Source organism: Amycolatopsis sp. NPDC003865, assembly GCF_053605345.1.
The window spans coordinates 55,161-102,117 of the sequence record NZ_JBSGJA010000032.1; the positions used below are offsets into that span (position 1 = coordinate 55,161).

Annotated in this window: 41 protein-coding genes (1 of these 41 running past the window's edge); 14 read left to right on the forward strand and 27 right to left on the reverse strand. The window is 72.3% G+C overall.

The features are described from left to right. The 4 genes from ACWEVP_RS45460 to pdxR form a co-directional block, all read right to left on the reverse strand. Positions 1–5,984, reverse strand: partial view of a DNRLRE domain-containing protein gene (locus tag ACWEVP_RS45460; RefSeq protein WP_452068814.1) — the 5' portion only. 3,070 nt of this gene lie to the left of the window's left edge; 5,984 of the gene's 9,054 nt are visible here — the first part of the coding sequence; the start codon lies at positions 5,982–5,984; its stop codon lies beyond the left edge, outside the window. A 103-nt stretch (positions 5,985–6,087) separates the two neighbouring features. Continuing rightward, positions 6,088–8,025, reverse strand: coding sequence for a tachylectin-related carbohydrate-binding protein (locus ACWEVP_RS45465; protein ID WP_452068815.1), 1,938 nt, complete (start codon positions 8,023–8,025; stop codon positions 6,088–6,090). Positions 8,026–8,353: 328 nt separating this feature from the next. Next, the gene (locus tag ACWEVP_RS45470) at positions 8,354–10,123 is read right to left on the reverse strand and encodes an MFS transporter (RefSeq protein ID WP_452068816.1); all 1,770 of its coding nucleotides are present in this window, start codon (positions 10,121–10,123) and stop codon (positions 8,354–8,356) included. A 94-nt stretch (positions 10,124–10,217) separates the two neighbouring features. Next, positions 10,218–11,690: a MocR-like pyridoxine biosynthesis transcription factor PdxR gene (gene pdxR / locus ACWEVP_RS45475; RefSeq protein WP_452068817.1), complete on the reverse strand. Its 1,473-nt coding sequence runs from the start codon at positions 11,688–11,690 to the stop codon at positions 10,218–10,220. Positions 11,691–11,718: 28 nt separating this feature from the next. Between pdxR and ACWEVP_RS45480 the strand changes: the two genes are divergently transcribed. Beyond that, positions 11,719–12,516 (forward strand): class I SAM-dependent methyltransferase, encoded by a 798-nt coding sequence (locus ACWEVP_RS45480; protein WP_452068818.1) that lies wholly within the window; start codon positions 11,719–11,721, stop codon positions 12,514–12,516. Next, positions 12,513–12,737 carry a hypothetical protein gene (locus ACWEVP_RS45485; RefSeq protein ID WP_452068819.1) on the forward strand — a complete coding sequence of 75 codons (225 nt, stop codon included), beginning with the start codon at positions 12,513–12,515 and terminating at the stop codon, positions 12,735–12,737. The genes ACWEVP_RS45480 and ACWEVP_RS45485 overlap by 4 nt, the downstream gene beginning before the upstream one ends. Here the strand turns inward: ACWEVP_RS45485 and ACWEVP_RS45490 are convergent. Together ACWEVP_RS45490 and ACWEVP_RS45495 are read right to left on the reverse strand one after the other, a co-directional pair. Continuing rightward, positions 12,674–15,895: a tetratricopeptide repeat protein gene (locus ACWEVP_RS45490; RefSeq protein ID WP_452068820.1), complete on the reverse strand. Its 3,222-nt coding sequence runs from the start codon at positions 15,893–15,895 to the stop codon at positions 12,674–12,676. The genes ACWEVP_RS45485 and ACWEVP_RS45490 overlap by 64 nt on opposite strands. 241 nt (positions 15,896–16,136) lie before the next feature. Beyond that, on the reverse strand, positions 16,137–16,865 hold the full coding sequence (locus ACWEVP_RS45495; RefSeq protein WP_452068821.1) for an alpha/beta fold hydrolase: 729 nt from the start codon (positions 16,863–16,865) through the stop codon (positions 16,137–16,139). Positions 16,866–16,912: 47 nt separating this feature from the next. Between ACWEVP_RS45495 and ACWEVP_RS45500 the strand changes: the two genes are divergently transcribed. The 3 genes from ACWEVP_RS45500 (at position 16,913) to ACWEVP_RS45510 (ending at position 19,895) form a co-directional block, all read left to right on the forward strand. Further along, on the forward strand, positions 16,913–18,166 hold the full coding sequence (locus ACWEVP_RS45500; protein WP_452068822.1) for a cytochrome P450: 1,254 nt from the start codon (positions 16,913–16,915) through the stop codon (positions 18,164–18,166). Further along, positions 18,166–19,056, forward strand: coding sequence for a LysR family transcriptional regulator (locus ACWEVP_RS45505; RefSeq protein WP_452068823.1), 891 nt, complete (start codon positions 18,166–18,168; stop codon positions 19,054–19,056). The genes ACWEVP_RS45500 and ACWEVP_RS45505 overlap by 1 nt, the downstream gene beginning before the upstream one ends. Before the next feature lie 92 nt (positions 19,057–19,148). Continuing rightward, positions 19,149–19,895 carry an SDR family NAD(P)-dependent oxidoreductase gene (locus tag ACWEVP_RS45510; RefSeq protein WP_452068824.1) on the forward strand — a complete coding sequence of 249 codons (747 nt, stop codon included), beginning with the start codon at positions 19,149–19,151 and terminating at the stop codon, positions 19,893–19,895. An 18-nt stretch (positions 19,896–19,913) separates the two neighbouring features. On the opposite strand, the gene ACWEVP_RS45515 is transcribed toward ACWEVP_RS45510, so the two are convergent. After that, complete coding sequence (locus tag ACWEVP_RS45515; RefSeq protein ID WP_452068825.1) at positions 19,914–20,726, reverse strand: carbon-nitrogen hydrolase family protein; 813 nt, start codon at positions 20,724–20,726, stop codon at positions 19,914–19,916. After that, on the reverse strand, positions 20,723–21,517 hold the full coding sequence (locus ACWEVP_RS45520) for a DUF1295 domain-containing protein (protein WP_452068826.1): 795 nt from the start codon (positions 21,515–21,517) through the stop codon (positions 20,723–20,725). The genes ACWEVP_RS45515 and ACWEVP_RS45520 overlap by 4 nt, the downstream gene beginning before the upstream one ends. Positions 21,518–21,547: 30 nt before the next feature. Here ACWEVP_RS45520 and ACWEVP_RS45525 point away from each other — a divergent pair, with 30 nt between their 5' ends. Both ACWEVP_RS45525 and ACWEVP_RS45530 read left to right on the forward strand, forming a co-directional pair. Further along, positions 21,548–22,039 (forward strand): EXPERA domain-containing protein, encoded by a 492-nt coding sequence (locus ACWEVP_RS45525; protein WP_452068827.1) that lies wholly within the window; start codon positions 21,548–21,550, stop codon positions 22,037–22,039. 11 nt (positions 22,040–22,050) lie between these two features. Then, positions 22,051–23,262 (forward strand): threonine synthase, encoded by a 1,212-nt coding sequence (locus tag ACWEVP_RS45530; protein WP_452068828.1) that lies wholly within the window; start codon positions 22,051–22,053, stop codon positions 23,260–23,262. Here the strand turns inward: ACWEVP_RS45530 and ACWEVP_RS45535 are convergent. Next, on the reverse strand, positions 23,259–23,612 hold the full coding sequence (locus ACWEVP_RS45535; RefSeq protein ID WP_452068829.1) for an arsenate reductase family protein: 354 nt from the start codon (positions 23,610–23,612) through the stop codon (positions 23,259–23,261). The two genes, ACWEVP_RS45530 and ACWEVP_RS45535, sit on opposite strands and share 4 nt — an antisense overlap. 52 nt (positions 23,613–23,664) lie before the next feature. On the opposite strand from ACWEVP_RS45535, the gene ACWEVP_RS45540 reads away from it, so the two are divergent. The 4 genes from ACWEVP_RS45540 (at position 23,665) to ACWEVP_RS45555 (ending at position 26,476) form a co-directional block, all read left to right on the forward strand. Next, positions 23,665–24,258, forward strand: coding sequence for a TetR/AcrR family transcriptional regulator (locus ACWEVP_RS45540; RefSeq protein ID WP_452068830.1), 594 nt, complete (start codon positions 23,665–23,667; stop codon positions 24,256–24,258). After that, positions 24,255–24,872 carry an enoyl-CoA hydratase-related protein gene (locus tag ACWEVP_RS45545; RefSeq protein WP_452068831.1) on the forward strand — a complete coding sequence of 206 codons (618 nt, stop codon included), beginning with the start codon at positions 24,255–24,257 and terminating at the stop codon, positions 24,870–24,872. The genes ACWEVP_RS45540 and ACWEVP_RS45545 overlap by 4 nt, the downstream gene beginning before the upstream one ends. Positions 24,873–25,013: 141 nt before the next feature. After that, entirely contained in the window at positions 25,014–25,487 is a 474-nt protein-coding gene (locus ACWEVP_RS45550) for a cell division protein SepF (RefSeq protein WP_452068832.1), read from the forward strand. Positions 25,488–25,519: 32 nt separating this feature from the next. Beyond that, positions 25,520–26,476: a DUF4231 domain-containing protein gene (locus ACWEVP_RS45555; RefSeq protein WP_452068833.1), complete on the forward strand. Its 957-nt coding sequence runs from the start codon at positions 25,520–25,522 to the stop codon at positions 26,474–26,476. 4 nt (positions 26,477–26,480) lie between these two features. Here the strand turns inward: ACWEVP_RS45555 and ACWEVP_RS45560 are convergent, their stop codons facing one another. The 5 genes from ACWEVP_RS45560 to ACWEVP_RS45580 form a co-directional block, all read right to left on the reverse strand. Beyond that, positions 26,481–27,722: an RNA polymerase sigma factor gene (locus ACWEVP_RS45560; RefSeq protein ID WP_452068834.1), complete on the reverse strand. Its 1,242-nt coding sequence runs from the start codon at positions 27,720–27,722 to the stop codon at positions 26,481–26,483. Positions 27,723–27,727: 5 nt separating this feature from the next. Then, a complete protein-coding gene (locus ACWEVP_RS45565; RefSeq protein ID WP_452068835.1) occupies positions 27,728–28,078 on the reverse strand; it encodes a YciI family protein in 351 nt (116 codons plus the stop codon). Positions 28,079–28,160: 82 nt separating this feature from the next. Beyond that, positions 28,161–29,045, reverse strand: coding sequence for a M48 family metalloprotease (locus ACWEVP_RS45570; protein ID WP_452068836.1), 885 nt, complete (start codon positions 29,043–29,045; stop codon positions 28,161–28,163). A gap of 88 nt (positions 29,046–29,133) precedes the next feature. Continuing rightward, positions 29,134–29,958 (reverse strand): NAD(P)H-binding protein, encoded by an 825-nt coding sequence (locus tag ACWEVP_RS45575; RefSeq protein ID WP_452068837.1) that lies wholly within the window; start codon positions 29,956–29,958, stop codon positions 29,134–29,136. Positions 29,959–30,009: 51 nt separating this feature from the next. Then, the gene (locus ACWEVP_RS45580; RefSeq protein WP_452068838.1) at positions 30,010–30,381 is read right to left on the reverse strand and encodes a YciI family protein; all 372 of its coding nucleotides are present in this window, start codon (positions 30,379–30,381) and stop codon (positions 30,010–30,012) included. A gap of 164 nt (positions 30,382–30,545) precedes the next feature. Between ACWEVP_RS45580 and ACWEVP_RS45585 the strand changes: the two genes are divergently transcribed. Next, on the forward strand, positions 30,546–31,628 hold the full coding sequence (locus tag ACWEVP_RS45585; RefSeq protein ID WP_452068839.1) for a WD40/YVTN/BNR-like repeat-containing protein: 1,083 nt from the start codon (positions 30,546–30,548) through the stop codon (positions 31,626–31,628). Positions 31,629–31,630: 2 nt separating this feature from the next. After that, positions 31,631–31,915, forward strand: coding sequence for a MoaD/ThiS family protein (locus tag ACWEVP_RS45590; protein ID WP_452068840.1), 285 nt, complete (start codon positions 31,631–31,633; stop codon positions 31,913–31,915). Here ACWEVP_RS45590 and ACWEVP_RS45595 read toward each other — a convergent pair. Then, entirely contained in the window at positions 31,890–33,296 is a 1,407-nt protein-coding gene (locus ACWEVP_RS45595; RefSeq protein ID WP_452068841.1) for an MFS transporter, read from the reverse strand. The two genes, ACWEVP_RS45590 and ACWEVP_RS45595, sit on opposite strands and share 26 nt — an antisense overlap. A 24-nt stretch (positions 33,297–33,320) precedes the next feature. Between ACWEVP_RS45595 and ACWEVP_RS45600 the strand changes: the two genes are divergently transcribed. Next, complete coding sequence (locus tag ACWEVP_RS45600) at positions 33,321–33,752, forward strand: MerR family transcriptional regulator (protein ID WP_452068842.1); 432 nt, start codon at positions 33,321–33,323, stop codon at positions 33,750–33,752. On the opposite strand, the gene ACWEVP_RS45605 is transcribed toward ACWEVP_RS45600, so the two are convergent. The 12 genes from ACWEVP_RS45605 to ACWEVP_RS45660 form a co-directional block, all read right to left on the reverse strand. Beyond that, a complete protein-coding gene (locus ACWEVP_RS45605) occupies positions 33,753–34,802 on the reverse strand; it encodes a radical SAM protein (RefSeq protein WP_452068843.1) in 1,050 nt (349 codons plus the stop codon). A 59-nt stretch (positions 34,803–34,861) separates the two neighbouring features. Beyond that, complete coding sequence (locus tag ACWEVP_RS45610; RefSeq protein ID WP_452068844.1) at positions 34,862–35,383, reverse strand: flavin reductase family protein; 522 nt, start codon at positions 35,381–35,383, stop codon at positions 34,862–34,864. Beyond that, positions 35,383–36,729: an FAD-binding oxidoreductase gene (locus ACWEVP_RS45615; RefSeq protein WP_452068845.1), complete on the reverse strand. Its 1,347-nt coding sequence runs from the start codon at positions 36,727–36,729 to the stop codon at positions 35,383–35,385. The genes ACWEVP_RS45610 and ACWEVP_RS45615 overlap by 1 nt, the downstream gene beginning before the upstream one ends. After that, positions 36,726–37,067, reverse strand: coding sequence for a hypothetical protein (locus ACWEVP_RS45620; RefSeq protein ID WP_452068846.1), 342 nt, complete (start codon positions 37,065–37,067; stop codon positions 36,726–36,728). Before ACWEVP_RS45620 ends, ACWEVP_RS45615 begins: the two co-directional genes overlap by 4 nt. Continuing rightward, on the reverse strand, positions 37,064–38,362 hold the full coding sequence (locus tag ACWEVP_RS45625; protein WP_452068847.1) for an ATP-grasp domain-containing protein: 1,299 nt from the start codon (positions 38,360–38,362) through the stop codon (positions 37,064–37,066). The genes ACWEVP_RS45620 and ACWEVP_RS45625 overlap by 4 nt, the downstream gene beginning before the upstream one ends. Beyond that, positions 38,359–39,648, reverse strand: coding sequence for an NAD(P)/FAD-dependent oxidoreductase (locus tag ACWEVP_RS45630; RefSeq protein WP_452068848.1), 1,290 nt, complete (start codon positions 39,646–39,648; stop codon positions 38,359–38,361). Before ACWEVP_RS45630 ends, ACWEVP_RS45625 begins: the two co-directional genes overlap by 4 nt. Before the next feature lie 56 nt (positions 39,649–39,704). Continuing rightward, positions 39,705–41,237 carry a class I tRNA ligase family protein gene (locus tag ACWEVP_RS45635; RefSeq protein WP_452068849.1) on the reverse strand — a complete coding sequence of 511 codons (1,533 nt, stop codon included), beginning with the start codon at positions 41,235–41,237 and terminating at the stop codon, positions 39,705–39,707. Then, positions 41,234–41,605: a cupin domain-containing protein gene (locus tag ACWEVP_RS45640; RefSeq protein ID WP_452068850.1), complete on the reverse strand. Its 372-nt coding sequence runs from the start codon at positions 41,603–41,605 to the stop codon at positions 41,234–41,236. The genes ACWEVP_RS45635 and ACWEVP_RS45640 overlap by 4 nt, the downstream gene beginning before the upstream one ends. Then, positions 41,602–42,927, reverse strand: coding sequence for a SidA/IucD/PvdA family monooxygenase (locus ACWEVP_RS45645; protein ID WP_452068851.1), 1,326 nt, complete (start codon positions 42,925–42,927; stop codon positions 41,602–41,604). The genes ACWEVP_RS45640 and ACWEVP_RS45645 overlap by 4 nt, the downstream gene beginning before the upstream one ends. Positions 42,928–42,984: 57 nt before the next feature. Next, the gene (locus tag ACWEVP_RS45650) at positions 42,985–44,649 is read right to left on the reverse strand and encodes a peptide ABC transporter substrate-binding protein (protein WP_452068852.1); all 1,665 of its coding nucleotides are present in this window, start codon (positions 44,647–44,649) and stop codon (positions 42,985–42,987) included. Positions 44,650–44,682: 33 nt separating this feature from the next. Beyond that, on the reverse strand, positions 44,683–45,858 hold the full coding sequence (locus ACWEVP_RS45655) for an acyl-CoA dehydrogenase family protein (RefSeq protein WP_452068853.1): 1,176 nt from the start codon (positions 45,856–45,858) through the stop codon (positions 44,683–44,685). Between the two features lie 164 nt (positions 45,859–46,022). Continuing rightward, positions 46,023–46,847, reverse strand: a complete 825-nt coding sequence (locus ACWEVP_RS45660) for an isocitrate lyase/PEP mutase family protein (protein WP_452068854.1) — start codon at positions 46,845–46,847, stop codon at positions 46,023–46,025. Positions 46,848–46,957 lie beyond the last annotated feature (110 nt).

The window sequence follows — 46,957 nt, forward strand, 5'->3', positions numbered from 1 at the left end:
TCCGGGTCGGTGCGCTCCACCGGGCGGCCGAGCTGGTCGTACCGGTAGCGGGTGACCGCGCCTGCCGGGTCCGTGACGCTCAGCAGGTTGCCGAGCGCGTCGTACTGCCGGGTCGTGGCGACCTTCGCCGCGGTCGTCTCCCCCGGCTTGCGGTAGTCCGGCGACGCCACCTTCACGACCCGGCCCGCCCGGTCGTAGGTCACCGCTCCGACGTTGCCGTTCGGGTCCTTCGTCTCGGTTTGGTTCCCGAACGTGTCATAGCCGTCGACGACCTCCGGGCGCACCTGCGCGGCCGCCGCTCCCCCGGACTCGGCCGCGACGAGCGGCTGCGTGGTCCGGACGACCCGGCCGAGCTTGTCGTAGGTCAGGTTCGTGGTGAACGCGGCCAGATCCGCGCCGGGGGCGTTGCCGCGCGGCGAGGTGACCCCGGTGACCAGCCCGCGCTCGTCGTACCGGTAGGTGGTGGTCAGCTTCTCCGTCGCGCTCTTCGTGACGGACTTGCTCGTCTGGTGACCCGCGCTGTCGTAGCCGTACTCGACGGTCTCGCGGTTGCCGAGGTCGAGCCGCGTGCTGTTCGAGCTCTGTCCGGTGTGGACGGTCTTGACGACGTCGCCGCCCGGCCCGTACGTCCATTCGGTCCGGTTCGCCAGTCCCGACGGGTCGGCGGTTTCCGCCGTTCCGCGGCCCGCGGCGTCGTATTCGAACGTCGTGACACGACCGCCCGGCTCGGTCAGCTTCGTCTTCTGGCCGGCGGCGTCGTAGGCGTACTCCTGCAGGGTGACATCGCGCTTGGGGGCCGCCGGGTTGAACGGATCGCGCACGTCGTGGGCGACGACCTTCCAGACCTTCCCGTCTCCGAAGTACTGGTAGCGGGTGGTGCGCCCCATCGAGTCGGTTTCCCGCACCCGGCGACCCGCGAGGTCGTAGGCGTAGGACGCGAGGACCAGGGTCGGCGCGGACGTCGTGTCGCCGCTGCCGTCGGTGTCACCGCCCCCGGTCGCCGGATCGGTCGCCTGGCCGGTCCAGGCCCGCAGCCGGACTTCCGCGAGTGCGTTGCGGGCGGTGTAGCCGTACTCGTACTTGTTCCCGCCCGCGTCGACCATCCAGACCCGGTTGCCGAACGCGTCGTAGCCGGACGAGGTGACCCCGCCCTCCGGGTCGACGACCCGGCTTGGCCGGCCGAAGTCGTCGTAGTCGGTCGTCGTGACGCGGGTGGCGTCACCGCCGGTCAGGTCCTTCTCCTCGGTGCGCACGACGTTGCCGTCGGCGTCGTAGCCGGTGAGCGTCTGAGCGGTGTGCGTGACCCCGGTGACCGCGTTGACCACGCCCGAACCGGTCGCAGCGGTCTGGTGCGAGCGGGAGTCGTAGGCGTAGGTGGTCGTCACCCCGGCCGGATCGGACGCGCTGCTGCGCGTCTCCGTCTTCTTGCGGCCGAAGACGTCGTACGTGTACGTCGTCGTCAGGCCGGCCGGGTCCACGACCTTCGCCAGATCGCCGTTCCTGTAATAGGAGTAGGCCGTGACGCCGTTGCGGGGGTCGGTCGTCTGCAGGAGGAGACCCGCGGGAACGTTGCCGCCGCCCACCGCGGCTTCCGTGCCGTTCGACTGCGCGTGCCGGGTCACTCCGCCGTCCGGGGTCGTCTCCGTCGACAGCAGCCCTCGGACACCCAGGTCCGTGTACGTGTACGTCGTCGCGTATGCCGGGTCGTCCGCGTTCGCCGAACGCGCGTCGCGGGACGACAGCAGCTTGTCGTTGCGCGGGTCCGTCACGTCGGCCGCGTTCAGGTAGTACGTCGAGTACGACGTCTGGCAGTCGCCCGGCGCGACGCGGCACGTCTTGCGGGCGACGACGTTGCCGCGCTCGTCGTTGGTCAGGACGACCGTGTTGCCGAGCTCGTCGCCGATCGTGGTCTGGAAGCCCTTGTCGTCGTAGTCGTAGGTCCGCACGCCCTGGCCGTTGACCGGGCCGCCGACCCACGTGCCGTCGCCGCCCACCGGGCCGCCGCAGTACGAGGGGTCGCTCGGGTCCTGGGGCGCCGACGGGTCGCAGGCCGCGTTGTCCGGCGGCAGCGGATTGCCGTCGCCGTCGCGCCGGTCCTCCGGACGGATGCCCTGGCCCAGCGGCGCGATGTAGCGGAGGATGCGGCCCCGCACCGGGTCGTAGTCGTAGAAGTGCGGGCGGTTCCCGGGGTCGGAGACCTGCGTCGTGCGGACCAGGTTCGTCTCGGTCCCGGTGACGACGGGCCGCCCCAGGCGCCAGTGGCCGCCGTTGCGGTCCACGACCTCGGTGAGGCGGTCCGAAGCCGTGTCGTAGCTCAGCTGCGCGGCGACCCGGCCGCTGGGCAGGGTGATCTTGGTGAGCGAACTGGCCGCCGTCCGGGCCTGGAAGTGCGCCGCGGCGGTCGTCGGGCCGACGGCGTACTCGTAGAACGCGGCCTCGGCGATCTGCCCGGCGAAGAACCGGCGTGGCTCGGTTCCCCAGCCCGGCCAAGCCGACGGCGGGACGGTGTACGCGGCCCCGATCTGGTTGTAGACGACGTCGTCGTGCGCGATCTCGCCCTGGACGCTGCCGACCGCCTGGCCGTCGAGGTAGAGCGTCTGGGTCGCGAGCGCGCCGGAGAGGACGACGTGGTGCCAGGTGTTGTCGTTCACCGCCGCCGCCGAAGTGATCGGCGCGGCGGCACCGTTCCAGAACTGGCCGCGCAGCTTGCCGTCCGTGCCGACGTACAGCACGGGCACCGCGCCGCTGGGCGTGCCGCTGATCGGCGCCTTCTGGTAACCGAAGAGCGGGCCCCCGGTCGCGGTCCGGAACCACAGTTCGACGGCGAGGTCGCGGTTCTTGCGGACCAGGCCGTCCGGCAAGGTCACCACCGACGAGGTGCCGTTGAACGTCGCCGCGGTCCCGGTGCCGGTCAGCGGTCCCGGCTGGCCGAGGGTGACGTCCTTGTAGGTTCCGGCGTCCTTGCCGAGCTTGAGCCCGTTCTCGCTCGCCGCCGTCGTGCCTGCCGTCTCGCCGAAGCGCCAGAACGACGACGGGCGGGCGTCGACGACGGAGCTGCGGTAGTGCGAACCCGCGGTGTGGTCGTAGTTCGTGCACCCGCCCTCGGGGTCGCAGACCTTCGTCAGCCGGTCGCCGTCGTAGGTGTAGGTCCAGGTGAGCTGCTTGCCGTCGATCGGGTCGGTGCTCACCGAGGTGACGTGGTTACCGGTCCACTTGAAGTAGAGGATCCGGTCGCTGGTCCGGCTGATCGCCCGCCGGAGGTGCTCGGGGGTGCCGTAGTCGAGTTCGACGTGGTGGCCGGCCTGGTCGTAGATCTCGATGAGCCTGCCGTCGGGGCGGAAGCGGTAGAGCGTGGCCGCCTTGTCGGTCAGCACCCAGCCGCCGCCGGCGGCTTCCACCTCGATCCGGAAGTCGGCCTGCCGTCCCGGCGGAGGTGCGAAGGTCCCGTCGCTGTTGCGGCCGAACCGGACCTGCTGACCGTCGGGGTAGGTCACCACGACGTTGCCCGACCCGTCGTTGTCGGGCACGACCTTCATGTCGTAGCGCGTCGACCACCCCGCGCCGAAGGTCAGGTCACCGCGGGGGTCGAGGCTGTTGTAGGTGCGGGCGACGGTCAGTTCCGGGCCGGTCACCTGCACCGCGGCGTCGACCGCGCTGGAGAAGTAGTTGCCGGTCTGCGGGTCGAAGTCGCGCTGCGCGCCGCTGTAGGGCGCGTTCGCGAGGTGGGAGGTGATTTCCGGTTGCGGGACCGCTGTCAGCAAGTGGCTCGGCGTGAGCTTCTCGCTCTCGGCGTTGCCGTCGTAGGCGAAGACGCGCCACTGGTAGTCCTTGCTCCAGCGCAGCGCTCCGGCCGGGACGGTCCACGTCCGCTTGGTCACGTAGCCGGAGTCCACACAGGACACTCCGGTCAGCGTCCCGTCCGGTTTGGCGACGTAGTTCTCGCAGACCTCGAAGCGGTACTTGAGGTTCGAGGAGACCGGTGCGTCCACGTCCACCGCGTCCGCCCACAGCTGCGGGGTGAGCGTGGGCGCGGAGAACCCGTTCGGCGGGTACTGCGCCTTGACGATCGGCGGGACGTCGAACACGGTCATCGACAGGCGCGTCGGCGGGATCTGCTCGTCGGTGAACCAGGCTCCGCCGCGGCGCAGCATGCTGAAGTCGAACAGGTAGCTGCCCGGCTCGATGGCCTTGATGGTGGCGTCCACCGTCACCGAGCCGCCCCGCGGCACGTCGCTGGGCAGGGACGCGGCCTCGACCGCGCCGACCGGGGATCCGGCGGCGGTGAAGGCGCGGTAGCCGAGTGCGTAGTCCGCCGCGGTCCAGGTGTCCGCGCCGCGGTTGGTGACGGTGATCTTGACCTTGCCGGCCTGCGTGCGGGTCACCGGTGGCTGGGGAACACCGCGGTCGACGCGGTATTCGGCGTCGTAGGCGGTGTGCGTGACGAACAGGCGGGGCGGGTTCGCCGTCCGGTTGCCGGTGAACTTCTTCCAGCCGTAGGGATCGGTTTCCGAAGCGCGGACCGCGAGGCCGTAGTTGGCCTGCGCGCCGGTCACCCAGCGCTGCACGAGGTCGCGGCCGCCGGTGCCGAGCGGGATCAGCTCGGTCGCCGACGGGCAGCTCGAAGCGTGTTGCTGGAGGCCGATGTACCCGTGGGCGAAGGACTCCTGGGCGAGCGCGGGACCGAAGGCGGGCCCGGGGAAGCCGGTTGCGGTGTTCCACGGCGCCGTGACGCCGTGCACGGTCACCGGGCGCGGCTGGCAGGACCACGACCAGGTGCTCTTCAGCGTCAGCTGGGCGCCGAGGATCTTGTGGTTGCGGAGCCGGCTCTCGACGCCGCCGAACGACAGGTAGCTCGCGGCCTTGATCGACCCCGTCGTCCCGATCTTGAGTTCCGTGCCGCCGTCGAGGCGGGAGCCGTTCTGGAACACCGCCCCGCCGTCGGAGGCGGTGGTCTCGACGCTGGGGTCGACCTCGACCGGGTAGACGCGGGCCGGATCGTTCAGCCAGCTCGTGTCCAGCTCGACCCGGAGCACGTACCCGCCGGCGGTCTCCTGGAGCCGGTACGTCACGCCCTCGGACCGGGCGGGCTCACCGGTCGCCGGGTCGCGACGGGAGTCGGTCATGAAGCCCACCGGGATCCTGGCGCGCTCACGCCCGTCCGCGTCGGTGAGCGAGATCCGCCCGTCCACCACCGACGGCCGAAGTCCCTTCACGCGCAACGGGAACTCCCACACCGCGGGTGCCTGCGCCGAATTCAGGACCAGCGTCTCCTTGACCCCGCCCGGCACCACGTCCAGGCGCAGGTCGGCCCCGGCTCGCACACCCGGGTAGACGATCCGGCCGCCCGACACCGTGCCCGCCGACGGCGAGGCGCCACTGACCTCGAAGCCGAATTCGTGGTCGCCGTCCAGGCCGACCCGCACGACCTCACCGGTGGCCCGAGGGGCGAACACCAGCCGCTCGGCGTCGGCCGCGTTCGTCCACCCCGCGCCGGGGGCGCCGGGCACGATCCCGGTGTCGATCGGCTGGAAGGTGCCGTCGGGCGCGCGGTAGTTGATCGGGTCCTGGCCGAACTCGGTGGTGAGGGTGCCGTCGGCGTTGGCGTAGGTCTTGTCGGTCGCCGTGCGCCGGTCCGGCAGCTCCCGGCTGGTCTTCTCGTCGAAGCCGGTGACGTGCGCCGCCGGGTTCTCGACCCGCACGGCATTCGCGCGGACCGCGGCCTCGCCCGCGGCCACGGCCGGGTACTTCGACTGCAGGGATTTCGGCCCGGCCACGTTGGCGCGGCCGCCGGCGTCGTCCGCCTGCCGCCCCGCGGTCCCCGCCAGCTGCTTCGGCGCGAGGGCCATCGCCTGCTGGAGCAGCTCGGCACCGAGGTCCGGACCGGCCGGGACCGACGGACCGAGCACCCCGGCCGTCAGCGCGACGACGAGGCCGAGCAGCGTCGCCCGGCTCGCGTGCCCGGACTTGCGTCGTGAAGCGAACATGGCAGAACCCGCCCTCGTCGGTCGAACCACAGCACGGCATGGAGGCACCCCGATCGGCGGGCCCGAGGGTTGCTCGAGGCCCGCCGGAGTGCCGGGGGAACGGTCAGAAGGTCGGCTTGGGCAGCGGTCCGCCCGCGAACGCCGGCGCAGTCGCCGGCGCCAGGGAGCTGCGTGCGGCGGCGGCCGCGGCGCCGGAACCGAAGGCGTAGGTGACGCCGTCGCTGTCGCGGTAGGTCACCACCACCCCGCCCGCGGACAGCCCCGTGAACGAGGGGTCCGTCGCGGACGGGTAGGCCGCGCCGGTGCGGGAGTCCACCAGCTTCTGCCAGTCCTGGTAGCCGGTGCTGCCGGGCGCCTTCTGTTCGGTCACGTAGATGTAGCCGTCGGTCGCGCGGACCGCCACGTGCACGACGCCACCGGTGTCGACCGCGGCGGCCGGGGAGCCCTGCCCGGTGATCCCCGGGAGCGGCTTCCAGGTTCCGGTGAAGCCGGCGGCCTGCTCGCGCTGGTTGACCACCACGCCGTCCGGCTGGACGGCGAAGGCTTCGAGGGTCTGGTCCGGGTTCGCCGTCGCGGCGAGCTTGCCGGTCCAGCCCGTGCCCGGCACCGCGCTCCAGGCGCTCAGGGTTCCGTCGACGTACGTGGCCTTGGTGTACAGGCCCGCGGTGGTGCGCGCGACGAGGTCGATCCCGTCCGGCTGCACGACGGCCGTCAGGTCCGCGGTCAGGCCCGAAGACGGCAGCACGCGCCACGGCAGGTACTGCGTGCTGGCCGGGTCCTGCGGACGGGCCAGCAGGCGCCCCGCGCCGTCGACGGCGAACGCGGTCCCGACGCCGGAGCGCTGGACGAGGACCGCGGGTCCGGGCGTCCACCCGCCGAAGCCGGTCGCGGCCGTCCAGGTCGTCGTGGCCGGTGCCTGGGTGCTGCGCCGGGTCTCGCTGTCTTGGCCCAGCGCGGTGACCAGCAGGCTGTCGTCGGCGAGCCGGAGCGCGCCCGGCGTGCCCGTGTACTGCTGGTAGCCGGGGACGACCGCGAAGTCGACGACGGTGATGTCCGTGGACCGCTGCCGCCCGTGGATGAGCCGGCCGAAGCCGTCGACGTAGAAGTGCTGGAGCTTCCCGCCCGTCCCTTCGACGACGGCGCTCGGCGCGTCGGCGACGACCGGCACCGCCGGCCGGCCGGGCAGGCCCGGGTCGACCAGCTTGCAGTCGTCGGTGGTGACACTCAACTGGTAGTCCGTGCCGATCGTGCCGACCACCTTCGGACCGGTCCAGCTGCCCGCACCGAGGTAGCGGTACCACTTGAGCTGGCCGTTGTTCTTGTCCAGCGCGTAAAGGACGTCACCACCGGCCGAGGCGACCTGTGCGAAGTTCTGCCAGCCGGTGGTGCCGACCAGCGTCGCGTACTCGATCCACCGCTGGCTGGTCGGGTCGTACTGGAAGCGGTAGAGCGCCCCGGCGGGAGTGCGCGCGTAGAAGACCCCGGCTCCGGCGCCGACGATCATGTCGTACTTGGTCAGGGTCCAGCCCGTGTCGATCAGCCGGCTGGTCCAGACCTTGGTCGTCTCGTCGTACCGCACCCAGGCGAGGATGTTGTCGTGCGACCAGTAGAAGTCACCGGTGGCGTCGACGGTGATCCGGTTCCGGTACTGCGGCAGCGTGACGCCGTTCCAGCCCGTGGCGATCGTCGTGCTGATCCCGCCGTTCTCCCAGCCCGTGGCGAGCCGGCGGTGGCGGCGGACCTGACCGTCGTCCCCGATGATGTACATCCGGCCGTCGGGGCCGGCCAGGGTCTTGCCGTTCCACGCGTTGCCGATCGTCGCCCGACCTGTCCAGGAGGTGGCGCCGGTCTCGGGTTCGTTGTGGCGGTCGAGGTCGAGGTGGGTGTCCGGGAGGGTGTAGAACACGCCCGCGCTCGCGCGGCACGTGATCGTGTCGGCCGCGGCCGCGGGACTCGCGCCGGTCACGGTCACGGTGGCGAGCGCCGCGGTGACCGCGCAGAACAGGACCGCGGGTCTCCGTGAGAACGGTTTCTGGCGCATGGATTTCCCCTCGTCTGAAGATCGTGGATGCGGCGGCGGGCAGCATCGACCGGCCCGCCGTGCCGGACGGCACGCGGGCGGCGAGGTGCTGGATCGGGCCGGTGGTTACCTGGCGGGGTGCCTCGAGCGCCGCACCCTCCATGCCGCGCGAAGACGAGCCCGCCCTCCCGCGAGCTGTTCGATCTTCACATCGATCTCATGATCGGACCGTTACCCGGTCTTTGACAATTGCGCCGTTCGGCCTAAAACCAACGGCGGGGAGAGCCCGTGAAACGGCAACGGGCCGGCCGCCACCGGGTGGTGGCAGCCGGCCCGTCGCCGGTGTGGGTCAGCGCTCGGCCGAAGGCGACACCAATTCGCTCGGCCCGCCGCTCGACTCGCCCGCCACGGCGGCCAGCTCCTCGCCGACCGACTCCCCGCCGGAGGGGCGCGCGTCCTTCGTCAGCAACGACGCCACCGCGCCGATCAAGCACACCGCGATCGCGAAGCCGAACGCCACCGCCAGGCCCGACTGGAACGGGCCCGAAATCAGGTTCGGGAAGAAGCTGCGTCCGGTCAGGAACGACGCCTGGTCCGGCGGCAGCGACGACAGCTGACCACCCAGCAGCTGCTGGATCGGGTTGTAGCCCAGGAACGCCGCGAACAGCACCGCCACCGCCGGCAGGTTCGCCACCTGGGCCGCCGCCGCTTCGGGGACGCCGTGGGCCACCAGACCGTCGTGCATCGTCGAAGGGAGACTGCTCGACAGGCCCGAGATGATCAGGCTGAAGAAGAAGCCGATCGACAGGACCATCGCCGCGTTCTGGAACGTCGTCATCATGCCCGCGCCGGAGCCGCGCGCGTCCGCCGGCAGGCTGTTCATCACCTCGGCGCGGTTGGGCGAGGAGAACATGCCCATGCCGATGCCGTTGACGAGCAGGATCGCCGCGAACGCCCAGTAGTCGAAGTTCACCGGCAGGATGATCAGCAGCAGGAACGTGATCGCCGTGATGAGCAGGCCACCCGAGGCGAGCAGGCGGCTGCCGATGCGGTCGGCGAGGATGCCCGACGTCGGCGCGGCGACCAGGAACCCGACCGTCATCGGGAGCATGTAGATGCCCGCCCACAGCGGCGTCTGCTCGAACGTGTAGCCGTGCTGCGGCAGCCAGATGCCCTGCAGCCAGATGATCAGGATGAACTGCAGGCCACCGCGGCCCAGCGACGCCGTCAGGTTCGCGATGTTGCCCCAGGTGAACGAGCGGATCCGGAACAGCGACAGCCGGAACAGCGGGTTGTCGACCTTGGTCTCGATGACCACGAACGCGACCAGCACCGCGACGCCGCCGATCAGGCAGGACAGCACCATCGGGCTGGTCCAGCCGGTCTGGGACGTGCCGTAGGGCTGGATGCCGTAGGTGATGCCGACCAGCACCGAGATCAGGCCGACCGCGAAGGTGATGTTGCCCCACCAGTCCATCCGCGCGTGCTTGCGGACGCCGGTGTCGTGCAGCTTGAGGTAGGCCCAGATCGTGCCGATCACGCCGAACGGCACCGAGACGAGGAAGATCAGGTTCCAGTCGACCGGCGCGAGCACGCCGCCGACGACCAGGCCGAGGAACGAGCCCGCGATCGCCGCGACGCCGTTCATGCCGAGCGCGAGCCCGCGCTGGTTGGCCGGGAACGCGTCGGTGAGGATGGCCGAGGAGTTGGCCATCAGGAAGGCGCCGCCGACACCCTGCACGATCCGCCAGCCGATCAGCCACAACGCGGCCGCGTCACCGTCGAACCAGGTGACGGCCAGCATGATGGAGGAAACGGTGAAGACGGCGAAGCCGAGGTTGTACATCCTCGCGCGGCCGTACATGTCGCCGAGCCTGCCGAAGCTCACCACCAGCACCGCGGTGACCACGAGGAAGCCCATGATCATCCACAGCAGGTAGCTGGTGTTGGCCGGTTCCAGGGGGTTGATGCCGATGCCCTTGAAGATGTCGGGCAGCGCGATCAGCACGATCGAGGAGTTGATCGTGGCGATCAGCATGCCCAGCGTCGTGTTGGACAGCGCGATCCACTTGTACCGCGGCCCCAGTTCCGCGATCGAATACGTCCGGCGTTCCGCCACTGTGCAACCCTTCTGCTCGCAAAGTCCCTTAGCTAGGCTAAGCAACTTGCTTGCGTATGGCAACCAAGTCCGCGAATCGCCTGCGAGAGCATGATCACACTCGCTTGACTGTCCTTTGTGGAGTCTTTACCAGCCGCCCCAGCACGGCCACGCCTTCCGCGATCTCCGTCGCGTTCCGGGCCGCGTACCCCAGGACCAGGCCCGGCGGCCCCGGGAGCTGCCGGTGCCACGACAACGGCTGCACCTTCACCCCCTCCTCGAGCGCGGCCGCCGCCACCGCCACGTCGTCGACCTCGGGCCCGAACGTGATCGTCAGGTGCAGGCCCGCCGCCGCGCCGTGGACCACCGCGGACGGCAGCTCCGAAGACACCGCGCGGATCATCGCGTCGCGACGACGTCGGTGCCGCGCCCGGACCACCCGCAGCTGGCGCTCCAGCTCACCGGTCTCCATCAGCCGGGCCAGCACCAGCTGGGCCAGCACCGGGTTGCCGAGATCCGCGAACCGCTTCGCCGCCACCAGGTCGTCGAAGAACCGCGGCGGCGCCAGCAGCCACCCGACCCGCAACGCCGGTGCCAGCAGCTTCGAAACGCTTCCCGTGTACCACACCTCCGGCACCATCGACCGCACCGCGGGCACCGGCGCGCGGTCGTAGCGGTGCTCCGCGTCGTAGTCGTCCTCGACGACGATCCCGCCCTCGGCCGCCCAGCGCATCAGGTCACGACGGCGCTCACCACCCAGGACCACGCCCATCGGGAACTGGTGGGCCGGCGTCACCAGCACCGCCGGCGACCGCAGCCCGTCGACGCGCAGGCCGTCCTCGTCCACCGGGACCGGCGGCGTCGCCAGGCCGCAGTGGTGCAGGTGCTGGCGCGCGCCCAGCGAACCCGGGTCCTCGACCGCGATCGAAGACACGCCGTGCTGCCGCAGCACCTCCCCCGCCAGCGTCAGCGCCTGCGCGACCCCGGCCACCACGATGATTTCGCCGGGGTCGACGCGGATGCCGCGGTTGCGCGCCAGCCAGCGCGACACCGCCAGCCGCATCGCCGGCGCGCCGCGCGGGTCGCCGTAGCCGAAGTGCGCCGGCTCGAGCTCGTCGAGGACCGCTCGCTCGGCCCGCAGCCACGCCGCGCGCGGGAACGCCGTCAGGTCCGGCACGCCCGGGGTCAGGTCGATCCGGGCCGGGGTCGCGCGGATCGCGTCGAAGACCTCGACCCCCGGCAGCGGCGTGATCACCTTCGCCGGCGGTCGGACGCGCGCGGGCTCGGGCGCCAGCACCGGCGCGGCCACCACCACCGTGCCGGCCCGGCCGCGGCCCGCCGCGTGCCCGTCGTCGATCAGCCGCTGGTAGGCCTCGGTGACGACCCCGCGCGACACGCGCAGCTCGGCCGCCAGCACCCGGGACGCGGGCAGCCGGCCGCCGACCGGGAGCCTGCCGTCGGCGACGGCGGCGCGCAGCTGCCCGGCGAGCCAGTCCGCGAGGCCGCCCGGCGGCGCCTCGCGGACGTCGAGCTGGAGGAAGTCCGACCCTATGGACCCCTCCGGCCGCGGGGTTTTGGCTCTGTCCATCGAGCCATTGTCGCAGCACGCTGGGCGTATGGACACCACTTACGTGCACGGGTACACCGCTCCCGAGGCTCGCCGCCTCGGCGACCAGGCCGACACCCTCGCCGGGCTGCTGCACGCCGGGACGGCCTACCCCGCCGGGAGCCGCGTGCTGGAGGTCGGTTGCGGCGTCGGCGCCCAGACCGTCCACCTCGTGGCGCGCAGCCCGGACGCGCACCTGACCGCCGTCGACGTCTCCGCGGCCTCCCTCGACCAAGCGAGACAACGGGTTCCGGGCGTCGACTTCCGCCGAGCCGACCTCTTCGACCTCGACGGCGAATGGGACCACGTCTTCGTCTGCTTCGTGCTGGAACACCTGCCGGATCCCGGGAAAGCGCTGGCCCACCTGAAAACGCTGCTGCGGCCGGGAGGCACGATCACCGTGATCGAGGGCGACCACGGCTCCGCGTTCTTCCACCCGCGCAGCGACCACGCCCAGGCCGCGATCGACTGCCTCGTGCGCCTGCAGGCCGACGCGGGCGGCGACGGGCTCATCGGGCGACGGCTGTACCCCCTGCTCGCCGAAGCCGGGTTCGCCGGGGCGAAAGTCGAGCCGCGGACGGTCTACGCGGACGCGTCACGACCGGACCTCGTCACCGGTTTCACCCGCGACACCTTCACCGCGATGGTCGAAGGCGTCGGCGAGACCGCGGTGGCGAAGGGGCTCGCCGACGAGGCCGGCTGGGCACGCGGAATTCGCGACCTGCACCGCGCCACCAGGGAATACGGGACCTTCCACTACACGTTCTTCAAGGCAACAGCCCTTCGCACTCCGGGAGGAGCGTCATGATCATCGCCGTTCTCGCCGCCGTCGTCCTGCTCGCCTGGGCACTCGACCACGCGTACCGCCGCCGTCCGTACCCGCGCAACCGGCTGGCCGGCAGCACCGACGTCTTCGACCGGGACGTCCAGCGCCTCGAAGGCGACCTCGTCGCCGACGAGCGCCACTACTCCAGGTCCGTCAGCCGGTCCCGGACCCGCTTCGCGCCGGGCACGCACTCCCCGGCGTAACAAGCGAGCGCGCGTTCCCAGTGTTCGCGCGCCGCTCCCGGGTCTCCGAGTCCACTGTGGACTTCGCCGAGCCCGTGGTGGGCCCGGCCCTGTTCCGGACGGCAGCCCGTTTCCTTTGCCACGGCAAGGGCTTCCCGGTGGTACCCGAGCGCGTCCGCGGCCGCGCCGCGCGCCCGGGCCAGCGCGCCGAGACTGTTGAGCACCCGGGACTCCACGCCCCGGTCGCCGCATTCACGGGCCAGGCTCAGCGCCTCTTCGAGGTGCTGGGCCGCTTCGGCGGGCCTCCCCTGGGCCAGCCGCACGTCGCCGAGGTGCTTCAACGCGACGCTGCGGTTGGTCGGGCTGCCGGTCTCCTGCACGATCTCGAGCGCCCGGTCCAGGTGGGCCGCGGCTTCGGCGTACCGGCCGCGGGCGTGCTCGACGTCGCCGAGGATGCCGAGCGCGTAGCCCTCGCTCACCCGCACGCCCATGGCGCGTAAGTGCTCCAGCCCCTCCCCCAGCGCCTGCGCGGCTTCGTCGTGGCGTCCCAGCGCCGACAGGGCGTCGCCCATGTTGACCAGCGCGTAGCCCTCGCTGGTGCGGTCGGCGGTCTCGCGGGCCAGCGCCCGCGCTTCTTCGAGGTAGCCGACCGCCTCGCCGTAGCGGCCGATGCCGCGGCACGAGCAGCCGAGCACGACCAGCACGAGGCCTTCGCTCGTGCGGTCGCCGTTCTTCCGGGCCAGCGACAGGGCTTCCGTCGAGTACGTGATCGCCTCGGCGAACCGGCCCAGCGCGCGGCAGACCAGGCCGAGTGTGTTGAGGACGTGGATTTCGGTGCGCCGGTCACCGGTCTCGCGGACCAGCGCCAGCGCTTCTTCCAGGTACCGCCGCGCTTCCCGCGACCGGCCGACGCGCCAGTGGCCCAGCCCGATCAGCGTGAGCGGCTCCGCCTCGGCCACCGCGTCGCCGGCGTCGTGGGCCAGCGCGGACGCGTGCGTGTGCAGCACCAGCGATTCCTCGTGGTAGCCGCCGACGTCCAGGTAGTGCCACAGGATGCCGGACAGCAGCCGCAGGTGGTCGGCCCAGCCGTGCCGGGTCGCGTGCGCGGCGACGGCCAGGAGGTTGCGCCGCTCGGCCTCCAGCCACGCCGGCGCGTCGAGCACCTTGACGTCGGGGTCGGGCACTTGCGGGCGCAGGTGCCGTTCCTGCGGCAGGACGGCGTCCATGGCCTGCGCGGCCGAACGGACGTAGAAGTCGAACAGCCGCTCCTGCGCGTCGTGGCTCTCGGCCGCATCGCCCGCGGCGAGCTCGGCGGCGTAGACGCGCAGCAGGTCGTGCTGCTGGACGCGGTCGTCGCCGGTCTCCTGCGCGAGGTGGGCGCGGACGAGCACCGCGATCAGGCGCTCCGCCTCCGGCGGGGTGACACCGGCGAGCGCGGCGATCGCGGCCGGGGTCAGGTCGCGGCCCGGGTGCAGGCCGCAGAGCCGGAACACGCGGGCCGCGTCGGCCGCCAGGTGCCGGTAGGACCAGGAGAAGACGGCGCGGACCGCGGTCAGCGGGTCCCCGCCGCCGTCCAGGAGGTCGAGGCGCCGGCGTTCGTCGGCCAGCTCCTCCGCGAGGGCGGCGAGCCGCTCGCCCGGGCGGCTCAGCGCCAGCTCGGCCACCAGCCGCAGCGCCAGGGGCAGCCGGGCCGAGTACCCGATCAGCGCCTCGGCCGCGTCCGGCTCGGCGTCGACGCGCTCGCCGAGCAGCGTGCGCAGCAGGTCGAGGGCTTCGGCTTCGGTGAGCAGGTCGACGACGACGCGTCGCGCGCCGTGCCGCGCGACCAGGCCGGGCAGCGCGTCCCGGCTGGTCACCAGCACCAGGCACGACGGCGAGCCGGGCAGCAGCGGGCGGACCTGCCCGACGGAGCCGGCGTTGTCCAGCAGCAGCACCATCCGGCGGCCGGTGAGCGCGGTGCGGAACTTGGCCGCGCGTTCCTCCGGCTCGGTGGGGATGTCCGCGCCGTCGACGCCGAGGGCGCGCAGGAACCCCGACAGCGCGTCGCCCGGCTCGACCGGCCGGACCGTGCCGTAGCCGTGCAGGTCGAGGTACAGCTGGCCGTCCGGGAACTCGGCGAGCGACCGCTGGGCCCAGTGCACCGCGAGGGCGGTCTTGCCGACCCCGCCGGTGCCGGACAGGACGGCGATGCGCGCGCCCGTGCCGTCGCCGGCCGCGACGGCGTCCAGCTCGGCCAGCTGCGCGCCGCGGCCGCGGAAGCCGGCGACGTCCGCGGGCAGCTGGGCGGGGACGCGGGAGGGCGGCGGCGGGAAGTCCTGGCGCAGCACCTGCCGCTGGGCCGCGCGCAGCTCCGGCCCGGGTTCGATGCCCAGCTCGCCGTCCAGCCGCCGCCGGATCTCCTCGAACGCCGCCAGGGCGGCCGCTTGCCGTCCCGACGCGGCCAGCGCCAGCATCAGCCGGGCGTGCGCGGACTCGTTCAGCGGCTCCTCGGCGGTCAGCGCGCGCAGGTGCACCGCCGCGTCCTCGGGGTCGGCCGCCTCGGCGTACGCCATGACCGTCTTCGCGCGCTTCATCGCCAGCGCCAGCCGCAGGGGGTGCTGCCGGAGGCGATCGATGTCGGCCAGTGCCGGGCCACGCCAGAGTTCGAGCGCCTCGCGGTGGGCGCCGGCCTTCAGGAGCGCCTCGAAGCGCAGCAGATCGAGGTCGTCCTCGCCGGCGGTGAGCCGGTAGCCGCCCTTGTCGGTGGTGATGGGGTCGGCGGGCCGCAGCACCCGCCGCAGCCGCGCGACGTAGGTGTGGAGCAGCTCCAGGCACGACGGCGGCGGCTCGTCCCAGATGACGTCGACGAGGTCCTCGCGCCGGACCGTCCGGTTCGGCTGCAGGGCCAGCAGCGCGAGCAGCAGGCGCAGCTTCCCGGCGCCGATCTCGACCGGGGAACTGCCGCGCAGCACGGTGAGCGGGCCCAGGACACCGATCCGGACCGGCTCCGGCGGGGCCTCGGCAAGCGCTTCCCGCAGCCGGCGTTCGGTCTCCGGACGGGGGCGCCGGACGCTGCCGAGCTCGGCGTTGCGCACCGCGCGCAGGCTCAGCCCGGCGCGGTCGGCCAGCTGGGCCTGGGTGAGGCCGGCGAGCACGCGCCGCTCCCGCAGCCACCCGGCGAACGGCAGGCCTTCGTCCACAGGCGTCCTCTCCCCGCGTGCCCCCGCAGCGGAACGTACCGCTCCAGCATTCCGATCGTGCCGCTTCCGATGTACCACCGAACGGCGAAGATAACCGTTTCCGCAGGTACTGAGGGTGACGACGGCCGGGGGAGCCGGTACAGCCGTTCGTCCACCACCGTTTCCTAGGCTGTGCGGGTCCGGTGGTGGCGAGGGGTTCGGAGCAGCCGTCGCATGGGGTACGACGGCTGCCCCCGAGCCTTCAGGCGTCGAAGCGCTCCAGCAAGGCGCGTACGGCGGCTGGGTCCTCGACGTGGGCGTTGTGCCCGAGGCCGGCGAGGGTGACCGCGTCCGGATCCAGCGCGCGTAGCTGGTCCGGACGGCTCATGGGGTCGTTTTCGCCCGTCGCCAGCACGACCGGGCACCGCGCCGCGGCGAGCAGCGCCGGCATGTCCGGCGCGCCGACGCCGAACGCGGCCGGGTCCATCGCGAGGCGCCAACCTCCCTCGGTCTCGCGAAGCCCGGCCGGGTCCGCGGGCGCGATGCCGAGCAGCCCGGACACCTTCAGGTAGGCCTGCTCGGCGTCCACGCGCGACTCGAAGACGCGGGCCGGGCGGGCGGCGAACGTCGCCGCGCGGCCCAGGTCGTCCTGGGTCCACTCGACCTTCACCCCGACCGCGAGCACGCCCGCGACCTCGACGTCGTACTTCCCGGAGGCCAGTTCCAGGGCCAGCACCCCGCCGAGGGAATGGCCGACGACGACGTACGGGCCCTTCCCCGGCAGGGCCCGCGCGATGGCCGCGGTGAACGTCTCGAAGCTGTAGTGCGGCAGCGGCGCGGACCGGCCGTGACCGGGCAGGTCGGGCACCAGGACGCGCCGGGGCAGCGGCGGGGCGAAGTGGTTCCACACGGCGCCGGTCGAGCCCAGGCCGTGCAGGAGGAGAACGGCCGGTTCGCCTTCGCCGCCGGTACGCATGTTCAGGGTGTCCATTCCGGCAGCCTGCCAAATTGTCGGTGGCCGCGGCTAGGGTCGGGCTCGTGGCGATCACCGATCCGGACACCTACGTGCGAGGGGTCCCGTACGACGAGCTGGCGCGGCTGCGGCGCGCCGGCCCGGTGGTGCGCGTCGACCACTTCTGGGCCGTGCTCGGCCACGCCGAGGTGCGGCGGGTGCTGCGCGACCCCGGCACGTTCTCCTCCCAGCTCGGCGGGACGCAGATCCGCGACGCGGCCGATCTCGCCTACGTGCGCCGGATGATGCTCAACATGGACCCGCCGGAGCACGGCAGGCTGCGCGGGCTGCTCACGAAGGCGTTCACCCCGCGGGCGATCGCGAAGCTGACGTCGCAGATCGAGAGCCGCGCGCGGGACCTCGTCGCGGGCGTCGCTTCGCGGGGCTCGTGCGACTTCGCGGTCCTGGCGGCCGATCTTCCGCTGCAGACGCTGGCGTCGGTGTTCGGCGTGCCGGAACAGGACCGGCGGCTGATGTACGACTGGAGCAACCGCGTCATCGGTTACCAGGACGCCGAGTACGCGGTCAGCTCGACGGTTTCCCCCGCGGAGGTGAGCGAGCTGGCGCGGGCCGCGCTCGCCGTCCGCCCGTCGCCGGGTCCGGACGGGTCGATGCCGGACCCGCGGACGCGGGCGGGCATGCCCGATCTCTACGCGTACGCCAACGCGCTGGGCGAGTACAAGCGCTCGCACCCGGGCGACGACGTCATGAGCAACCTGATGCGCCACGTCGGCGACGACGGCGGCCGCGTCTCGCTCGCCGAGTTCGAGAACCTCTTCTGGCTGTTTTCGGTGGCGGGCAACGAAACCCTGCGCAACGGGCTGCCCGGCGGGCTGCTGGCGCTGCTTTCGCACCCCGCGCAGTACCGGCGGCTGCTGGCCGACCGCTCCCTGCTGCCGTCGGCGGTCGAGGAGATGCTGCGGTTCTGGACGCCCGTCATGCACTTCCGGCGCACCGCCGTCTCCGACGTCCGACTGTCCGATGTGGACATCCGGGCCGGGGACAAGGTCGTGGTGTGGTTCTCTTCGGCCAACCGGGATCCGGCGGTGTTCGACGACCCGGACGCGTTCGACATCGGCCGGACGCCGAACGACCACCTGACCTTCGGCCACGGCCCGCACTTCTGCCTCGGCGCGCACCTCGCGCGCGTGCAGCTGCGGGCGATGTTCGAGGCGGTGCTCGACCAGCTCGGCTTCGTGTCTTCGGCGGGTGAGCCGGTGCGGCTGCGGTCGAACTTCCAGAACGGCCTGAAGTCGCTGCCGATCCGGTGGGACCGCTGATGGAGATCCGGGAAATGCGGGCGTTCGTCGCGGTCGTCGAGGCCGGCGCGCTGTCGAAGGCGGCGCGGCAGCTGCACGTGAGCCAGCCGGCGCTGTCGCAGACGATCACCGCGCTCGAACGCCGGCTCGGCGTCCAGCTGCTGGTCCGCACCAGCACCGGCGTCCAGGCGACCGAGGCCGGGACGACGCTGCTGGGCGAGGCGCGCGCGGTGCTGGCGCGCCACGAACAGGCCCTCGCCGCGTTGGCGCGGCACACCACGACCGACGTGCTGCGTGTCGGCATCCCCCTGGAGCTGCCGCCGGAGCTGCTGCCCTCGGCGCTCGCGCGGCTGGCCGAGACGTACCCGGAAACGCGGGTGCAGGCCCGGCACCTCTCGTCGGTGGCGCAGGTGACCGCGCTGCGGGCGGGCGAGCTCGACGTCGGGCTGGTCCGCGAGCGTCCGCCGGGGCCCGACCTGGACGCGGTGCAGGTGGTGGCCGAGGACGTCGGCGTGCTGCTGGCCACCGAGCTGGCGGAAAAGCTGGGGTCGCCGGTCCGGCTGGAGGACCTGGCCGGGCTGGAGTGGTTCGCGTTCGCCCGCGCGGGCAGCCCGGCCTGGTACGACGAGCTGGCGGCGATCCTGCGCAGCCACGGCCTCGAGGTCGGCCCCGAGGTCCCCGAGGACCAGCGGCTGATCGTCGAGCTGAAGATCCCGGCGGTCAGCTCCGGCGGGGCCTACGCGTTCGCTCCGCCCGAGTGGCCGTACCCGATGCCGGACACCGTGCGGTGGGTGCCCTTGGCGGGGAACCCGATCGTGCGGCGGACGTGGGCGGTGTGGCCGGCGACGTCGCACCGGCGTGACCTCGCGGCGTTCGTCGCCGCGTTGGAGGCCTATCGGCACGGCGAATAGGGGCATAAGAAGCGCCGACGGCTTCGCCGGAAGCCCGTTTCGGTCGTCGCGCTTGTATCCGGTGAAAGGCAACGGATACGAGGAGTTGAGCGATGGGTTCGGAACTGTCCGGGTCGACGGCACTGGTGACCGGCGGAACGAGCGGAATCGGCCGGGCGACGGCGATCGCGCTGGCGGATCTCGGCGCGCACGTCGTGCTGTCCGGCCGTGACGCGGCACGCGGCGAGGAGGTCGTCACGCGGATCCGGGCGTCGGGCGGCAAAGCCGACTTCGTGGCGGCCGACCTGACGGACGCGGCGTCGGCGCGGGCGCTGGCGGACCGGGCGCGGGAGCTGGGCGGCCAGGTCGACGTGCTGGTGAACAACGCGGGGATCTTCCCGACCGGACCGACCTCCGCCCTGTCGGAGGCCGACTTCGACCGCGTGTACGACATCAACGTGAAGGTGCCGTACTTCCTGGTGGCGGAGCTGGCCCCGGAGATGGCTTCGCGCGGGCGCGGCGCGATCGTCAACGTGTCCACGATGGTCGCGGCGAGGGGCATGGCGGGCATGGCGCTGTACGGCTCGTCGAAGGCGGCGGTCGAGCTGATGACGAAGGCGTGGGCGGCGGAGTTCGGGCCGTCGGGAGTCCGCGTGAACGCGGTCAGCCCCGGCCCGACACGCACCGAGGGCACGGCGGTGTTCGGCGAAGGCCTGGACGAACTGGCCGCGGCGGGCCCGGCCGGCCGGGTGGCGGCACCGGCGGAGATCGCGTCGGCGATCGCGTTCCTGGTGACCTCGGGGTCGAGTTTCGTCCAGGGCGCGGTGGTCCCGGTGGACGGCGGCCGGCTGGCGGTCTGAGCCCGGCCGGGGAGGGCGTCACCGCAGGAAGGTGACGCCGTCCCGGGGCCGCTCGTCCACCGTCAGCGAGAACACGTCCGGCCGCGAGTAGTGCCCCGACACATCAAGGCTCTTCCGCGCCACCACGATCTGCTCCAGGTCGATCTCCGCCTTGAGCACGCCCTCAGACCCACGCAACGGCCCGGCCAGCACGTCGCCCAGCGGTCCCACGATCACGCTCCCGCCACGGAACGGATCCTCTCCCGAAGACTCGTACGGGCATGCCGACACCACGAAACACCGGCCCTCGTCGGCGATGTGGCGCATCGAGGCCTGCCAGACGTCGCGGTCGTCCGCCGTCGGGGCGCACCAGATCTCCACGCCCTTCGCGTACATCGCCGCCCGGAAGAGCGGCATGTGGTTCTCCCAGCAGATCGCCGCGCCCGCCAGGCCCGCCGCCGTTGGGACCGCCGGGAGCGTCGACCCGTCGCCGCGGCCCCAGACCAGCCGTTCGCGCTCGGTCGGGACCAGTTTGCGATGCTTCGCCACCAGCCCGAGGTGGGGGTCGAGGAACACCGCCGTGCTGTACAACGTCGAGCCGTCGCGCTCGATGACGCCGGCGACAACCGAAGCCCCGGTCCGTGCCGCGAGGCCAGCCAGCTCGGTGACCTCGGGGCCCGGCACCGGCACCGCCGCGCGGAAGTACTCCGGGAACGGGCCACCGCGCGGGTACCCGCCGAGCACGGCTTCGGGCAGCACCACCAGTGCGGCGCCGCGGATCTCGTCCTCGAACGCCAGGGTCCGCTCGACCGGAACGCCCGTCCCGACCTGCAGCGCCGCGACGACCGTCACGACCGGGCCGGTTCACGACGAGGCGGCCAAGGCACCACCGCCGACACCCGGCGCTGGTAGTCCGCGTACTCCGGATAACGCGACTTCGTGATGCTCTCCGTGAACTTCGTCGACCCGACGAACAGCAGCGTCAGCAGGACCGCGCCGAGCACCGTCCACTGCGGACCGGCGGCGACGATCCCGAACACCGCGATCACCCACCACTGCGCCTGCTCGAAGAAGAAGTTCGGGTGCCGCGAGTAGCGGAACAACCCGGTCTGGCAGAACCGCGTCGGCGCCCGGCCCGCGCGCTTCTCCCGGTGGAACACCCACTGCTGCTGGTCGGCGACCGTCTCGCCGACCAGGAACGCCGCGAAGACCACCGCGGCCACGACGTCCCAGACCCCGAACGAGCCCTGGTTCTCCAGAGCGGCGTACGCGGGCAGCGTGATCAGCAGCAGGATCGCGTTCTGGTAGAGCGAGATGAAGAAGAAGTTGAACACCTGGAACTGCCACGGCGCCATCCGCTCGCGCAGCACCGCCCACCGGTAGTCCTCGCCGCCGCGGGCGTAACCACCCTTCCGGGCGAAGTTGAACGTCAGCCGGATCCCCCACAGGGTCACCAGCGCGAACATCACGTCCAGCCGCGCGTCGGCGAACCCGGCGGCGCCGGCGAAGATCGCCAGGTAGGCGACCGGGACGATCGACCAGATCCGGTCGACCCAGGAGTACTCCCTGGTCAGCACCGACATCAGCCACGTGCCGAGCGTCACCCCGGCGAAGACGTAGAGGCACACTCGCAGCGCGTCCATCCCCTCACAATAGGACCTAGGATCACCTCCATGAACCTGCCGCTGCGGGACCGGAAGATCGACGTCTTCTTCGCGGTGCTGTTCTCGGCCTTCACGGTGACGTCGCTGATCAGCGACCTGCTGCCGACCGTCGGCGTCGACTTCTCGAAGCCTTCGGACAACTTCTTCGTCAACTCGAACTACTGGTACGCCCACGACGCCGACCCGCTGTTCATGCACCCGCCGGACTGGATGCGGATCGTCACCGGGCTCTCGGCGTTCGTCTACATGCCCTTCTACGTCGTGCTCGTCTTCGCGCTGCTGACCGGCCGGAACTGGATCCAGCTGCCGTCGGTGGTCTACGCGACGATGATCGTCACGCTGACCGGGATCGTCGTGTTCGGCGTCGAGTTCTTCGGCGACCCCGCGTTCCGCACCGGCAACCCGGCGAAGTTCCTCGCCTTCAACCTGCCCTACGTCCTGGTTCCGCTGCTGCTGCTCGTCCGGATGCGCAAGCCCCTGCCGTTCACCCGCCCGTTCTGACCGGAGGCGCCGTGCCGTACTCGTTCCTCAGCCACCTCGACTGCTCCCGGACGGGTGAGCGCCTCGACGCCGACGTCGTCCAGGGCCTCTCGCCGTCGGGTGCGCCGCTGCTCGCGCGGTACGACCTCGACGGCGTCCGCGAAGCCGTGACGCCGAAGGAGATCGCCGGCCGCGAGCCGACGCTGTGGCGCTACCACGAGGTGCTGCCGGTGCGCTCGCCCGAGCACGTCGTCAGCCTCGGCGAGGGCATGACGCCGTTGCTGCGCCTGCCGCGGTACGGCCGCGAGCTGGGGCTGTCGCGGCTGTGGGTGAAGGACGAGGGCCTGGTCCCGACCGGCACGTTCAAGGCGCGGGGCGCCGCGGTCGGCGTGTCGCGGGCGGCCGAGCTGGGCGTGGGCGGGATCGCGATGCCGACCAACGGCAACGCGGGCGCGGCGTGGGCGTTGTACGCGGCCCGCGCGGGCCTGACGAGCCTCGTCGCGATGCCGGACGACGCGCCCGCGATCACCATGCGGGAGTGCGTCGCCGCCGGGGCCGAGCTGTACCGGGTGGACGGTCTCATCGGCGACGCGGGGAAGCTCGTCGCCGCGGCGGTCGGCAGGCGGCCGGGGGTACAGGACGTTTCGACGTTGAAGGAGCCCTACCGCATCGAGGGCAAGAAGACGATGGGGTACGAGATCGCGGAGCAGTTCGGCTGGCGGCTGCCCGACGTCGTCCTCTACCCCACCGGCGGCGGAGTCGGGATCATCGGGATCTACAAGGCGCTGCTGGAAATGCGGGAGCTGGGCTGGGTTTCCGGCCCGTTGCCCCGGTTGGTCGCGGTGCAGGCGACCGGGTGCGCGCCGATCGTCGAGGCGTTCTCGCGCGGCGACCGGGAGAGCACGGTGTTCCCGGACGCCCGGACCGTCGCTTTCGGGATCACCGTGCCCAAGGCGCTGGGCGACTTCCTCGTGCTGGACGCGGTGTACGCGACCGGCGGCACCGCGGTCGCCGTCACGGACGAGGAACTCCTTGCGGCACAACGGGAACTGACCACGTTCGAGGGCACGTTCGTCTGCCCGGAAGGCGGGGCGTGCTTCGCCGCGTTGCGGCACCTGCGCGAGTCGGGCTGGCTGGGCGGCGACGAAGACGTCGTCGTGCTGAACACCGGCGCCGGGATCAAGTACCCGGAGACGGTGCCGCTCGACGTTCCGCTGCTCGCCGAGGACGGCGTGATTCCCTAAAGGACCGAGCGGACCGTTTCGGGGTCGCGGGCGACGACCGTGGTGCCGTCGTCGGCCGTGATGATCGGGCGCTGGATCAGCTTCGGGTGCGTGACCAGGGCTTCGACCCACCTGGGCCGGTCCGCGCCGGTGCGGCCCCACGACTTGAGGCCGAGTTCCTTGGCGATCGGTTCGGCGGTGCGCGTGATGTCCCACGGTTCGAGGCCGAGGCGCCCGAGCACGGCTTCGAGTTCCGCCGCGGTCGGCGGGTCCTCGAGGTAGCGGCGCACGGTGTACCGCGCGCCGGCTTCGTCCAACAGCGACACGGCGGACCGGCACTTCGAGCACGCCGGGTTGACCCAGATCTCCACGGCGGCAGCTTACCGCCTGGTTTTGGAGCACGCGTTCTGTTACGGTCGCGGCATGCCCCGCCCCCGCGTCCACGACCTCGACGCGCTGCTCGACGTCGCCGAGCGGCTCGTCGCCTCCTCGACGGATGTCACCGTGCGCGGCCTGGCCGCGGCGGCGGGAGTCCCGAACGGGACGATCTACCACGCGTTCGGGTCGCTGAACGCCCTGCTGGCGCGGGTCTGGCTGCGCGCGGCGACCGAGTTCCTCGACCTGCAGACCTCTTTGGTGGACTCCGCGGCTTCGGCGGTGGAGGCCGTCGTCGCGGCGGCCGACACGCCCGCGGTGTTCGCGTCCCGGCGTCCCGACGGCGCGCGAATGCTGCTGAAGGTGCGCGGCGACCGGCTGTTCGGCCCCGACCTGCCCGAAGAGCTGGCCGAAGCCCTGCACGCGGTGGACAAACGGCTGGTCGCGCTGCTCGTGCGGCTCGCCCGGCTGGTGTGGGACCGCGGCGACGGGCTGGCCGTCGAGGTGATCACGACGTGCGTCGTCGACCTGCCGACCGCGTTCTTCCGGCGCGACATCACCGACCCCCTGGTGCGGGAGAGGCTGGCCGCCGCGGTGCGGGCCGTGCTGACCGTGCCGCCCCGAGAAAAGGACCGAAAGTGACCGTTTTGCACCTGGGCGACGACGAAAACCGCTTCTCCCCGGACTGGCTGCAGCGCGTGCATTCCACTTTGGACGAAGTGGGCGACGTGCTGGTGACCACCGGCGGCGGCAAGTTCTACTCGAACGGCCTCGACCTGGAGTGGTTGACGGCGCACGGGGACGAGGCCGCGCAGTACGTCAGGGACGTGCAGGAGCTGTTCGCGCGGGTGCTGACGCTGCCGGTCCCGACGGTGGCGGCGATCACCGGCCACGCGTTCGGCGCGGGCGCGATGCTGGCGATGGCGCACGACTTCCGCGTGATGCGCGCGGACCGCGGGTACTTCTGCTTCCCGGAGGCGGACATCAACATCCCGTTCACGCCGGGGATGGCGGCGTTGATCCAGGGGAAGCTGACGCCGGCGGCGGCGATCGCGTCGATGACGACCGGACGGCGGTTCGGCGGTTCCGAAGCGGTGACCTTCGGCCTGGTGGACGAGATCGCCTCGGAAGGCGAAGTCGTGAAGGTGGCTTCGGCGCGGGCCGAGGTGCTGGCGGGCAAGGACCGCGAGACCCTCGGGGCGATCAAGGCGACGATGTTCGCACCGGCGGTGGCGGCGTTGCGCGCGGCGGCCTGAGCACGGCTGGGCCTCCGGCCCCCGGTTTCCAGCTTACCGGGGGCCACCGACAATTCCGGCCCGTCGCCGGATTCGGGTGGTGGGGTGGGAAGATTCTCCATATCCACCATCGCACTCCGCGCGGCCCCCTAGAATGCTCGCGTGCCGGAAGCGAACATCGTGCTGGACTACGTCCAGGTCCTGGTCTGGCCGCTGTCGGCGTTGCTCGCGTTGCTGATGGCCGCCCGTTTCCTCAGGGAAAACACGCGACGAACGGATGACCGTCCCGTCCTTCGCTCCGACGTTTCCTGGGTCGGGCCGGACGGGACGTCTTCGCTGGACGCAGCCCTCCAGGACTCGGAATGGCTGGCCGCCACCGGCGGCGGCCGGCCACCCGGTGCTGCCGTTCACCTCCAGCAGGCCGTGCGCGTCAATCCGGCGAGCTATCGCGAAGCCGCCCGGGAGATCGCCGAAAGCCTGCTCGCCGGGCGGGTCGTCGTTCTCGACCTGGCAGGCACCACCCCGGAGACAGCCGCGCGGCTCATCGACTACTGCAGCGGGTTCACCCGCGCCGCGCGAAGCCTCGTGCAGCAGTTGTCGAGCACCGTCCTCGTCCTGACTCCCCAAGCCGGCTGACCCGGGTCCCGAACCGGAAGGATTCGACAGCAATGGCCGATGTCCGAGGCCAGGGCCGGGGCGGCGCGCTGAACCGGCGAGTGGCGACGCGAGCCGAACCGGCCGTTCCGACCCCGGAGCAGCGGGAGGCAGCACTCGCCGCGAACGCGGAACTGCTGAGCCTCAACGCCGAAATCCGGAAGTACGAGCACTGGGCGGTCGTGGCCAGGCGACGGCGGCGGCTCGCCGTCGCCTCCTACGGTTTCGGTCCGGTGCTGCTGCTGGTGTTGTACACGCTGTTCTGGCTGCCCTGGCTCTCGCGGTCCGCACTCGTCGCCGTCGGCGTTCCCGGGCTGCTCATCGCCATCGCCTGCTGCGTGGCCGCGTTCAATCTCTCGCGCAACCCGGGCGGCGGACCGAAGTTCGTCCCCGAGGGCGAGAAGAACAGCAAAGGAAAAGCCGTCGAACGGCGCCGATCCGAGGGCGAGATCGAGCTCCTCATCGCGACCAAACGCGACGCCCGGAAGCTCCAGATCACCGAGGGCGTGTTCGACCAGCGGACGAGACGGCTCATCTACAAGGACGAGGCCTACACCGAGATCGAGCGGCTCCGCGGCGACAGCAAGAAGTACCGCAACGTCAACAACGTCCTCCAGGGCGTTCTCATCATCGGTTCGATCAGCGCCACCGCGGCGTCCGGCGTTTCCTCGGGCGGCGGACCACTCCGCTGGATCGTCCTCGGGGTGACGCTGGCGGTCGGCATCGCCAGCGGGTTCATGGGGTACTACAAGTACAAGGAGCGCAGCTTCTACCTCCAGCAGACCGCCGACGCGATCGAGCACGAGTGGGAAGCGTTCGAAGTCGGTGTCGGCCGGTACAAGTACTGCGAAACCGAGGAAATCGCGCTCAAGGAGTTCGTCGAGGAAGTCCACCGCCTCAAGTCGGAACAGCGGAAACGCCAGCAGAACCTCGAACAGCCGCCGGAAACCCGGAGCGCCGGCGACCTCTAGCGAGTCACCGCTGAGCCTCTTCGCTCAAGCGCCGGCGCAAGTGGGCGCGCTCGGGTTCGGTGCCCGCCAACGCGAGCGCCTCCCCGTAGGCCTCCGCCGCCTCGGTGTGGCGGCCCAAACGCGTCAGCAAGTCCGCTCGGGCCGCCGGGAACGGGCTGTACTCCCGCAACCGCGGCTCGTCCGCCAGCTCCTCCAGCAACGCCAGCCCCGCCTCCGGGCCGTCGCGCATCGCCACCGCCACCGCCCGGTTCAGCTCCACCACCGGGGACGGCGCCAGCCCCCGCAGCACTTCGTACAGCGCCACGATCTGGGGCCAGTCCGTGCTCGCCACGTCCGCCGCCTCGTCGTGCAGGGCCGCGATCGCCGCCTGGACTCCGTACAGCCCCGGGGGGCCGCCGGTCAAGGCGACCTCCACCAACGAAGTCCCTTCCGCGATCATCGCCCGGTCCCAGCGAGCGCGGTCCTGGTCGTCCAGCAGGACCAGGCCGCCGCCGGGGTCCGTGCGGGCCTCGCGGCGCGCGTGGATCAGCAGCATCAGCGCCAGCAAGCCCGCCACTTCGCGCTCGTCCGGCAGCAGCCTGCGCAGGATCCGGGCCAGCCGGATCGCCTCCTCCGCCACGTCGGGCCGCTGCAGGTCCGGGCCCGAACTCGCCGCGTACCCCTCCGTGAAGATCGAGTACACGACCTGGAGCACGCCCGGCAGCCGGCCGGGCAGCTCCTCGGCGGACGGCACCCGGAACGGGATCCCGGCCGCGCGGATCCGGTTCTTCGCCCGCACGATCCGCTTGCCCATCGTCGCGCTGGGCACCAGGAACGCGCGCGCCACCTCGTGGGTCGTCAGGCCGGCGAGGCAGCGCAGCGTCAGCGCCGTGCGGTCCTCCGCCGGCAACGCCGGGTGGGCGCAGGTGAAGAACAGCTGGAGCCGCTCGTCCGGCAGGCCGCCGTCGGCGGGCGGGGCGGGCGCCGCGCGGTCGGCCTCGACCTGCAGCACCGCGAGCCGGGCCGCGTAGGCCTGGTCGCGGCGCAGCCGGTCGACGGCCTTGCGCCGCGCCGTCGTCATCAGCCAGGCGCCCGGCTTCGGCGGGACGCCCTCGGCGGGCCAGCGCACCAGCGCCGCCTCGATCGCCTCCGACGTCACCTCCTCCGCCAGGTCCAGGTCGCCGAAGCGCCGGACGAGCGCGGCGAGCAACAGGCCGCGCTCCTCCCGGAACACTGCCTCGACCGAGGCATCCGCCCGCCCGGCCACCGCCGTCAGTCCCCGTAGGACGCGAGCGGCCGCACGACGATGTGCCCGCCGTCGCGGGCGCCCGGGCAGCGCGCCGCCCAGTCGAGCGCGACGTCGAAGTCCGGCACGTCGACGACGAAGTAGCCGCCGAGCACCTCGCGGGACTCGGCGAACGGCCCGTCGGTGACGATCCGCTCGCCCTGTTCGTCGACCCGGACCGCGGCGGCCGTGGTGAAGTCGGCGAGCGAGTTGCCGCCCACGTAGACGCCGGCCTCCTTGAGGGACTTGTCGAAGAGCATCCAGTCGTCGGGCGTGCTGCAGCCGGTGGGCTCGCCGTCCGCGTCGAGCGAGGCGTTGATCAGCATCAGGTACTTCACGGGATCCTCCAGTGGCTCGGTTGCCGTACGAGGGCACTACGAACGGCCGGCCGCCGCTTGGACACACCTTCGCAGAAAAATTTCAGCGCTTCAGCCGGGTGATCCGGTCGATGTGCGCCGGGTGCCCGGCCAGCAGCCGGGCCCACAGCCGTCGTTCGTCGCCGCGGTGGAGCACGATCCACTGCTTGAGCAGCGCGATCAGCTCGGGGCCGTAGCCGAGCCGCGCGGCCATCCGGTCGGCGCGGTACTCGCCGAGCCGCTTCGACCACGCGAGCACCGGGCCGAGCAGCGGGGTCAGCAGCAGCCACGGGTCCAGGAACGCGAGCGCGGTCAGCACCCCCAGCCCGAGCAGCAGGGTCACGAGCACGACGACCGCGCGGCCGAACGGCGCGAACGCCCGGCCGATGGACGGCACCGCCAGCGCGAGCAGCCGCACCAGCCGGGCCAGCAGGCGGGCGGGCAGCTCGAGCCACCAGACCAGCAGCGACGCCCGCGTGTGACCGGCGAGGTGGTGGCCCAGCTCGTGCGCCAGGATCGCCTCGAGGCTCGGCGGCGGGAGGTCGAGCGCGGCGCGCGTGACCGCGACCGTCCGGCCGCCCGCGGCGAAGGCGTTCAGCTCGTGCGAACGCTCCACCCACAGCCGGTACCGGCGGCTGTCGACGCCCGCGGCCCCGCAGACGGCTTCCCAGCTCGGCGTCAGCCAGGTCAGCTCGCGAGCGGTCGGCGCGCGCAGGCCGAACAGCAGCGGCAGCAGGAAGTGCTCGAACGCGGGCAGGAACGTGATCGCGCCGGCCAGCACCCAGCCGGCCGGGAAGACCCAGAAGTACGGCGGCCACGCGAGTTTCCCGGCCAGCGCGAGCACCAGCAGGCCGCTGGCGACGACGGGCACCGACAGCACGAGCGCGAGCACGGCGGACAGGTCGGTCCGCCGGCGCGGCACGGCCGGTCCGGGCTCACCCTCGATCAAGTCCGCTCCCCCGCGCCTGGTGGCCGACAGCACGACCACCTTGGCCCGCGGGCAGCCCGCGGCACAACGGCCAACCGGCGGACGGCGGTCAGCGGAAGGCGTCCGCGTGGGCGACCGCCCAGTCGGCGAACGTCCGGGCGGGGCGGCCCGTCACCTCGGCCACCGTCGGGTGGACCGTCGCCTCGTCGAGCGTTCCGCCGACGTAGAAGTCCCAGAACGCTTCGACGTACTCGTGCGGCATGCTCGCTTCCAGTTCGGCGCGCGTCTCCTCGTCCGACAGCCCGACGAACTCCAGCTTCCGGCCGAGCACCTCGGCCAGCACCGCGACCTGGTCGGCGGGCCGCAGCGCCGCCGGCCCGGTCAGCTCGTGCACCCGCCCTTCGTGGCCGCCCGCGAGCGCGAGCGCCGCCACCGCGGCGATGTCCGCCGGGTCGACGCACGCGGCCGCGACCCGCGGGAACTGCGCGCGGACGGTGTCACCCGCGCGCAGTTGCGGCAGCCAGCGCAGGGCGTTCGCCATGAACGCGCGCGGCCGCAGGAACGTCCAGTCCAGGCCCGAGTCCCGTACCGCGCGCTCGGCCAGCGTCAGGTACGCCGACACCGCGTTGTCCAGGTTTTCGAGCGCGGCCGATCCTCCGGACAGCAGCACGATCCGGCGGACGCCCGCGTCGCGCGCCCGCGCCAGCATGCCGGGCATGTCGTGGTAGCCGGGCAGCAGGAAGACCCCGTCGACGCCCTTCAGCGCCTCTTCGAGACTCGCCGGATCGTCGAGATCGCCCGTGACGGCCTCGGCGCCGGCCGGGAGCGCGGCGTCCGGCCGGCGCACCAGCGCCCGCACCGGTTCGCCCGCTTTCGCCAGTGCCGCGACCACTTCCGCGCCGACGTTGCCGGTGGCGCCGGTGACCAGGAACATCGCTCCACCCCCAGAGACTGTTCCCGGCCAGCCTAGCGCCACCGGCGGCCGTCAGCCCTGCGCCGGGAGGTCGTCGAACTCGACGACCTGGCGGATCTCCACCTCGATCTCGAGGTCGAACAGGTCCACGTACCGCTTGGCGAACTCGACCGCTTCCGCGCGGTCGGCGGCGTTGATCAGCGCGAAGCCGCCGATGACCTCCTTGGCTTCGGCGAACGGCCCGTCCGTCACGCGGATGGCCGCGCCGCGCGGCTTGCGGACCAGCGCGCCCTTGCCGGTCGGGTGCACGCCTTCGGCGGTGATCAGGACGCCCTTCTCCGCCGCCTCCTGGATGAACCCGCCCATCTTCTGCATGAACTCCGGCGTCGGGTTCCACGCGGCCGGGTCGTTCTCGTCGATCCGGTGCATCATGAGGAAACGCATGGTCTTGCTCCTGGTTCTCGTCGGCCGGGGCCCGGGTCGTCCCGGGCTCGCTGTCCGGCCTTCACCCCCGCGTCGATCGGCCGCGCGCGGCGCTCGACATTTTTCCCCGGAGGTTTTTCCGGCAGAGTACTGTGACACCGGTCACTCTGAGGGGAAGGTGTCGGATGCCTGTCGTGCTCGCGATCGGGACGCGCAAGGGACTGTGGCTGGCGTTCGGCACGGCCGACCGCGCGGACTGGGAGGTGACCGGGCCGCACCACCCGATGACCGAGGTCTACGCCGTCGGCATCGACACGCGCCGGGTCACGCTGCGACTGCTCGCCGGGGTCACCAGCGAGCACTTCGGGCCGAGCGTGGCCACCAGCGACGACCTGGGCGCGACCTGGGACGAACCCGACCACGCCCCGATCGCGTTCCCGCCCGACACCGCCGAATCGCTGGTCCGGGCCTGGCAGCTGGTGCCCGGGCCGCCGAGCGAGCCGAACGTCGTCTACGCCGGCACCGAGCCGTCCGCGCTGTTCCGCTCGGACGACGGCGGCCGCACCTACGAGCTGGTCCGCGGCCTGTGGGACCACCCGCACCGCGAGCACTGGACACCCGGCGGTGGCGGCAAGGCCATCCACACCGTGCTCCCGGACCCGGTCGAGCCCGGCCGTGTCACCGTGGCGATGTCGACCGGCGGCGTCTACCGCACCGAGGACGGCGGCGCGACCTGGCGGGCGAGCAACACCGGCATCAAGGCGGTGCACGTCCCGGACCCCTACCCCGAGTACGGCCACTGCGTGCACAAGGTCGCGATGCACCCGAGCGCGCCGGAGCGGCTCTTCGCGCAGGTGCACCACGGCGTCTACCGCAGCGACGACGGCGGGGCGAGCTGGCAGTCCATCGCCGACGGCCTGCCCAGCGACTTCGGCTTCCCGATGGTCGTGCACCCGCACCGGCCCGAGGTGATCTACACGTTCCCGCTGACCGCCGACGTCATGCGGTTCCCGCCGGAGGGCCGGTGCCGGGTGTACCGCAGCGAAGACGCCGGGAAGTCGTGGGAGGCGGTGGGAGCCGGGCTGCCGGACGGGTACTGGGCCGGGGTGATGCGCGACGCGATGTGCGCCGACGACGCCGACCCGGCCGGGATCTACTTCGGGTCCCGGACCGGCGACGTCTACGCCAGCCGGGACGACGGCGACAGCTGGCGGCTGGTCGTCTCGCACCTGCCGGACGTGCTGAGCGTCCGCGCCGCGACGGTGTGACCGTGCGGATCACGGTGCTGGTGCCCGGGCCCCTGCGGGCGAAGACGGGCGGTGAGTCCCGGCTGGAGGTCGAGCTCGACGGCACGGCGACGCTCGGCGCGCTGCTCGACGAGCTCGCCCGGCGGTACCCGGCGCTGGAGCGGCGGTTGCGCGACGAGCAGGCGGGGCTGCGCCGGTACGTCAACTTCTATGTCGACGGCGAGGAGTGCCGCCGGCTCGACGGACCGTCGACGGCGTTGCGCGACCGCGGCGAGGTGCAGATCATCCCGTCGGTCGCGGGAGGCTGACGCCTTCCACCTCGGCGAACAGCGCGGCGGCGCGCCGGCCGGTGGCGGCCGCCCGCGTGCCGGTGCTGACGAGCGCGAGAGCGAGGACTCCGGCGCCGAGGGCCGCGACCAGCCACCACACGCCGGGGCCGGCGCCGACCGTCCCGGCGAGCGCGACGCCGAGGGTCGTGCCGGTCTGGCGCCCGGCCGAGGCCAGTGACCCGGCCACCCCGGCCATCGAGCCCGGCATCCCGGAGACGGCGGTGGTGGTGATCGGCGGGTTGACCGTGCCGAGGAAGACGCCGAACAGCAGGTAGACCGCCAGGACGAGGGGCTGCGGGGTGGCCGGGCCGAGCCACGCCGACGTCACACCGCCGAGGGCGAGCGCGATCCCGGCGACGACCAGCGGCAGCCGCGGGCCGCGGGTGCCGACCAGCCGTCCGGTCCGCGGGGACAGGACCAGCACCAGGACACCGACGGGCAGCAGGCAGAGCCCGGCCGTCAACGCCGTCATGCCGCGCACGTCCTGCAGGTACTGCGTGGTGACGAAGAGGAAGGCGCCGAAGCCGCAGAGCGCGAACAGCGCCGTGACGATCGCGCCGCTGAACGCCACACTGCGGAAGAGGCGCAGTTCGAGCAGCGGGTCGGCGCGGCGCGGCTCGTGGCGCAGCAGCGCGGCCACGGCGAGCGCGGCGACGGCCAGCAGGCCGAGGATCACCGGCGACGTCCAGCCCAGGGCGCGGGTCTCGATGATGGCGCCCACCACACAGCCGAGCGCGAGGACCACGAGCACCTGGCCGAGCGGGTCGAACCGGCGCGCGCGGGCCGCCCGGGATTCGGGGACGAACCTGAGGGTGGCCGCGATGGCGACGGCGACGATGGGGACGTTGACCCAGAAGACGGCCCGCCAGCCCAGCCCGTCGACGAGGGCGCCGCCGAGGATCGGCCCGAGCGCGAGCGCCAGGCCGGACATCGAGCCGAACACGCCGATCGCGCGGGCGCGTTCGGCCGGCCCGGGGTAGACCGTGGCGACGATGGCCAGCGCGACGGGGTTGAGCATGGTGCCGCCGACGGCCTGGATCGCGCGGGCGGCGATGAGCCAGCCGATGCCCGGGGCGAGGCTGCAGAGCAGGGACCCGAGGCCGAAGACGGTGAGCCCGGTCAGGAACACGCGCTTGCGCCCGAACCGGTCCGCGGTCGACCCGGCGAGCACGAGGAACCCGGCCAGCACCAGCGTGTAGGCGTCGACCGTCCACTGCAGGCCGGAGACGGAGGCGCCGAGGTCGCGGCGGATCGAGGGCAGGGCGACGGTGACGGTGGAGATGTCCATCACCGCGACGACGATGCTCGCGCAGCAGATGGCCAGCACGAGCGCGGGACGGCGCGAGGTCGGAACGTTCATGGGATCGACGCTAGGATTTAGAGCGTGCTCGAAGTCAATCCGATCCCCGAGGCCGGGCTGACCATCGCCGAGGCGGCCCGCCGCACGGGCGTGAGCGCGCACACGCTGCGCTACTACGAACGAGCCGGCCTGGTGGTCACACGGGTGGACCGCACCTCCGGCGGACGTCGCCGGTACCGGAAGCTCGATCTGGACTGGATCAAGATCTGCACGAAGCTCCGGGCGACGGGGATGCCGATCAAGCTGATCCGGCGGTACGCGGAGCTGGTTTCCGACGGCCGCGGGAACGAAGCCGAGCGGCTGGCGCTGCTGGAGACGCACCGGGCGGACGTGCTGGCCCGGTTGGAGGAGCTGCAGGAGAACCTGAAGCTGATCGACCGGAAGATCGGCGTGTACCGAGGACGGCTGGAGGCGGGCGACGCCGACGGCCTGTGGGCGCCGGGCGGCACCAAGTAGTCAGAACAGCGTCGCCTGAGCGGGTTCCGGCGCCGGCGGCCGGCCGCGCCGGCCGTTCAGTGCGAACTTGTCCTCGATCTCCTTGCTCGGCTCCGGGAACCCGTACTTCGCGATCAACGGCCGGATCCGCGCCCCGATCTCGTGCCGGTACCCCGTTTCCGAACCCGACGAATACAGCCTCACGTACGAGTCCACCAGCGACGGGTGCGCCTGGCGCAGCCAAGCGAAGAACACGTCCTTGACCCCCGAAGACAAGAACAGCGGGTGGTACAGCACATCCGTAGCCCCTGCCGAAGCCACGGCTGACACCAGAGCCTCCAGCTGCGACGGAGAATCCGACAGGTACGGCAGGATCGGGGACAGGAACACCGTGCACTCCAGCCCCGCGTCGCGGATCGCGCGGACCGTCGCCAGGCGGGCCGACGTCGTCGCCGTGCCGAACTCCACCGACTGCTGCAGTTCCTCGTCCAGCATCGACAGCGACACGCCCAGGTGCACCGTCGTCGCCCGGGACGCGCGGGCCAGCAATGGCAGGTCGCGGCGGATCAACGGGCCCTTCGTCAGGATCGAGAACGGCACCCGGTGCCCGGACAGGGCGCCGATGATGCCCGGCATCAGCTCGTAGCGGCCCTCCGCGCGCTGGTAGACGTCCGTGTTCGTGCCGAACGCCACCCGCGGCGGCAGCTTTCGCTTGCGCGCCAGCTCGTTCCGCAGCACCTCCACGATGTTCGTCTTGACGATCACCTCGTTGTCGAAGTCGCCGGCGACGTTCAAGCCGAGCCGCGTGTGCGTCGGACGCGCGAAGCAGTACTGGCACGCGTGCGTGCACCCCCGGTACGGGTTGATCGTGTACTCGTCCGGCAGCATCCGCGCGTCCGCCGGGACGTGGTTCAACGCGCTCTTCGCCAGCACCTCGTGGAACGTCACGCCCCGGAACTCCGGTGTCCGGACGCTGCGGACGAACCCCGTCAAGCGGGCCAGCCCCGGCAGCGTCCCCTCGTCGACCCGGTCCGTGCGCTGGCCGCTCCAGCGCAGCACGTCTTCGTTCACGCGGCCCAGCCTGCCCGAGCCGCGCGCGCCCGGGCTAGCCAGATTCGGACACGACCTCCTCAGAGCGCCTCCCCCCACTGCCCCGGCCCGGACACGTGCCGCGGGTCGGTGACCGAGTGGTAGCCGCCGTGCACGAACACCAGTGCCGGCGCGTTCCGGTCGTGGCCCGTCGCCAGCACCTCGCCGACGACCAGCGTGTGGTCGCCCAGGTCGAACCGTTCGGCCAGCGCGCACTCCAGCCAGCTCGCGCCGTCGAGCACGAGCGCGCCCGTGCGCTCCCCCGGTTTCGCCGGCAAGCCGTCGACGACTCGAGTAGCGCGCGGCCCGGCGAACCGGCGGGCCACGTCGCGCGCGTCCGCCGGCAGGATCGACACCACCCAGCGACCGGTCGCCAGGAGGTCCTCGAGGAACGCCGACTCGCGCCGGAACGACAGCGAAACCAGCGGCGGGTCCAGGGAAATCGAGCCGAGCGAGTTGACGGTGACGGCGTCGTGGCGCCGGCCACCGGGGGTGTCGCGGTACGTCGTGGCGACGCACACGCCGGTCGCGAAGGTGCGCATCGCACCACGGAGATCAGGCATCACAACCCCTGCGGTGAAGAGAAGAACCGGCCCGGGTCGTACCGGCGCTTGACCTCGGCGAGCCGGGCGGCGTTCGGCCCGTAGTAGGCGCCGCGCCAGTCCTCGAGGTCCGGATCGGTGAAGTTGACGTAGGAGGCGTCCGGCGCGAACTCGCCCGTCTCGGCGTGCAGCGCGTGCAGCCAGTCCAGGTTCGCCGCGACGACGCCGGGTGCGTCCCGCTCGGTCCACGACGTGTCCAGGCTCAGCAGGAACTTCGTGTCCCGGTGCGGGAACGCGGTGTCCGCGGTCGCGACGCGGGAGATTTCCCCGCCCCACGCGAACAGCGCCGCTCCCGCGCCGTCGGGGTTGCCGCTGCCGGGCCACTTCTCGACGGCCCGGACGAGCGCCTCCAGCCCCGCGTCGGGCAGGGCGTGCGGCGTGCACCGCGTGCGGACGGCGAACGCGCCGCCTTCGCTGGAGTGGTGCAGGAACCTCGCGGCGTCCCAGAAATCACGGTCCTCGAGGTCGGCGCGGTCCGGGGCCGCGACGGCGAACGCGGGCGCCAGCAGCTCGCGCAGTTCGGCTGCCGGGCCGAGGTGGTGACCGACCACGGAGACGACGCCGTCGTCGCCCGCCGAGCGCGCGATGCCGATCCGCGCGGAGAACTCCGGCGGCGCGGCCAGCATGACCTCCTGCAGCGCGGCCAGCACCTCGACCGCGTGCGGCCACGCCCAGAGCACCACGCACGTCGAGCCCGCCGGGGCCGGCCGCGCCTGGAACGTGAAGCTCGTGTTGACGCCGAAGTTCCCGCCCCCGCCGCCGCGGCACGCCCAGAACAGGTCCGGGTTCTCCGTGGCCGACGCCGTGACGACCTCGCCGGAGGCGAGCACGACGTCGGTCGAGACCAGCGCGTCGCACGTGAGACCGTGCGCGCGGGAGATCGTCGTGACGCCGCCGCCGAGGGTCAGGCCGCCGATGCCGACGGTGTCGGAGTTGCCGAGCGGGAACGTCAGGTCCCACGGCCGCAACCCCGCGTACAGCGCCTTCATCGGCGTCGCGCCGCCGACGGTGACCAGCCCGGTGCCGCGGTCGACGCGGATGCCGGACAGCCGCCGCAGGTCCAGGACCAGGCCGGGGCCCGTGGAGTGGCCCGCGTAGCTGTGGCCGCCGCCGCGGACGGACACCGGCACCGACTCCGTCCGGGCCCACTCGATCGCCCGGGCGACGTCGCCGGCGCCGGCGACGGCGAGCACCGCCGCCGGGCGGGTGGCGGCGAACCGCCGGTTCACCGGCGCCGCGGCCGCGAAGCCGGGGTCGCCGGGGAACCGGAGTTCGCCCAGGCCGCGCAGGGCGTCCCACCTGGTCATGACGCGCTCATCTCCAGCGAGACCTCTTCGAGGTAGGAGACGCCGGTGGCCGCGTGCTCGCCGTAGCGCTCCCAGACCTCGCGCAGCACGAGCGTGCCGCCGTGCCACTGCGGGGTGTTGGTGCTGTGCCCGGCGATCACCTCGCCGCTGCTCAGCACCATCGTGTAGGCCAGCCGCAGGACCCCGGCGGGGTCGCAGGTGCCGGTCACCGTGCCGCGCAGGACGTGCCCGCCCGCGAACTCGGCCCAGACCAGGTCGCCCTGCTGGCGGTACTCCGCGTACGTGCCGTCTCCGCCGCCGAGGCTCTGGAACCGGCGGCCGTCGTAGTGGATGCTCATTCGTCCACGTCCAGCAGTCCGGCCGGCATCGCCAGGGTGGTGCCGGTGGGCGGCGGCTCGATCTCGACGGCCTCGACCTCGACGAGCGAGGCCGCGTGCGCCAGCCGCTGCCGGCACGTCTCGGCGTCCTTCGCCCGGCACACCACGAACGAGTGGCGCGCGATGTAGCCGCCGGGCGGCAGCCGCAGCGTGGTGCCCGGCTCGACCATCGGCGAGGCCGTGACCAGCCCTTCCGCCTCCCACGGCACCTCGACCGAGTGCACGACGCAGTCGTGGTCGGGGTAGCCGAAGCGGATGCCCGCGACGCCGGAGCGGGTCGGCGTGACGTCCGGGCGCTGGCCGGTGGCGACGTCGAACAGCACGCTGCCCGGGTCGATGCCGGTCGCCGTCTTGCCGAGGAACGGGATCAGGTCGCCGCCGAGGCGGCCGTTGACCTCGATGATCACCGGGCCGCGCTCGGTCAGCCGGACCTCGGTGTGGGTGATGCCGTTCTCGATGCCGAGCACGCGGTGGGCGTCGGCCAGGACGCGCAGCAGCTCTTCGTCGTGCAGCAGCGGGTCGCCCGCGTCGACGAGGTGGCCGGTCTCCTCGAAGAACGGCGGCATCCCGGTGCTCTTGCGGGCGATGAACATCGGCAGGTACTCGCCCTTGTGGACGGCGCCGTCGATGCTGATCTCCGGGCCGTCGGCGAACCCTTCGATGATGGCGCCGCCGCGGTAGGGCTCGTCGCCGACGAGGCTGGCCTCGTGGGCGACGCGGTAGGCGGCGTCGAACTCGGCCGCGTCCCGGGCGAGCGAGACGCCCATGCTGGCACCCAGCGCGCGGGGCTTCACGACCACCGGGAAGCCGATGCGGGCGACCGCCGCGCGGGCGTCGTCGAGGTCGGCGGCGAGGTGGAAGCCGGGCTGCGGCAGGCCGGCGGCGGTGAGCCGGACGCGGCAGCTGTGCTTGTCGCGGCAGCCGTGCACGCCGGGGATGCTCAGGCCCGGCACGCCGAACTCGTCGGCCAGCTCGGCCGCGGGCATGACCAGCGGCTCGTCCCAGCAGAGCACACCGGCCACGGTGTAGTTCCCGGCCAGCTCACGGGCGGTTTCGGCGAGCAGCGCGTGGTCGAAGACGTTGACCACGGTGATGTCGTCGAAGTACTCGTGCTGCCAGGTCGGCTTGAGGTTGTTGATCAGGACGAGCCGCAGGCCGGCCTCGCGGGCCCGCTCGGCGACGGACTTGACGAGGTATTCGCGGTAGAGCTTGAGGCCGCTGCCGATGACGAGCAGCGCACCCGGGTTCGTGGTCATCGAAGGTCCCTTCGGGTCGAAGATGCGAGAGCGGCGAACTCCGCGACGACGGCGTCCGCGGCGAGCGGGGCGGTGCGGAAGCCGTCCGGGCCGCTGGCCGGCCGGGCCCACGCGGCGGCGCCGATGCGGACGAAGCCGGTGTCGCCGCCTTCGGCGGTGGTGTAGTGGCAGTGCTTGACGCGGACGACGTCATAACCGTCCACATCGGACACGACGCCGGCGGCGAGGACGCGGGCCGCCCAGCCCGCGTCGTCGTCGGGGCCGGCCAGGGTGCTCACCTCGCGCCGGACGGCGTCGGTGCTGACCTTGAGCAGGGTGCCCGCGACCGAGGGCAGCAGCCACGCCCGCCCGTCGGCGCCGAGGCCGCCCGCGGTGGGCGTCGCCGCCCAGGCGTGGGCGAGCGCGGCGGGCGGGCGCAGGTAGACCATCGTCTGGCGGTGCAGGGCGACGGGTGCGTCGACCAGTGCCCCGGTCCACGGACCGGTGGCGACGACCACCACGTCACCGGACACCGAGGTGCCGTCGGCCAGGTCCACCCGCGCCCGGTCGGCGTCCACGGCGACGGCCTCCCGGCCGGGCCGCAGTTCGGCGTCCGGGTGGTGGCGCAGCCACCGCGCGGCCGCGTGCAGGACGCGGTCGGCGAGCAGCGTCCCGGCGTGCGGTTCGTACACGGCCCCGCTGCCCCTCGGGAACCCGAGGAGCGGGTAGTCGGAGGGGTGCACGATCCGGACCGGCACCCCGGCGGCGCCCGCGGTGGTGACGGCGGCGGGCACCTGGCCGGGCGGCAGCGCCTGGAGGACGCCGACGCGCCGGTAGAGACCGGCCCCGGGCAGGTGGTCGCACAGCAGGGCGTCGAGCTCCCGCCACCGCCGGTGCAGCTCGGCGGCTTTCCGCGTGGCGACGCGGTCCCCGACGACCAGCGCCCGCAGCGCCCGGTGCTGGTCGAAGGAGGTGGCGCCGGGGTGCGGGACGGGCCCGCGTTCGAGCAGGACGACGTGGTGCCCGGCGAGGACGCTCCGGATGGCGGTGAGCAGCCCGGTGATCCCGGCCCCGACGACCACGACGCGGAGGGCGCCGCGGCCGGGGCGCGGGGGCCGGCCGGCGTGGGAGGCGGTGCCCAGGCCGGGCACGGAGTAGTCCGTGCCCAGCAGGACGTCGCCGGCCGGGGGTGCGGCTTGGCCGGCGCCGCCCCCGAGCCCCGCGGTCGGTGCGGAACGGCCCGCGCGGGCCTTTCCGAGGTCACCCCGGCCCGCGCTGGCCGGGGTGACCACCGGCGGAGCTTTCACGTGAAAGCTCCGCGTCTGGTGGTCACTTTCACGGGAAAGTGACGCGCTGCCCGCGGTCATCGGCCGGCCTCCGCTTCCCTCAGCCGCGGCAGGGCCGCCGGGGTGAACGACTCGGCGTCCGCTCCCGCGTCCTCCCCCAGCACCCGCGCCGCCAGATCCACCAGGATCGGCGCCGCTCCGCGCACCAGGCGGTCGACCTCGAAGCAGAAGTCGCCCGCGTCCGCCCCCGTCACGACGCGGGCGTCGAGGCGGGCCAGCTGCTCGGTGATCGTCTCCGCCGCGCGGTTCAAGCTGAACCCGGCCAGCTCGTAGGACTCGGCGAAGCGCGAAGCCATCCGCGCGGCCGTCCGGCGCGACCGCGGCGACACCGGCAGCGGGCCCAGCCCGACGAACCGGTTCACCTTGTCCGCCACCCGGTTCCACGGCTCGACGAGCCGCGCGGACGTCACCCGCGACAACGCGTCCCGGCTGAAGCTGGTCCGCTGGTGCTCGGGACTCGTCGCCGCCAGGTGGAAGCGGATCAGGTCCCGCGGCACCTCCGCCGCCAGCTCGCGGCTCCACACCACGTGCCCGCGGCTGGTCGAGAACTTCTTGTGGTCCAGCTCGTAGAACTCGTTGGTCAGGTACCGCGCCGGCAGGTCGTAGCGGCCGTCCAGCGCCAGCAGCATCGCCGGCCCGGCGATCGCGAACGGGTAGATGTTGTCGAACCCGAGGAAGTACACGACCTCCGACCCCGCCCCGGCCAGCCACAGCTCGTCTTCCGAAGATCCCGCTGCCGGGCCCGCCGCCAGCGCCGTGGCGTGCATGCTCCACGCCATCGGCTCGGCGTTGGGGTTGACCCGCTGCCCGGCGACCTCCGGGAACGGCACCTCGATGCCCCACGACGTCGGGTACGTCACCGGGAAGTCCGGCAGCGGCCGCGCCAGCATCGCCGCCATCGCCTGCGCCATGTGGGGGCGCAGGCCGGACGCGTGCGCTTCGAAGTGCGCGCGCAGCCCGGCCCGGTACTTCTCGACCGGCAGCACGAGCACGTCGGCTTCGCGCAGCTCCACCGGATCCGACGGGTCCAAAGTGGACCGGACGTCGAGCAGGTCGCCCGCCGCCACCAGCTGCCCGCAGCTTTCGCAGAGCCCCGCGCAGCAGTCGGCCAGGCACTCCGGGCAGCTGCCGGAGGCGAAGCCGTCCACGAGGAACTGCCCCGACTTCGGCGAGTACGGGAACTTCATCGTGCGCAGTTCCAGCTTCCCCGCCGAATGCAGCCGGGCGACGAAGTCGACGACCCACCGGGTGAACCGGTCGTCGTCGCCGGTGTAGCCGTCGATGCTGATGCCCATCGCCTCGAGGCTGGCGGCGATCTGCGCCGCCGACGTGGCGACCAGCTCCTCCGGGGTGACGCCGCGGCGGTGCGCGGTCGTCACCACGAACGTCGAGGTGTCCTGGAACCCCGTGCCCAGCAGCACTTCCCGGCCTTGCGAACGGGCGTAGCGGCTGTGGACGTCGGCGGCCAGGAACGGGCCGGCGATGTGGCCGAGGTGCAGGTCGCCGTTCGCCGTCGGGGCGGGCGAGATGACGACCGTCCGGGCGCTCATGACACGCCTGCTTCGTGGCGGGCCGTGAACTGCGCGGACATCTCGGTGTCCCACCAGATGCCGTAGTACTCGAAGTCCTCGTCGCCTTCGTTGGTGACGCAGTGGGTCGAGCCGGGCGGCAGCCGGACGATGTCCCCGGCGGAGAACGCGTGCCGCACGCCGTCGACGACCAGCGTGGCGGCGCCGGTCAGCGCGATGAAGATCTCGTACTCGTGGTGGGAGTGCGCGGTGGACGTGGTGTGCGGGCGCAGGACGCACCAGGCGCCTTCGAACGGCGCGTTGAGCTCCGGCCAGGGCAGCAGCCGCTGGGAGTCGAGCCCGTACGCGCGTTCCAGGCCGGCGCGGTCGAGGCGGCGGAGGTCGATCATACCGCCACCACCACGGACTCGCCGGAACGGCGGCGGTCCTCGCCGGGACCGGTGCCGCGCCGCTCGACGATGTCACCGGCGATCTCGGCCGAGCGCTGGGCCAGCACGCTGATCAGCGAGTCGGAGATGCCGTGCGTCGCCTCGTTGACGCCCTGCAGGTACAGCGCACCGTGGGCACCGGCGCCGAGGTCGGCGCGGTACTGCCGGTTGACGGAGACCGCGTCGAGCCCGATCGCGTCGGCCAGTCCGCGGACCATCGACGGCATCCGCGGGTCGAACCCCGTCCCGAGGAACACCGCGTCACACCGCAGCTGCTCGACGGTTTCGTGCTTGAGGTCGCGGACGTCGAGGACGATCTCCTCGCCCTCGGCCCTGGCGCCGACGACGTCGGCGGAGCCGCGGATCGTCGACACCGGCTGGCCGAGCATCTTCTGCTTGTAGAGCATCGTGTAGAGCTCTTCGAGGAACGGCGCGGCCAGGCCGCCGTAGTTGGTCAGGTGCATCTCTTCGAGCACCTTCGCCCGCGCTTCGTCCGACATCGTGAAGAACTCGTCCACGAAGGACGGGAAGAACAGCTCGTTGACGAACTTGCTGGTCTGGTAGTCCTTGAGGGCGATCGCGCGCAGCAGCAGCGTCGGCGACGAGCCCGGCGCTTCCTGGTGCAGCGCCATGAACATCTCGGCCGCGCTCTGCGCCCCGCCGACGACCACCGGACGCAGCGGCTTGCCCGGACGGGCCAGGCGCGCCGTCGAAGCGACGCGGGTGCTGAACTCGGTGCTGTGCACGACCCGCTCGGCCGGCAGGTCGCGGAAGACCTCGGGAACGTGGGCGTCCCGCCCGCCGCCGACGACCAGGTCGCGGCAGAGGATCGTGTCGCCGTCCGACAGCGGGACGGTGAACCCGAGCACCTGACCCGACTCCGAGTGGATCGGCAGGACCCGCTCGGCGCGGGCGTTGTAGCGCACCTGCACCTGCTCCAGCGAGTCGGCGACCCACTGCAGATAGGCCGAGATCTGCCAGCGGAACGGGTTGAAGGTGCCGAGGTTGACGAACTCGTCGAGCTCGCCGCGCTCGTGCATGAAGTTCAGGAAGGAGAAGCGGCTGCGCGGGTTGCGCAGGGTCACCAGGTCCTTCACATAGGACACCTGGCTGCGCGCCCACGGCAGCATCAGGTTCCGCTGCCACTTCACGTCTTCGTACTGTTCGAGGATCATGGCGCCGCCGGCCACGCCGGCCCGGCCGCACTCCTCGAGGGCCACGGCCAGCGCCAGGTTCGCCGGGCCGGCCCCGATCATCAGGACATCCACCTCGTGGACAGTCATCTCTGTCTTCCTCCGGATCGACCTGCGGCGCGCCGGGTCGCGGCGCGCCGCAGGGAGCTACTTGCTGACGGTGACGCTGAAGAGGTCGAGCTCGCGGAACTGGGTGGGCTGGACGTTGTGCAGGCGGGACGCCCAGGCCGCGGTACCGGACTGCCACCAGATCGGGATGGTCGGCATGTCCTGCAGGACGAGCTTCTCGGCCTGCTGGTAGAGCGCCTGGCCCTGCTGCTGCGAAGGCGCGGCGTCGGCCTGCTGGAGCAGCGCGTCGACCTTCGGGTTCGAGTACTGGCCGACGTTCGAGGCCGCGCCCGTGCGGAACAGCGGGTTGAGGAAGTTCTCGATCGACGGGTAATCCGCGACCCAGGCCGAGCGGTAGATGCCCGTGACGGTCCGGTTGTTGAGCTGCTTGCGGAAGTCGCCGAGCGTCGTCTGCGGGGTGAACTTGCAGGTGCGGCCCAGCGAGTCCTGGATCTGGCGGCAGATGACCTCCATCCACTCCTGGTTGCCGGAGTCGATGTTCGAGGTCAGCTCGATGTCACCCTGGAAACCCGAGGCGTCGAACAGCTGCTTGGCCTTCTGCGGGGAGTAGGTGCACAGCTCGCCGCACTGGTTGTCCAGGTGGCCCTGCACGTTCGGGGCGACCAGGCCGTCGGCCGGGGTGCGACCGCCGTTGAACACCTTCTGGATCAGCGTCTTCCGGTCGATGGCCATGGAGATCGCCTGCCGGAACTGCGGGCTGTCGTAGCGCTTGTCGAACAGCGGGAACGCGATCGCCTGGTAGCCGAGGTAGGTGTAGGTCTTGCGCCGGTCCTCGGGCAGGTCCTTCTTGATCTTGCCGCCCTGGGTCGAGGTCCACGGCGTGAAGGAGAGGAAGTCGAGCTTGTTCGCCAGGACGTCGGCGTAGGCCTTGTCCAGGTCGGTGTAGAAGCGGAAGTCGATGCCGCCGATGTTCGGCTTCTGCGCGCCGGCGAAGCCGTCGAACCGCTTGACGACGAGGTCCTTGCCGGGCGCGTACGAGTCGAACTTGAACGGCCCGTTGCCGACGGGGTGCGCCTCGAACGCCTTGCGGTCGGCGAAGAAGCTCGCCGGCATCGGGAAGAACGCCGCGTAGCCGAGCTGGACGCCGAACTCCGAGAAGGGCGCGTCGAGGGTGACGGTGAACGTCTTGTCGTCGACGACCTTCAGGCCCGACAGCTCCTTGGCGGCCGGCAGGGTGGCCGGCTGCTTGCCGTCCGCGGTCGCGTTGTTGACCTGCGCGAAGCCGACGACGTGGGAGAAGTAGCTGGCGCCGGCCATCAGGTTCGGGGAATACGCGGTGTAGTTCCACGCGTCCACGAAGCTCTTGGCCGTGACGGGGGTACCGTCGTGGAACGTCCAGCCGTCCTTGAGCTTGATCGTCCACACCTTGGAGTCGGTCGTGGTGACCGAGTCCGCGACGGCGTTGTGCGGGGCGGCCGTCTTGGCGTCGTACTCGATCAGGCCGCGGAAGAGCGTGCCCAGCACGCTGATCCCGCCGACCTCGGTCGTGTTGCCCGGCACCAGCGGGTTCGACGGCTCGGTCTCGCTGTAGCTGATGACCGCGTCGCGGTCGATGTTCGCCGCGGCGGGCGCGGCGGCGCCGTCCGGCGAGGGAGCGGCGGTGGTGCCGCCCGGGGTGCTGCACGCGCTGAGCGTCACGGCCAGCACGGCGGCCGCGCACACGGCGGCCCGGAGCTTTCGCATGGGTGTCTTCCTTTTCTGGGGTGGGGGGATGGATCAGCGCCGGCTGGAGGTGATGCCGAGGGCCAGCGGGAACGCGGGCCGGCCGCCCAGGAGGTGGGCGCCGGCGGTCTGCAGGATCCGGTCCTGCGCCACGATGTGCTGGCACATCGTGGTCGTGTCGCGCAGCCAGCGGTCCAGCGGTGAAGGCCGGTAGATCGCGGACGTCTGCACGAGGTCGTAGAGGCGGGTGACGATCGCCCTGGCAGTGCGGAAGGCGTGCCGCCGCGACAACGGGAGCGCGGCCCGCTCGCGCGGGGTCAGGTCGTCGAGGGTGCCGCCCGCGGTGAGGACTTCGTGCTGGTGCCGCAAAGCGCCGTAGACGCCCTCGCGAGCCGCCGCGAAGTCGCCTTCGCAGTCGGCGATCGTGGTCTGCGTGCGGTAGTCGTCCTCGCGGCCGGCGGCGACGGCGGTGTCCGTGGCGTGGTCGAGCGCGGCCCGGGCGACGCCGAGCGCGACGCCCGGCATGTTCCGCATGTGGACCTCGGGCTGGGCCAGCGGACCCGAACCCCCGCGCACCTCGGCGAAGGTCAGCGTGTGCTCGGCGGGCACGAACACGTCGGTGATCGTGTAGTCGCAGCTGCCGCTGCCCGCCAGGCCGGTGGTGTGCCAGGTGTCGAGCACCTCGACGTCGGCCCTGGGCACCATGAGCAGGATCGAATCGTGCTCGGGCTCCCCGTCGCGGTACAGGAACGCTCCGGAGACGACCCAGTCGGCGTGCGTGACACCGCTGCCGAACTGCCAGCGGCCGGTCAGGCGGTAGCCGCCGGGGACGATTTCCGCGCGGCCGTTGGGGAAGAGCAGCCCCGCGGTCGCCATGTCCAGGCTGGGGAACATCTCCTCGGCGACGGCGTGGTCCAGGAACGAGGCGTAGAGACCGGTGTCGGACCCGATCATCGCGCACCACCCGGCGCCGGCGTCCCCGTAGGCGATGGCCTCGATCACCTCGGTCTGCTCGACCGAGGTCAGCTCGGGACCGCCGTGGGCGCGGGAGAACCCCATCCGGAACACGCCGGTGCCGCGCAGCAGGTCCACGACGTCCGGGGGCAGCCGCCGGGCCCGCTCGATCTCTTCGGCGCGGTCCCGCAGCACCGGGGCGAGAGCCTGCGCCCGGGCGAGGATCTCCGAGGCGGTCTCGGGCGGCCGGACGGACAGCGGCTCGACTACGGTCATCACATCACTTCCCTCGAGGTCTTCTTCTCGGTCGTGGAAGTGATTGAAGCCAGGGCTTTAATTGATGGAAACGGTTGTCCACCAAGGAAAATCAACGGGGTGCAAAAACGAAGTAGACACCGGCCGCGGCGGATTCCCGCCGCGGCCGGTGCCCGGGCCGGGGATCAGCCGGTCACGGCGCCGTTGACGGTCCCGAAGTCGAGGCCGCCCTCCAGCGCGGTGTACGTCCCGTGCGCCAGCAGTTCGGCCGCCGCGCGCTCGGCGACGGCGTAGGCGGACTGGGCGATCGCCGTGCCGACGCTGATCCGGCGGACGCCGACCGCTTCCAGCTCCGCGACGGTCGGGGCGCCCGGCCAGACCATGACGTTCACCGGCAGCGGGCTCTCCTTGACGAGCACGGTGAGCGTCTCCAGGTCGATCAGCCCCGGCACGAACAGGCTGTCCGCGCCGGCCGCGGCGTACGCGCCCGCGCGGGTCAGGACGTCGTCCAGCCGCCCCTCGGGTTCGCCGATGCCGAAGAGGTAGACGTCGGTGCGGATGTTGATCCACAGCTCGGGCAGGCCGGCCGCGGTCGCCGCGTCGCGGGCCGCGCGGACCCGGCCGACCTGGGCCGCGACGTCGAACAGCGGGCCGCCGGGGGCGGTCGAGTCCTCCAGGTTGACCCCGACCGCGCCGGCGTCGACGATCGCGCGGACGGTCGCCGCGACGTCGTCGGCGGACAGGCCGTAGCCGCCTTCGATGTCGGCGGTCACCGGCACGTCGACGACGCGCACGATCCGCGCGACCAGTTCGGCCATCTCTTCCCGCGTCAGGCCGTGGCCGTCGGGACGGCCCGCGGACCAGGCGACCCCGCCGCTGGTCGTGGCGATCGCCGGGGCGCCGGCCCGCGCGATGAGGGCCGCGCTGGCGGCGTCCCAGGCGTTCGGCAGCACCAGGGTGCGGTCGGTGTGCAGGGCGCGCAGCCGTTCGGCGAGGCGCTTGGCAGACATCTGTTCTCCATAAGGTTGTTGGTGTTCAGGACGGGTTGTTCTGGATGCCCAGGGCGACAGGGTGTGGCTGATCGGTTCTTGCCCCGGTTGGGTGGCTTCTGAGGAGTGGC

Bases quoted from the DNA above. Each gene is read 5' to 3' on its own strand.
- ACWEVP_RS45495 (WP_452068821.1), bottom strand. From the start codon at position 16,865: ATGGACACCCTGAACATGCGTACCGGCGGCGAAGGCGAACCGGCCGTT.
- ACWEVP_RS45620 (WP_452068846.1), bottom strand. From the start codon at position 37,067: ATGAGCATCCACTACGACGGCCGCCGGTTCCAGAGCCTCGGCGGCGGA.
- ACWEVP_RS45580 (WP_452068838.1), bottom strand. From the start codon at position 30,381: ATGCGTTTCCTCATGATGCACCGGATCGACGAGAACGACCCGGCCGCG.
- ACWEVP_RS45505 (WP_452068823.1), top strand. From the start codon at position 18,166: ATGGAGATCCGGGAAATGCGGGCGTTCGTCGCGGTCGTCGAGGCCGGC.
- ACWEVP_RS45520 (WP_452068826.1), bottom strand. From the start codon at position 21,517: ATGGACGCGCTGCGAGTGTGCCTCTACGTCTTCGCCGGGGTGACGCTC.
- ACWEVP_RS45595 (WP_452068841.1), bottom strand. From the start codon at position 33,296: ATGAACGTTCCGACCTCGCGCCGTCCCGCGCTCGTGCTGGCCATCTGC.
- ACWEVP_RS45615 (WP_452068845.1), bottom strand. From the start codon at position 36,729: ATGACCAGGTGGGACGCCCTGCGCGGCCTGGGCGAACTCCGGTTCCCC.
- ACWEVP_RS45540 (WP_452068830.1), top strand. From the start codon at position 23,665: ATGCCCCGCCCCCGCGTCCACGACCTCGACGCGCTGCTCGACGTCGCC.
- ACWEVP_RS45465 (WP_452068815.1), bottom strand. From the start codon at position 8,025: ATGCGCCAGAAACCGTTCTCACGGAGACCCGCGGTCCTGTTCTGCGCG.
- ACWEVP_RS45650 (WP_452068852.1), bottom strand. From the start codon at position 44,649: ATGCGAAAGCTCCGGGCCGCCGTGTGCGCGGCCGCCGTGCTGGCCGTG.
- ACWEVP_RS45510 (WP_452068824.1), top strand. From the start codon at position 19,149: ATGGGTTCGGAACTGTCCGGGTCGACGGCACTGGTGACCGGCGGAACG.
- ACWEVP_RS45635 (WP_452068849.1), bottom strand. From the start codon at position 41,237: ATGAGCGCCCGGACGGTCGTCATCTCGCCCGCCCCGACGGCGAACGGC.
- ACWEVP_RS45575 (WP_452068837.1), bottom strand. From the start codon at position 29,958: ATGTTCCTGGTCACCGGCGCCACCGGCAACGTCGGCGCGGAAGTGGTC.
- ACWEVP_RS45485 (WP_452068819.1), top strand. From the start codon at position 12,513: ATGATCATCGCCGTTCTCGCCGCCGTCGTCCTGCTCGCCTGGGCACTC.
- ACWEVP_RS45585 (WP_452068839.1), top strand. From the start codon at position 30,546: ATGCCTGTCGTGCTCGCGATCGGGACGCGCAAGGGACTGTGGCTGGCG.
- ACWEVP_RS45655 (WP_452068853.1), bottom strand. From the start codon at position 45,858: ATGACCGTAGTCGAGCCGCTGTCCGTCCGGCCGCCCGAGACCGCCTCG.
- ACWEVP_RS45610 (WP_452068844.1), bottom strand. From the start codon at position 35,383: ATGCCTGATCTCCGTGGTGCGATGCGCACCTTCGCGACCGGCGTGTGC.
- pdxR (WP_452068817.1), bottom strand. From the start codon at position 11,690: ATGGACAGAGCCAAAACCCCGCGGCCGGAGGGGTCCATAGGGTCGGAC.
- ACWEVP_RS45625 (WP_452068847.1), bottom strand. From the start codon at position 38,362: ATGACCACGAACCCGGGTGCGCTGCTCGTCATCGGCAGCGGCCTCAAG.
- ACWEVP_RS45525 (WP_452068827.1), top strand. From the start codon at position 21,548: ATGAACCTGCCGCTGCGGGACCGGAAGATCGACGTCTTCTTCGCGGTG.
- ACWEVP_RS45660 (WP_452068854.1), bottom strand. From the start codon at position 46,847: ATGTCTGCCAAGCGCCTCGCCGAACGGCTGCGCGCCCTGCACACCGAC.
- ACWEVP_RS45645 (WP_452068851.1), bottom strand. From the start codon at position 42,927: ATGACTGTCCACGAGGTGGATGTCCTGATGATCGGGGCCGGCCCGGCG.
- ACWEVP_RS45640 (WP_452068850.1), bottom strand. From the start codon at position 41,605: ATGATCGACCTCCGCCGCCTCGACCGCGCCGGCCTGGAACGCGCGTAC.
- ACWEVP_RS45480 (WP_452068818.1), top strand. From the start codon at position 11,719: ATGGACACCACTTACGTGCACGGGTACACCGCTCCCGAGGCTCGCCGC.
- ACWEVP_RS45555 (WP_452068833.1), top strand. From the start codon at position 25,520: ATGGCCGATGTCCGAGGCCAGGGCCGGGGCGGCGCGCTGAACCGGCGA.